Origin of the sequence: Mycobacterium sp. GA-1199, from assembly GCF_001500045.1 — a bacterium.
Taxonomy (GTDB): domain Bacteria; phylum Actinomycetota; class Actinomycetes; order Mycobacteriales; family Mycobacteriaceae; genus Mycobacterium.
In genome coordinates this window covers 1-56,070 of record NZ_LQIX01000017.1, presented here as the reverse complement: position 1 = coordinate 56,070, position 56,070 = coordinate 1, and the positions used below count along the sequence as shown (strand labels likewise).

Sequence of the window (56,070 nt, the reverse complement as noted above, 5' to 3'; positions counted from 1 at the left end):
TTGCCGGTAGGCGCCGAAGCGGCCAGGCGCTTGAGGTCATCGATGGTGAGCAGGCCGTCGGTGTCGGCGCCGGACTCGGTGATCGGCTCGACGAAGTCGGTATCGGCGACGACGGCCTTGGCGCCCAGCAGCCCGAAGCTGTGCTTGAGCACGTCGCCTCGCTGGTTGTAGTTGAGCATGCCGGCGACCGCGCCGCATTTGACCGAGGCCAGCATCAGCAGCACCGGCTCCGGGGAGTTGCGCAGCATGATGCCGACGACATCGCCGTGTCCGACGCCGCGGGCAGCCAGAATCGCGGCGTAACGGTTGACGGTCTCGTTGGCCTCGCGGTAGGTGATCTGCTCGTCCCCGAACCGGAGGAACACCTTGTCGCCGTAGCGCGCGGCGCGGTCCTGGAACACCTTGCCGATCGACGTCTTGGCCGAGGGCCGGGCGCCGAATCCGGTGACGACGCCGCGCAGGATCGTCGGCAGGTCCGCGATCAGCCCCGGCGCGCGGGCGGCGATGTCCAATAAACCAACGCTGCGGCGAGTCCCCGACTTTTCGGTCATGCGCGTTTGTCCCTCCCTGCTCGTTTGTCGCACACCCTAGTGACCGTGTTCATGGCGGTGGCGCGCACGCCGTCATGGCCGACTCGACGTCGACGACGACGACCAGTCGATCCAATGCCCCCTGCGCGACGTACCCGCTGTCGCGCAAGCCGTGCAGCCAAGCCAACAGTCCGTCGTAGTGCCCGATGGGGTCGAGCAGCACGACCGGTTTGTCATGCATACCCAAATAGCCCGCTGTCCAGGCTTCGAAGAACTCCTCGAGCGTGCCGATGCCTCCGGGCAGGGCGATGAACGCGTCCGCGCGCCCCTCCATCACTTCCTTGCGTTGACGCATGGTGTCGGTGACGACGAGTTCGTCGGCGTCGACGTCGGCGACCTCGCGATGCACCAGAGCCTTCGGGATGACGCCCACGGTGTGGCCCCCGCGCGACCTGGCCGCCGTCGCCAACGCACCCATCGCCGAGACGTTTCCGCCGCCGGAGACCAGGCTCCAGCCCCGCTCGGCGATCGCCCGCCCGACGTCTTCCGCCAGCTCGATGAGTTCGGGGTGCGTCGGACCCGACGCGCAGTAGACACACACCGCCCACTGGCGATGGGATTCGCGGGGGTTGGGTTCTGCGGACACGAGCAGACCCTAGCTAGCCGTACGACGATCAAGCGGCCCCCGGCCGCGTTGAGGAGTGCGGCGATCGATTCAGCCGTACGACGATCAAGCGGCCCCCGGCCGCGTTCAGGAGTGTGGCGGTCGATTTGGCCATAGACTCCGGCGGTGCCGATTGAGTGGGTCACCTCGCCGCCCGGACCGGCACTCGATTCGATCGAAGCCGGTCTGGCGAAGCGTTCCGGCGCCGTGCTGATCGGTCCCGCCGGCGTGGGGAAGACGACGCTGGCGCGCGCGGCTGCCGACCGGCTCGCGGGGGCCTACCACCGCGTCGACTGGGTCACCGCCACCGCGCCGATGGCCGCTGTCCCGTTCGCGGCGGTCAGTCGCCTCGTCGACATCGCCGACACCGGGAAGACCGCAGACGTTCTGCGCAGCGCGCGCGAGACATTGGGCGACGGACGCCTGCTGGTGGTCGACGACGCTCATCTGCTGGATCCGTTGTCGGCGGCACTGATCTACCAGCTCGCCGTCAGTGGGACCGCCGCCCTGATCGTGACGGTGGCGCCGGCCGGGGTGATGGCCGACGGTGTCTCGGCGTTGTGGGACGACGGGCTCGTCGAGCGCATCGACCTCGAGCCGCCGGGTCACGACGACCGCCGGGTGGCCGCTTCGGTCGGCGAATTCGTCGCCGCCCTACCGGCCTCCGCCCATCGCGTCCTGGAGTACCTGGCCGTCGACGACCCGCTGGCACTCGACGAGCTCGAAGCCTTGGTGGGCCCGGAACCGGTCGAGGCAGCAGCGGCTTCGGGTGCCGTCGTGATCGACGACGGCTGGGTGCACCCGGCGCACCCGCTGTTCGCCGACTCGATACGCGAGGCGTTGGGCGGCCCGGAGCTGCGCAGGCTGCGCGGTGAACTCGTCGACCGGCTGGCCGGGCGGCCCGGTCAAGGCGCCGTCGACAGGTTGCGCCGGGCGGTGCTCGCGCTCGACAGCGACAGCCCGCAGGGACCGACCGAGTTGTCCGCGGCGGCCGCGGAGGCGTTGCGCCTCGGCGACCTCGTGCTCAGCGAACGGCTCGGCCGTGCCGCGCTGCAGGGCGCACCCGGCGACCTCCCGACACGGCTGACGCTGGCGTACGCGCTGGCGTGGCAGGGGCGGGGCCGCGACGCGGACGCGGTGCTCGACGGTGTGGACGGCGCCGCGCTGTCCGAGACGGAGTTGATGGCGTGGGCGCTGCCGCGGGCCGCCAACCAGTTCTGGATGCTGTCCGAGCCCGAGCGCGCGACGGCGTTCCTGCGCGCGACGCGCAACCGGGTGTCGTCGCCGGCCGCACGCATCACCCTTGATGCGTTGTCGGCGACGTTCGCGATGAACGCCGGGAGCGTGTCGCGTGCGATGGAGGTGGCCGCCGACGTACTGGCGTCGCCGGAGGCCGACGACACCGCGGTCGGCTGGGCGGCGGCGGCCGCGGCGCTGAGTTCGGCGCGAACGGGCCGTTTCGCCGATGTCGACGCCTTGGCCGAGCGGGCGATGGCCGCCGGACATCCAGGGCTTCTGCGGTTCACCAGCGGATTCGGGCAGACCACGGCGCTGGTGATGGCGGGTGAACTGGGGCGGGCCCAGCAGCTTGCCCGGCGGCTCACCGACTTCGCGCAACTGCAACAACCGGGCCGCGCGATCGGCGAGGTGCTGGTGGCCGACGTGCTGATCGCCAAGGGCGAGCTCGAGGAGGCGGTGCGCCTGCTGCGTCGTGCCGCCGCCGCATTGGCGCCGACCGGCTATTCGTGGGGTCCGTTGGCGTGGATGCTGCTGGCCCAGGCGCTCGGTCAGCTCGGCGCGAGCGTCGAGGCGGGAAAGGCGTTGGCCCGCGCCGAGTCTCGGCACGGGTTAAAGTCGATGTTGTTCGCTCCGGAGTTGGCCCTCGCACGGGCGTGGACGATGTGGGCGCGCCGCGACGAGCACGGTGCCGTCGCCGCGGCCCGTGAGGCGGTGCGTAATGCGGAGCGCGGTGGGCAGACGGCCGTCGCGCTGCGCTCCCTGGTGGACGCGGTACGGCTCGGCGACATGCGAGCGGTCGATGCGATCGAGCGGATAAGCGCCGAATGTGACTGCGACACAGGGCGGTTGGCGCTGGCCCACGCCCGGGCGCTCACCGCGCGGGATGCCGCCGCGCTGGCCGAGGCGTCTCAGGGTTATGCGGCGTGCGGGTGGCACGGTGCCGCTGCGGACGCCGCAGCCCAGGCCGAAGCCCACCGCTGAAAATTCGTGTCGGGACCGGCTCTGTCGCGACCCTAGGCTTGACTGTCATGGGCCGATTGTTCGCGCAGACAGACGGGTTGCGGTCATCCGCCTCGCTCCACGACCGGATCGCGACGGACCTGTCGCAGGTGCTCGGCGCGGACGCGCCGGCGGTGGCCGGAGTGCAGACCAGCCACGGCCAGATCGCGTCCGGGGTGGGCGCCGCGCTGTCGAGCGCGCTCAACGCCCGGCTCGGCACCGTACAGACCACCGCCGACATGGGCGAAACGATCTCCGAGCTGCTGCGGAAGGCCGCGCAGATGTATGAGCAAGGCGACCACGACGGGGCCGAGAAGTTGCGTGCGGCTGTCGAAGCCCTTGACGGTCAACGGGATACGCAGGGCGAAGACAGTCCGGCGCCTAGCGTCGGTGGTGCGGTTGGCGGTGCGACGCCGGCGAACGGCGCCGGAGGCCCGCCCGGCGGCGATCAGATGGTCGGCCAGATGCTCGGCCAGGTCGGGCAGCAGGTCGGGCAGCTGGTCAGCTCGATGACGGCGCCGCTGCTGGGTCTTGCGCAAGGGCTGCAACAGGTTCCGCAGATAGTCGCGCAAGGCGTTCAGCAGGCCGGCCGAGGAGACGAGACCCTTGCACGCGAGGACGGCGGTGACGAGTCCGAACGTACCGGTGAACGAACCGATGAAAACGCCGAGAAACCGTCCGAGCCGGGTCGTGCGGAACCGAAAGCCGAAGCCGCACCGAGTGGTTCGACGGGCGCAGTTCGCGCTCCCGAGATGCCGACAGATGCGGAGCCGCCCCGGCCCGCGCAGACACGACCTCAGGTCGGGTAGCCACTGAATACTGCACTGGGCCGCTGGTCGAGGGCGAGCACGACCCTGGACGCAATGTCCGGAAGCTACAGGTTGCGGGCGGCCTCGTCGTCGTGCCGGGACTCCGGCGGCGTGACGGGCACCGGGCCCACGCCCGATTCGCCGCCCTGCGGACCGGAGGCGCGGTCCCACGCGCGGTCGTCGGCGCGTTGTAGCGACTTACGGTCCTCACGATCGTCGGCTTCGCCGGCCTGGGGCTGGGCGTCGTCGCGAGGCTGCGGCGCCGCTGGTGCGGCACCTGGGCCTTGCGCTGCTGGTGCGGCACCTGGGCTGTGCGCCGCCGGCCCGGCCGTCGCGGCTGCACCACCGTTCGGTGCCGCACCTCCCGCACCGGTGGCGGACGGGCCGCCCGGCGACTGGGCGCCTTGCATGGCCTGTTGCATCAGCGAGCCGAACATTCCGGTCGGCCCGCCGAGGGCTTGGGCGGGCGCCCCGGCCATCTGCCCCATCTGACCGGCCTGCTGCCCCACCTGGCCGAGCATCCCGACGATCTGGCCGACCGATTGCGAGCCGGCGTCGTCGGAGTTCTCATAAGCGGCCTGCGCGGCAACGACCTTGCCCGAGAACGTGTTCTCCTTGGCCGATAGCGCGGCGACGTTCGTGGTCAGCTGGGCGGCCAAGGTAGGCAGCACCGCCGAAATGGTGGCGCTCATCGCGTCCTGTCCCGCCGGGATCATCGGTATCTCGGGCAGCTTGACCGCCGCCGCGTTCCAGCTGATGGCGTCGGGCTTTCTCAGTGGGCTACCCATGCGCGCTCCTCGTCACCAGTCGTCATCGTCGTCGTCGTCCAAGTCGTGTTCCAGCGGCGCGGGTACGGCCAACGCTGGTGCGGTGCCCCCGCTGACGCCGCGCTGACCCATCATCGGGGCCATCCCGCCCATGCCGCCGCCCGCTGCCATGGGGGCGGCCCCGCCGACCGCCGCGGCTCCCGCGGTCGCGCCCTCCGGGGCGGGCGCGGTGCTGACCGGCTTGCTGCCGACGAGGTTGGCCATCTGCGGCGTTTGCAGCGGCGCACCGCCGGAGCCCGGCAGCGACGCCGCCCTGACCATGCCGGAGCCGCCGCCGGCGCCCGATCCGCCGGCGAGCGGATGGTTGGAGAACGACGAGAACGGCAGCCCCGCAGCACCGAGCGAGTCGGCCTTACCGCCCTGACCGAACATCGACGTCAGCTGTTGCAGCGGCTGTGAGAGCTGCTGGCCCAGCTGCTGCGGCACAGCCATCAGCGACTGGCCGATCTGCATCGGTAGCTGTGCGGCCATGGCTCCCATCTGGCCGACCATCTGCATGGCCTGCTGCGAGCCGTCACCGGCCTGCTTCGCGGCTTCCTCCCCGCTGTCCTGCGCCTCCTTGGCGCCGGGCACGGGCGGAGCGCCGAAAAGGGGGATGCTCGGCGGCACGCCGAGGGTGTTGGCGAGTTCGGTGGTGTTGGTCGTGATGTTGGCGATGTTCTGCGACAGCCCCATCTTGATCCGGCTCTGCACCAGCTCCTGGGCGTTGGAGAACGGCATCGCCGCGATGGCCTCACACTCGTGCTGGACCTCTTGGGCGATCGCGTTCGCCAGCATCTTGGTCTTCACGACGGTGGCCTCCATCGCGCGCAGCTTGGCCGCGATCGCGGCGGCTTGCGCGGCGTTGGCTTCGTGCCCGCCGATGATGGTGGTGGCCTCCCCCGCCGCGGCGACTGCGCCGACTCCCTCCCACGAATCGGACAGCTGCATCAGCTGACCCTGCTGTTCGGGCACGACGTTTCCGCTGATCGTGGACGCCAACGCCTCGTATGACGCCGCCGCTGCGGCCAACGTCTCCTCGTCGACGTTCGGCCAGCCCGGGCCGGTCACGGTCTGACCTCCGTACGGGCTGGAATCGGGCGCGATGCCCATGGCGCGACCCCCTTGACGACACGCTACGGGTCTCAAACTTACCGTGCCCCCGGTAGCTGCCTGTGCGCCGATTTCGAGCGGCGTGACGCCCGATCAGGGCATCCGCTCCTCCTCGAGACGCCCGCCGGATAGCCGGAGCCGCCGTTGCACGCCGATGTCGGCGAGGAAGCGCTCGTCGTGGCTGACGACGATGAACGCACCCCGGTACGCGTTCAGCGCCGCCTGAAGGCGCCCGACACTGACCAGGTCGAGGTTGTTGGTGGGCTCGTCGAGCAGGAGCAACTCGGGTGCCGGTTCGCCGAAGAGCACGCAGGCCAGCGTCGCGCGCAACCGCTCACCGCCGGACAGTGCACCCACCGGCAGCTGGATGCGGTCGCCCTGAAAGAGAAACTGCGCCAGCAGGTGCATGCGGCGGGTGTGAGAAAGGCCCGGCGCGTATGCGGCGAAGCTCTCGGCGACCGTGTGGTGCGGATCGAGCAGATCGAGCCGCTGCGACAGATAGGCCACGCGGCCGTCACTGCGCTGCACGGTGCCGGCGTCCGGTGTCAGCTCACCCGCGATGATGCGCAGCAGCGTCGATTTTCCCGCCCCGTTGCGCCCAGTCAGCGCGATGCGCTCGGGCCCGCGTACCGACAGGTCGACGTCGTCGAGAAGCAGCACCTCACCGGTCGAGACGCGTAACCCCTTGGCGTCGAGCACATCCCGGCCGGAAGGCACGTCGGTGTCGGGCAGGTCGAGTACAAGCGCGTCGTCGTCACGCACCGCCCGCTCCGCGTCGTTCAGGCGGGCCCTTGCCTCCGCGACCCGCGCGGCGTTCACGCCGTCGACACGGCCCGCGGACTCTTGTGCTCGCCGCTTGCGGGCGCCCGCAACGATTTTCGGCAGCCCGGCGTCCTTGAGGTTGCGTGCCGCCGCGCCCGCCCGTCGCGCCGCGCGCTCACGGGCCTGCTGCATTTCGCGCTTCTCGCGCTTGAGCAGCTGTTGAGCGCTGCGGACATTGTTCTCAGCAACGCGCTGCTCGAGACGCACGGCCTCGGTGTACATCGTGAAATTGCCACCGTAGGAGCGGATCTCGCCGCGGTGCAGCTCGGCGATGCGGTCCATCCGGTCGAGCAGCAGCCGATCGTGGCTGACCACCAGCAGGCAGCCCGCGAAGTCGTCGAGCACATCGTAGAGCCGGTGGCGGGCGGTGACGTCGAGGTTGTTCGTCGGCTCGTCGAGCAGCAACACGTCGGGCCGGTCCAGCAGCTGACCGGCGATGCCGATGCTGATGATCTCCCCACCCGACAGCGTGCCGAGCCGACGGTCGAGCGTGATGTGGCTCAGTCCGAGCCGATCCAGTTGCGCCCGCGTGCGCTCCTCGACGTCCCAGTCGTCGCCGATCGTGGCAAAGACTTCTGGTTGGGCGTTGCCGTCTGCCAGCGCGTCGAGCGCCTCGATGACCGATGCGACACCGAGCAGTTCGGCGACGGTGTGATGCGCGATGTACGGCAGCGTCTGCGGCAGGTACCCGAGCCTGCCGTCGACGGTGACCGAGCCCGCAGTCGGCGCCAACTCACCGGCGATCAGCTTGAGCAGCGCGCTTTTTCCTTCGCCGTTGGGGGCGACCAGACCGGTTCGCCCGTCGCCGACGGTGAAGGACAACCCGTCGAACAGCGGTGTGTCGTCGGGCCACGCAAAAGACAATTCGGAACAGACGATGGAAGACATGTGAGTGATCGCTTCGTGTTTCGCACGGAAATGGGACGGTCGGATCCGGGCGCACCGGAGACGTCGTCAACTCACATGCGTTCAGCGTAGGTGCGCGGTCAAGCGGTTAAATACCGGCGTAACACGTCGGTCGCGGCGGTGATCTTGTCGACGTCGACGTGCTCGTCGACACGGTGCGCGAGGTTGGGGTCACCGGGGCCGTAGTTGACCGCGGGAACGCCGAGGGCGGCGAATCGCGACACGTCGGTCCATCCGTACTTGGCTCGGACCTGTCCGCCCGCGGCAGCCACCAGTGCGGCCGCGGCAGGCTTGGTCAAGCCGGGCAGCGCGCCGGCGGCTGCGTCGGTCAGTTCGATCTCGACGTCGAGGCCGTCGAACACCTCGCGCACGTGGTTCAGCGCCTCGTTCACGCCGCGGTCGGGAGCGAACCGGAAGTTCACCGACACCGAGGCCGCATCGGGGATGACGTTGCCCGCGATACCGCCGTCGATGCGTACGGCGGACAGTCCTTCGCGGTAGGTGCAGCCGTCGATCTCGACGTTGCGGGCCCGATACGACGACAGCCGGTCCAGCACCGGTCCGAGTTTGTGAATCGCGTTGTCGCCCAACCACGACCGCGCCGAGTGGGCACGCGTACCGCTCGCGCTGATCACCACGCGCAACGTGCCCTGACAGCCGGCCTCGATGTAGCCGTCGGAGGGCTCGCCGAGGATCGCGACGTCGGCCCGCAGCCAGTCGGGCAGTTCGGATTGGATGCGGTTCAGTCCGTTGGCCGACGCCTCGATCTCCTCGCAGTCATACATCACCAGCGTGATGTCGTGCGTCGGCTCTGCGATGGTGGCGGCCAGGTGCAGGAACACCGCATCGCCGGACTTCATGTCCGACGTGCCGCAGCCGTGCAGGACACCGTCGACGAGCCGGCTGGGCAGGTTGTCGGCGACGGGCACGGTGTCGAGGTGGCCGGCGAGCAGCACCCGCGACGGCAGCCCGAGGTTGGTGCGGGCCAGCACCGCGTCGGCGTTGCGGATCACCTCGAGGGAGGTCTGCGCGCGCAGCGCGGCCTCGACCTCGTCGGCGATGCGCCGCTCGTGGCGCGACTCGCTGGGGATGTCCACCAGCGCGGCGGTCAGCGCGATCGGATCACCGTGCAAATCGAGGCTCACAAGGCTGACGTTAGTCTTTAGCGCGTGACTTCTGCTGCAGGTATTGGGCTGGCGACGATCGCCGCCGACGGATCGGTTCTCGACACATGGTTCCCAGCGCCCGAACTCGGGGCGGACGGTCCGTCGGGCACGGTGCGGCTGTCGGTGGCCGAGGTGCCCGAGGAGCTGGGCGTGCTGACCGGTCGCGACGAGGCTCGCGGTGTCGACATCGTGGCGGTCCGGACGGTGATCTCGTCGCTGGACGAGAAGGCCGCCGACGCCTATGACGGCTATCTACGGTTGCACCTGCTCTCGCACCGGCTCGTCGCGCCGCACGGCCTGAACGCCGACGGCCTCTTCGGCGTGCTGACCAACGTCGTGTGGACCAACCACGGGCCGTGCGCGGTCGCCGGTTTCGAGGCCGTGCGCGCGCGACTGCGCGCACGGGGGCCGGTGGCCGTCTACGGCGTCGACAAGTTCCCGCGCATGGTCGACTACGTGCTGCCGACCGGCGTGCGGATCGCGGACGCGGATCGGGTGCGGCTCGGCGCGCACCTGGCCGAGGGCACGACCGTCATGCATGAGGGCTTCGTCAATTTCAACGCGGGCACGCTGGGCAGTTCGATGGTCGAGGGCCGGATCTCGGCGGGCGTGGTCGTCGACGACGGGACGGATCTCGGCGGTGGCGCGTCGATCATGGGAACGCTCTCGGGCGGCGGCAAGGAAGTGATCTCGGTGGGCAAGCGGTGTCTGCTGGGCGCCAACGCGGGGATCGGTATCTCGCTGGGCGACGACTGCGTGGTCGAGGCGGGTTTGTACGTCACGGCGGGCACCAAGGTGCAGACCGCCGACGGAAAGACCGTCAAGGCACGCGAGCTGTCGGGCACCGACAATCTGCTGTTCCGGCGCAATTCGCTGTCGGGCGCCGTCGAGGTGGTCAAGCGCGACGGCACCGGCATCACGCTGAACGAGGCGCTGCACCAGAACTGACTCCGCTGGCCGAGCGCCCGCGTCTGTCCGGCGACACACCGGCGTGCGCGTGCGTTTCGCGGTCGCTCGTCGCTGAAAAGTGCTCAATCCGCCGCGGCGTTGGGCTTGAGCGGAGGACAGCGCCCGTCGACGACGGCCAACTCGAAGTGCCAGATCTCGTTGGCGTAGATCTGGCACAGCCCGAACCTGCGGCCGTTGGCGATGAGCCACTTGTCCGCCTCGACGGGCCCGATGTCGACGGCTTCGCCCGTCACGTGCTTCGACTTCTCCGGTGAGGCCACGAATTCGCGTGCGGCTTGGGCACTTCCGTACCTGACGACGCCATCGTCGAAGAGCCGCTCCTGAAAACCCTTCGATCGCCAACCGGACGTGATGCGCATCGTTATGCCGTCGTCCTCGGCGCTGCGCGCCGCCTTCTGCACTGCCTCGCGCAGCGCGGGGTCGAGCCACTTCACGATCGGGTGCTCGGTGTCGAACGGGCTGACCGTCTGGCCGTCGGGCAGCCAGCCGCCGACGGTGTCCTGCGCGGCGGGCCCGATACTCAGCGGTTCCTGGCCGACGCTGGGCGCCGGGGGCGGCGGGGGCGGCGGCTGCGGCGGTGCGCCACATGCGGCGATTGCGCACACTGACGCCGCCACGAGCGTGCGCAAGATGCTGAGATTTCGCGGCGTGTCGGGTGCAGACCCGCACGCTCGCGTCACAGGAGCAGAGGCGGTCAAGCGTCGGCGGCCAGGATGCAGAATTCGTTGCCCTCCGGATCGGCCAGCACGACCCAGCTTTCGTCGCCCTGGCCGATGTCGACGGGCCGCGCGCCGAGGCCCACGACCCGCTCAACTTCGGCCCGCTGATCGTCGGGCCGGAAGTCGAAGTGGATGCGATTCTTGACGACCTTGTCATCGGGCACCGCGAGGAACAGCCAGTTCGGGCCCGCGCCGGGCGGCGCGTGCAGCACGACGTCACCGTCGTCGTCGACGTCGTGGGGCCAGCCCAGCACCTGCGACCACCACCGGCCCAGCGCGGAGGCGTCGTGGGCGTCGATGCAGATCTCATCGAACTCGAGCGTCAATGTGCCAACTCCTTCTTGAGCACCTTGCCCATCGCGTTGCGCGGCAGCGAGTCCACCAGCCGCACCTCTCGGGGCCGCTTGTGTATCGAAAGCTGTTCAGCCACATACTCGATGAGCTCGTCGGGGGTGGCGTCACCGACGACGAACGCGACGATGCGCTGGCCGAGGTCCTCGTCGGGCACACCGACGACCGCGACTTCCCGCACGCCGGGATGTCCGAGCAGCGCGGCCTCGATCTCGCCCGCACCCACCCGGAAACCCCCGGTCTTGATCAGGTCGACGGATTCGCGTCCGACGATCCGGTGCATACCGTCGGCGTCGATCACCGCGACGTCACCCGTGCGGTACCAGCCGTCGGCGTCGAGCACCTCGGCGGTCGCATCGGGTCGGTTGAGGTACCCGTCGAACAACGTGGCGCCCCGAACATGAAGCTGCCCAATGGTTTCACCGTCGTGCGGCACCGCGGCGCCGTGCTCGTCGACCAGACGCGTCTCGATACCGGTCAGCGGCAAGCCCACCCACCCGGGCCTGCGTTCGGCGTCGGCGCGGGTACTAATCGTGATCAACGACTCCGTCGAGCCGTAGCGTTCGATGGGCCGGTGCCCGGTGCGTTCGACCAACTTGTCGAACACCGGCACCGGCAGCGGGGCGCTGCCCGACACCAGCAGCCGCGCCGACGCCAGCGCCGCTGCCGCCTCCGCGTCGTCGGCCACCCGCGACCACACCGTCGGCACCCCGAAGTACAGCGTCCCGCCGGCCGCCGCGTAGTTCTGTGGGCTGGGTTTTCCCGTGTGCACGAACCGGTTTCCGATGCGCAAGGATCCGAGCAGGCCGAGGACCAACCCGTGCACGTGATACAGCGGCAAGCCATGCACCAGGATGTCGTCGGACGTCCACTGCCACGCCTCGGCGAGCGCGTCGATGTCGGCGGCGATCGCGCGGCGGCTGACGACGACACCCTTGGGCGGGCCGGTCGTGCCGGACGTGTAGATGATCAGCGCCGGCGACTCGGCCGGCGGTTCGGCGTAGCGGTGCCACGAGCGTGCGTGCAGCCGCACTGGCACATGCTGCAGGCCCTCGGTCTCCGCCGGCTTCTCCCCCAGCCACGCTTGGGCAGCGGAGTCACCCAGGATGTGCCTGCGCTCGGCGGCGCCGACGTCGGCGGGCACCGGGACGACGGGCACACCGGCGATCAGGCAGCCCGTCACCGCCAGCACGGTGGCCACGGTCGGGGTGGCCAGCACGGCGACCCGCTGCGCACCCGCGACACGTTCGGCGACCGACGTCGCGGCGCCAACCAGGTCGCTGCGCGACAGCTGCGCCCCGTCGATGCGGACCGCGTCCCCGATGTCGGCACCGCCGGCGACCGCGGCGGGGTTGAGCGAAGCCAGCAGCATAAGCAGCGAGGTTACCCACATCGCCTCGGCGATACTGGGCGCGTGACTCACATCGAGCGACTGGCCTCGCGCGAGGTCTACCGGAACCACTGGATGGCGCTGCGTGAGGACGACATCCGTCGGCCCGACGGCAGCGACGGGATCTACGCGGTCGTGGACAAGCCGACGTATGCCTTGGTGATCGCGCGCGATGGCGACCGGTTCCGGCTGGTCGAGCAGTACCGTTACCCGCTCGGCATGCGGCGCTGGGAGTTTCCGCAGGGCACCGCCCCGGACCGCAAGGAACTCGCGCCCGCCGACCTCGCGGCGCGCGAACTACGCGAGGAGACGGGTTTGCGCGCGTCGGAGCTTGTTCGTCTGGGGCTGCTGGACGTGGCGCCCGGGATGAGCAGCCAGCGCGGGTGGGTGTTCCTGGCGACGGGCATCACCGAGGGTGAGCACGACCGCGAGCACGAGGAACAGGACATGCACAGCGAATGGTTCACCCGCGTCGAGGTCGAGCAGATGATGCGCGACGGGGTGATCACCGACGCGCAGTCGATCGCGGCGTGGGCCCTGCTGGTGCTCTCGGGGTGGTAACGGATGCGGCGCCAATCGACTTCGAACCGCGAGCCCTGCTGGTTCGTGTAACAAGTAGGAGCGATCGGAGGAGGTGACACGATGACCGCGGTCTACGGGATGATGGCGATGATGCCGTTTGTGTTCGGCGGCGCCGGCTACTTCCTCGTGTCCTCCGCCGGCTGCGGCGAGACCCGCTACCGCCCACCGCGGTGACCGACCCGGGGCGAACTCGCGGATCGAGACCATTCCGTGACGGTGTCGTAGCCTTCGGCAAACCGTGTCGCGAGGGGTGGACGGCATTCGGCTCCGTAGTGTTCACGATATGTCCGCCCGTGCCCTGAGCAGTGCGCTGGTGGGGCTGACATGTGCTGTGACCGTGAGCCTTTCGATACCGCCGACGGCCGGTGCAGCGAACCCGGCTTGGAACGGACGCTACGAGATCGTCACCTACGCCTCGGACAAGATGGGCACCAGCATCGCCGCCATTCAACCCGAACCCGACTTCAGCGCGCAGTACGTCCTGGCGACCGACTGCTCGACGGGACTGTGCGTCGCAACCGTCGTGTCGGGCCCCGCGCCAAGCAATCCCACAATCCCGCAACCGGTCCGATACACGTGGGACGGGGCACGATGGCAGTACGCCTACAACTGGCAGTGGGAGTGTTTCCGCGGTGACGGGGTTCCCAGCGAGTACGCACCGGCCCGGTCGCGTGTGTTCTACGCCCCCGACATCGACGGACAGCTGTTCGGGACCTGGCAGACCGAAATCTTGGGCGGGGCATGCCGCGGGACGGTCGTGATGCCGGTCGCCGCGCGTCCCGTCAGTTCGCCCGGTATCCCCGTCGGCGTGGCGCTTTAAGCGCTGCCGCGTTCGGCCAGTGCCCGCAGGAAGAACATCAGATTGGCGGGCCGCTCCGCGAGCCTGCGCACGAAGTACCCGTACCACTGGCTGCCGAACGGCACGTACACCCGCACATGGTTGCCCGCATCGGCCAACCTGCGCTGCTCGGCATCGCGGATACCGTACAGCATCTGGTATTCGAAATCGTCTCGGCCGCGGTTGCTCTCGGCGGCCAGCGCGGGTACGGCCGCGACGACGGCCGGATCGTGCGAGGCCACCATCGGGTAAGTGTTCCCCGCCATCAGGACCCGAAGACAGCGCAGGTACGAGTCGGTGACGTCGTCGCGGTCCCGGTACGCCACTGACGCCGGTTCGTGGTAAGCGCCTTTGCACAGGCGGATTCGCGCAGCGCCCGATGCCGCGAACTCCCGGCAGTCGGCGTGCGTGCGCTTGAGATGTGCCTGCAAAACCGTTCCGAGCCAGCTGAACTCGGTGCGCAGATCGCGCACGATCGACAGAGTCGAATCGGTGGTGGTGTGGTCCTCGGCGTCCACCGTCACCCACACCCCGATGCGCTGCGCCCGTTCACAGATGGTGTGGGCGTTCTCGAGTGCGATCTTCTCACCGTCGCGGGCCAACGCCTGCCCCAGCGCCGACAACTTCAGCGAGACCTCCAGCGGTCGCACGACGGCCGGTTCCTCGTCGCGCCGCGCGAGTCCGTCGAGCAGCGTCAGATACGCCTGCACGTTCTCGGTCGCGGTGTCGGCATCGGTCACGTCCTCACCGAGGTGGTCGATCGACACGAGGCGACCCGAGTCACGCAGCCGCACAACCGAATCGAGCGCATCGTCCACGCTCTCGCCCGGTACGAACCGGTGGACGACATCCCGTGTCAGCGCAAACCGCTCGGCGGTTCTTCGCAGACCGTCCCTTCGGCCGGCGGCCATGATCGCCGGTCGCGCGACGCGTGCGAAGACCTCCATCACTGCGCCATGTGCGGATAGTTGTGGTCCGTCGGAGGCACCAGGGTTTCCTTGATCGACCGCGCCGACGTCCAGCGCAACAGGTTCAGCGCGGACCCGGCCTTGTCGTTGGTACCCGACGCCCGCGACCCGCCGAAGGGCTGCTGCCCGACCACGGCGCCGGTCGGCTTGTCGTTGATGTAGAAGTTGCCCGCGGCGTGGCGCAGTCGCCGTTGGGCCTGCAGCACCGCCGAGCGGTCGTCGGCGATGACCGCACCGGTCAACGCGTACGTCGCGCCGGTGTCGACGACGTCGAGGATGCGGTCGTATTCGTCGTCCGGGTAGACGTGAACCGCGAGGATCGGCCCGAAATACTCGGTGCGGAAGGACTCGTCGGTCGGGTCGTCGGACAGCAGCACGGTCGGGCGGACGAAATAACCTTCCGTGTCGTCGTATTCACCACCAACGGCGATGGTCACGTGCGCGGTCTTGGCTCTCTCGATCGCCTTGACGTTCTTGGCAAACGCCCGGTCGTCGATCAGCGCACCACCGAAGTTGCTCAGGTCGGTGACGTCTCCGTAGCGCAATTCCGCTGTCGCCGAGAGAAAATCGTCACCCATCTGCTGCCACACCGAACGCGCGATGAACGCCCGCGAGGCCGCCGAGCACTTCTGGCCCTGATAGTCGAACGCGCCGCGGATCAGCGCGGTGCACAGCACGTCCGGTTGCGCGCTTCCGTGGGCGACGACGAAGTCCTTGCCGCCGGTCTCGCCGACCAGGCGCGGGTAGCCGTGGTAGCGGTCGATGTTGTTGCCCACCTCGCGCCACAGACGCTGGAACGTCGTGGTCGACCCGGTGAAGTGGATGCCCGCCAGCCGCGGATCCGACAACGCCACCTCCGAAACCGCCACGCCGTCCCCGGTGAGCAGGTTGATGACGCCGGGTGGCAGACCGGCCAGCTCCAGCAGTTGCATCGTGAGATAGGCCGCGAAGGTCTGGGTGGGCGACGGCTTCCAGATCACCGTGTTGCCCATCAGCGCAGGCGCGGTGGGCAGGTTGCCGGCGATCGCGGTGAAGTTGAACGGCGTGATCGCGTAGATGAACCCGTCGAGGGGCCGGTAGTCGGTGCGGTTCCAGACTCCGCGCACGCTGATCGGTTGTTGCGCATGGATCTTTCGCGCAAACGAGACGTTGAACCGCCAGAAGTCGATGAGCTCGCAGGCCGCGTCGATCTCGGCCTGATACGCCGACTTGGACTGCCCGAGCATGGTGGCCGCGCAGAGCTTTTCGCGCCACGGGCCGGCGAGGAGGTCGGCCGCCCGCAGGAATACCGCGGCCCGCTCGTCAAACGGAGTGGCCTCCCACTCCGTTTTGGCGGCCACCGCGGCCTCGATCGCGGCGACGGCGTCGGCGTGGGTGGCATTGGTGAGGGTGCCCAGCCGCCGCGAGTGACGGTGCGGCTGCACGACGTCGATGCGGTCGCCGTCGCCCATCCGGTGCCGGCCGCCGATGACATGTGGCAGGTCGACGGGGTGAGCGGCGACGGTGCTCAGTGCCTCGAGGAGCCGGGTGCGCTCCCCCGAGCCGGGCGCATAGTCGTGGACCGGTTCGTTGGCCGGAAGAGGCACGTCGGTGATGGCATCCATGACGAAATGATGCTCGGCCACGACACGTGATCCGATGGACGATCCCACAATGCTGCCGGCCACCTATAGTCGGATCAGACAAAGGGGCATGCGATGGAGGCTGGGACGACCGGGCTCGGGCTCGGGCGACTGCTGCTGGCGCTGGACCGGACGATGGTGAGGCTGGTCGAAGCGCCGCGCGGCCTGGACATGCCGGTCGCCTCGGTCGCCCTGGTCGACGCCGACGACGTTCGGCTGGGCCTGGCCGTCGGGCCCGGTTCGGCCGACCTGTTCTTCCTGCTCAGCGTCGATGACACCGAGGCGGTGCGCTGGCTCGAGCGGCAGTTCGCGGGGACCGGCCGGGCACCGGCGGCCATGTTCGTCAAACACCCGTCCCCGGCCGCCGTCGAGCGCGCGGTCGCACTGGGCACCGCGGTGGTGGCCGTCGAACCGCAGGCGCGTTGGGAGTCGCTGTACAAGTTGGTGAATCACGCCTTCGATCACCACCGCGACCACGGCGACCCGCATCACGATCCGGGCACCGACCTGTTCGGGCTCGCCCAGTCGATCGCCGACCGCACCCGCGGCATGATCAGCATCGAGGACGAGGACTCCCACGTGCTGGCCTACTCGGCCTCCAGCGTCGAGGCCGATGAACTGCGCCGGTTGACCATTCTCGGGCGCGCCGGCCCGCCCGAGCACCTGGCGTGGATCGCGCAGTGGGGGATCTTCGACGCCCTGCGTTCGGGCACCGATGTCGTGCGCGTCGCGGAACGTCCGGAGCTCGGTCTGCGGCCACGCATTGCGGTCGGCATCCATCTTCCCGACCGGTTCGCGGGAACCATTTGGCTGCAACAAGGTTCGGCCCCCCTGGCCGACGATGTCGAGGACGTGTTGCGGGGCGGCGCGGTGTTGGCGGCCAGGATCATGACGCGGCTGTTGGCCTCGCCGTCCCCACACACCAGGCAGGTGCAGGACCTGCTCGGCCTCTCGGGTGAGGCCGCGGATGTCGCCACGATCGCACGCGAACTCGGAATCCAGGCCGACGGTCGTGCCGCACTCGTCGGGTTCGTGGATCCCGCCGGAACCACACCGGCGAACGTGATCGCACTGAGCGCCAGCGCCTTTCGGCCCGATGCGCAGGTCGCGTCGAGCAGTGGACGAGTCTATGTACTGCTGCCGAAGATCGGTGCGCCGTCATCGGTGATGTCCTGGGTGCGCGGTGTCGTCGCGACGCTCGATCGCGAGCTGGGGCTGTCGCTGCGGGCAGTCGTCGCCGCCCCGCTCGCCGGGCTGACGGCCGCGGCGAACGCGCGAGCCGAGGTGGACCGGGTCTTCGACAGTGCACAGCGTCATCCCGGGGCGATCGGGCACGTCGCGTCGCTCGACGACGCGCGCACCACTGTGCTCCTCGACGAGATCGTGTCCCGGGTCGGTCAACGCCTCGTCGACCCCCGGATACGTCAACTGCGCGAACAGGATCCGGTGCTGGCCGAAACGCTCGGGGCCTACCTCGACGGATTCGGCGACATCACCGCGGTCGCCCAGCGGTTGCACGTGCATCCGAACACGGTGCGCTACCGCATCCGTCGCATCGAGAAGCTGTTGTCGACGTCGCTGAACGATCCCGACGACCGGCTGGTGCTCGCACTCGGCCTACGAGCGACGGAGGCTTAGGCCGTAAGGCGCTGTGCGGCAGCGGAAATACGCTCGTCGGTCGCGGTCAGCGCGATCCGCACGTGTTTGGTGCCGCGGGCGCCGTAGAACTCGCCGGGAGCGACGAGGATGCCGCGCTGTGCCAGCCAGGCGGCGGTGTCACGGCACGGCTCACCGCGTGTCGCCCACAGATACAACCCCGCCTCGGAGTCCTCGACGGTCAACCCGGCCGAACGCACAGCGGGAAGCAGGATTTCGCGCCGCCTGGCGTATCGGGCGCGCTGTTCGCGTTCGTGCTCGTCGTCGTCGAGCGCGGCGACCATCGCGCCCTGCACCGGCGTCGGCACCATCATTCCGGCGTGCTTGCGAACGGCCAGCAGCTCCGAGACGACGCTCGGGTCTCCGGCGACGAAGCCGGCCCGGTATCCGGCCAGCGACGACGTCTTCGACAGCGAATGTACGGCCAGCAGCCCGGTGTGGTCCCCGTCGCAGACCGACGGATGCAGCACCGACACCGGTTGGGCGTCCCAGCCCAGCCCGAGGTAGCACTCGTCGGAGGCCACCAGCACCCCGCGTTCCCGCGCCCAGCCGACCACCTTGCGCAGATGGTCGACGCCGAGCACCTTGCCCGTCGGGTTGCTCGGCGAGTTCAAATACACCAGGGTCGGGTTCTGCGGACCGAGCTGTGTCAGGGAATCGGCCCGCACGATCCGCGCGCCCGCCAGCCGCGCACCGACGTCGTACGTGGGATACGCCAACTCGGGCGCGACCACAGCGTCGTCGGGACCCAGCCCCAACAAGGTCGGGAGCCAGGCGATGAGCTCCTTGGTTCCGATCACCGGCAGCACGGCGTCGGGCGAAAGCTCCGTGATGCCGTAGCGCCGCGCCAGCGCGTTCACGGCGGCTTCGCGCAGCACGGCCGTGCCTGCCGTGGTCGGGTAGCCGGGCGAGGCGCTGGCCGCCGCGAGCGCTTCGCGGATGATCGGTGCCACCGGGTCCACCGGGGTGCCCACCGACAGGTCCACGATGCCGTCCGGGTGTGCGCGCGCCAGCGCGGTCACCTCGGCCAGCGTGTCCCAGGGAAATGCCGGCAGCGACGCGCTACGGGGCTGACGCGCCGCTCGGCTGCGCTGCGCGGGCGGCTGCACACTGCGCGCTGCGTGAGCCGTTGTCAGTCCTCACCTTGCGGCGGCATGCTCTTGACCGGTTCCGGGTCGTTGTCGGTCTGACCCACCTTCGACGCGCCACCGGGCGAACCCAGCTCGTTGAAGAAGTCGGCGTTGATCTGCGTGTAGCTACTCCACTGATCGGGCACGTCGTCTTCGTAGTAGATGGCCTCGACGGGGCACACCGGCTCGCAGGCACCACAGTCCACGCACTCATCCGGGTGGATGTAGAGCATGCGGGCGCCCTCGTAGATGCAGTCGACTGGGCATTCCTCGATACACGCCTTGTCTTTGACGTCGACACAGGGTTCGGCAATGACGTACGTCACCGTGTTCTCCTCAAGGTCTCCTCGATCTCCTGTCCGGTGGGCTGCCGTACGGGGTGGGCATCCAAGCTCAGCCGCAAGTATCCGTGGTCGATACTTGGACGGTCGTCTCAGTGTGCCCTAACTTTCACGCGCAATCCCCGTTAAGGGTTGCGCGTGGTTACTGATACTAAACGTCGCACATACAACTGCCTAGCGGACACCCCTCACTGCCCACCCACCTTTGACGACGGTGCGTGTTTGTTGCCGACACGCCGCCGTTCAGCAGCCTTTTGCGCACGCTCGCTGCGGCTCGGACTTGCTATACCTGCGAGATGGAACGTTGCGTCCCGCCGGCCGACCGGACGGCCGTCCTCCATGTCCGACAACTGACGGCGCAGGAACTCGACGCTGTACGCGCCGCCAAGAGGTTCTTCAAGGAGAGCGCCTGGGACGAATGGCGAACCACGCAGCCGCTCGGCTTCGACGGACCGAACAAGCAGTTCGAGGTCGGTCCCGATTTCGCGACCGACCTGGTTTCGGTGCCGGGCGTGGTCGCCTGGTTCGTGCCCCGCGCCGGACGCTATGCGCGTGCGGCCGTCCTGCACGACTATCTGTGGCGCTTTCCCGAACGCACGGGGTGCGACCGCCGGACCGCCGACTATCGCTTTCGCCTCCAGATGCAGCGTGACGGCGTGAGCCTGCTGAGGCGCTGGATCATCTGGGCGACGGTGCGGCTGTCCGCGATCCTGCAGGGCAAGGGGGGCGCCGGATGGTGGAAGGATGTGCCGGGCGCAGTGCTTCTGGTGTTATTGGTCGCGGCGCCGATCGTCGTCCTGCCCGCTCTCGCGATCCTGGTCTCGACGGTGGTGTTCTGGCTTCTCGAGTCGGCCGTCGCGGTGGTGGTGCCCGACGAGACACCCCCACCGCTGCCGCTCAAGACCTGACGGGTCAGGCCTGCTTGAGCGCCTCGATTTCGAGAGTGATGGTGACCTTGTCGCCGACGACGGCGCCACCGGTCTCGAGGGGCATGTCGATGTCGATGCCGAAGTCTCTGCGATTCAACACAACCGAGGCCTCGAAGCCTGCGACCTCGCCCTGTCCCGCGCCGGGGTTGACGCCGTTGAACTCAACTTCCAGGGTGATCGGTTTGGTGACGCCCTTGAGTGTGAAGTCGCCGTCGACCAGGTAGGTGTCACCGTTGGGCCGCACACCGGTCGAGGTGAAGGTGGCGATCGGATGCTTGGCGGTGTCGAAGAAGTCGCCCGACCTGAGGTGGCCGTCGCGTTGCTCGCTGCGGGTGTTGACGGAGTCGACCTTGATTTCGGCGGTGACCGAGGGGGTGCCGTCCTCGGCGACGGTGATCGCACCATTGAAGTCGTCGAACGTGCCCCGCACCTTGCTCACCATCATGTGACGTACGGAAAACCCGACGGTCGAGTGCGCCGGGTCGATGGCCCAGGTGCCGACGGAAAGGGGGGTCATAACAGCAGTGGTCATATTCATTGCTCCTTCGTTTCGTTTGGCCTACACAAGCAGAAACGGACTACAGTCCGCTTTTATTCCTCGTAGCTTCTTCAGGCCGCGAGCGACCGCCAAATGCCGCGGAAACGCGGCGTGTCGGGGTGCAGCCGCGGTCGCTCGCGCGGGAAATGAGCACACAGACGCGGTCGCTCGCACTTGGAAGAAAGTAGGGCTACGCGGCGAGGGGGGCGTACGTCGTGGAACGCTGGCGTGCCGGGCGGCCGATGCCCTCGGCGATCGAGACGAGTTCCTCGACGGTCTTGTAGGAACCGAACTCCGAACCGGCCATCCGCGAGATCGTCTCCTCCATCAGCGTGCCGCCGAGGTCGTTGGCGCCGCCGGTGAGCATCACCTGGGTGCGCTCGACGCCGAGTTTGACCCAGCTGGTCTGGATGTTGGAGATCCGGCCGTGCAACATGATTCGCGCGAGCGCGTGCACGGCGCGGTTGTCTCTGTGCGTCGGGCCCGGCCGCGCACCGCCCGCCAGGTACAGCGGCGAGCTCTGATGCACGAACGGCAGCGGCACGAACTCCGTGAAACCGCCCGTACGATCCTGGATCTCGCGCAACACCCGTAGGTGGCCGACCCAGTGCCGCGGCTGGTCGACGTGGCCGTACATCATCGTCGAACTGGATCGCAGCCCAACCTCGTGGGCGGTGGTCACCACCTCGATCCACATCGACGTCGGCAGCTTGCCCTTCGTCAGCACCCAACGCACTTCGTCGTCGAGAATCTCGGCCGCCGTGCCCGGGATGCTGCCCAGACCGGCCTCGCGCAACGACGTCAGCCATTCGCGGATCGACAGGCCGCTGCGGGTGACGCCGTTGGCGATCTCCATCGGCGAGAACGCGTGGACGTGCATCGCCGGCACCCGCTTGCGCACCGCGCGCACCAGATCGGCGTATCCGGTGACGGGCAGTTCGGGGTCGATGCCGCCCTGCATGCACACCTCGGTCGCGCCGGCGACGTGCGCCTCCCACGCCCGGTCGGCGACCTCGTCCACCGACAGCGAGTACGCGTCGGCGTCGCCTTTGCGCTGGGCGAAGGCACAGAACCGGCAGCCGGTGTAGCAGATGTTGGTGAAGTTGATGTTGCGGTTGACGACGAACGTGACGTCCTCGCCGACGGCGTCGCGGCGCAACGAATCGGCCAGCGCGGCAACGGCATCCAGAGCGGGACCGTCGGCGCACGCCAGCGCCAGGTACTCGTCGTCCGACAGCCCGGCCGGATCGCGTTCGGCGGCGCGCAACGCCGCGAGCACATCGGTGTCGATGCGTTCGGGCGCCCTGGCCGCGAGTTCGGAGATCTTCTCGCGGATCGATTCCCAGTCGCCAAACGCGCTGTCGAGGTCGCTGCGGGTCTCGGTGAGCCGACCCGCATCATCGATCGCGGAGTGAAGATCGGTGCGGCCCAAGGACTCCGACGCCTCGTCGGGCTCCTGCCAGGGCCGACCGCTCGGGTTGACGTCCCGCGCGAAACCGGTGTCGGGGTCGGCCAGCGCGTCGACGTGGCCCCGCACCCGCGGGTCGATCCACGCCGCACCCGCCTGCACGTACTGCGGCTGCGCGGTGAGCCGCTGCACCAGATCGTATCCGGCGTCGGCGGTCACCTCGGCCAACTCGTCGAGCGCAGGCCACGGACGTTCAGGGTTGACGTGGTCGGGAGTCAGCGGCGAGACACCGCCCCAATCGTCGACCCCGGCGCCGACCAGGGCCAGGCACTCGTTGCGCGACACCAGGTTCGGCGGCGCCTGAACCCGCATCTTGGGCCCCAGCACCAGCCGGGTGACCGCGATGGTCGCCAGGAAGTCCTCGAAGTTCGCATCGGGTGATGAGGCCATTGCGGTGTGGTCCTTGGCGCGGAAGTTCTGCACGATCACTTCCTGAACGTGCCCGAACTCCTTGTGCGACCGGCGAATAGCGTGGATGGTCTCGGCCCGCTCGACAAGCGTCTCCCCGATCCCGACGAGTAGGCCCGTGGTGAACGGGATCGACAACCGGCCCGCGTCGGCCAACGTCCGCAGCCGGACTTCGGGGTCCTTGTCCGGGCTTCCGTAATGAGCGGCACCGCGCGTCTCGTACAGTCGCCGCGACGTGGTCTCGAGCATCATCCCCATCGACGGCGCGACCGGCTTGAGCCGGGACAGCTCCGACCAACTCATCACGCCGGGGTTCAGGTGCGGAAGCAGCCCGGTCTCCTCGAGGACGCGGATCGCCATCGCGCGCACATAGTCCAGCGTCGAGTCGTACCCCCGCTCGTCGAGCCACTGCCGGGCCTCGTCCCACCGCGCCTCGGGACGGTCACCAAGCGTGAACAACGCTTCCTTACAACCCAATTGCGCGCCGCGCCGCGCGACGTCGAGGATCTCGTCGGGCTCCATGTACATGCCCTTGCCCTGCGCACGCAGCCGGCCCGGAACGGTGACGAACGTGCAGTAGTGGCAGGTGTCGCGGCACAGATGCGTGACGGGGATGAACACTTTGCGCGAGTAGCTGACCGGGAGCCTTCCTGAGGGCCCGCGCCGCCCCGCCGCCTCGAGCCCGGCGTCGCGCACCCGTGACGCGCTGGTGCACAGGTCGGCGAGGTCGTCACCGCGGGCGGTCATCGCGATCGCGGCTTCGTCGACGTTGAGTGCCACCCCGTCGCGTGCGCGGCGCAGCACCCGCCGCAGAGCCGCAGGACTGGGCTGATCGGGCTTCGGTGAGATCACCGGGTCGGGCAGATCGGCGCCGCGCTGAGGGTTCAGAGCCACTCCCCTGTAACCCCGCCGCCGAAGAGTTTCATCCCCACGGTCTCACATTCGGAGACCGCATGCGCGTGCCATACGCCTGACATACCGGTCACCCTAGTCCTCGGTTCACGTGCCGCCACAGCACCGCTGCCGGCGGCAGCGTGCCGAGCACGATGAGCAGCAAGGCCGCGTACTGCATGACCCCGGCCCCGCCGAAGATCAGATCGTCTCCCGGCCCACCCAGCGTCATCAGCGCGACCGTCAACAGCCAGGTCCACAGCGGGAGGGCCGCGACCCGCGGCGACGACGTCCAGTGCAGCGCGGCCCACACCAGCGCGGCGTTGACCAGGCCGGCGATCAGCGCGCTGATCGGAAACGGGGTGGACCCCAGGCGGAGCGGAAGGAACATGGCCGAAGCGATGGCGCAGAGCACGCCGTCGACGGCCAGCAACGTCAGAACCGCCACGCTTCGAGGCGTGGTGGCAGAAGTGAGAGAGCTCAGGTCGGGATGCTGTCCAGCATGCCGGTCAGGGAACCGATCACCCACTGCAGGCTGTCGAACCGGTCCTGCCAGTGCTGCAGGTTGGGATCCAGATCTGGGTCCATGTGCCGTCCCTTCGTCGCGCCGCCGACTGCGGGCGAGCTTACTCCCTGCAGGCGCCGCTAAAGAAGGTCCAGTCCGGCGAGTAGGTCGATTTCCCATCCTCGAGCATCGCGTTCACCGGCCGTTCCCGCTGCCAGGATGTAGTGCTCGGCAGCGCCGATCGGCAACGCGATGTTGTTGGACAGCGCAAACGAGCGGCCGTCCGGCGCGACGCTGATTTGCGTGGCGTGCGCGCGCATCGCCGCCACCTTGGCGCTCAACTGCCTGGGATCGTCGATCACCGCGTCGATCTCGTCGTCGGGATAGCCGAACGGCACCTCGTCCGCGGTCACCCGGGTCCACTCCGGGGGCGCGTCGTCGATCCCCGCGAGCCCCTCGGCGATCGCGTCCTTGGACACCACCGCCCAGTAGACCTTCGGCACCCTCCACGGTTCACCCGGAAAGTCCGTACCTTCGGCGGCCGCCACGGCGGCCATCGTCACCTCGTGCGTGTGGATGTGGTCAGGATGGCCGTAACCGCCCTGCGGGTCGTAGGTGACGACGACGTGCGGGCGCAGTTCGCGGATGACCTCGACCAGCGCGCCGACCGACTCGGCGGGATCGGCGTCGATGAACCTCTGATGGTGGCGCCGCGGCGTGCCGGCCATCCCCGAGTCGCGCCAGCGCCCGGCCCCGCCGAGGTACTCCGGTTCGTCGATGCCCAGGGCGTTCAGGGCCGCGGTCAGCTCGCCGATGCGGTACCCGCCGAGCTGATCGGCCTCGTCCACGGCCAGGTGCGCCCACCGCTCGCCGATCACCTCACCCTCCTCGCCGAGCGTGCACGTCACGACGCGCACCTGCGCGCCGCGGGCGACATAGTGGGCGATCGTGGCGCCGGTGGTCAGCGTCTCGTCGTCGGGATGGGCGTGCACGAACAACAGCCGCGCACCGGTGTCAACAGCATCGCGTTCCATTCGCACCAGCTTGCCTGCCGGCTGGCATACATTCACGAGGTGTCCCGGCGCACCGTGGAGTTCGGTTGCGCGATCGTCATCATCGGCCTGCTCGCAGGCGTCGCGGGTGCGGCCACGACGCTGCTGCTGCACGGAGTCGAACACCTCACCTACCACTACTCGTTCGGCACCCTGCTGACCGGTGTCGGCGGAAGCAGTGCGATCCGGCGCGCCGCAGGCCCGATGATCGGCGGGGCGCTGGCCGGTTGCGGGTGGTGGCTGTTGCGGCGGCGCACCGAGATCCCGTCGCTGTCCTCGGCGATCAGCGAGCCTCGGCGACTGCCCCGTCTGCCGTTGTGCATAGACGCCACACTTCAGGTGGTGCTCGTCGGGTCGGGCGCATCGCTGGGTCGCGAGAGTGCGCCGCGCCAGATCGCCGCTGCGCTGTGCGATTTCGGGACGACGCGGCTTGCTCTGACGGCCCGCGATCGCGAGATCCTGCTCTCCTGTGCCGCGGGCGCCGGGTTGGGCGCGGTGTACAGCGTGCCGTTGGGCGGAGCTCTTTTCACCGCGAGCATCCTGCTCAGGACCTGGCATCCGCGCGCGGTCGGCGCGGCGCTGATCACGTCGAGCCTCGCCGTGGCGGTGGCAGCTCCGGTCACCCATCTCGAGCATGCGCTGACGTGGCCCGATTTCGAGTTATCGCCGCTGTTCGCGTCCCTGGCCGTGGCCATCTCGCCGCTGGCCGCCGCTGTCGGCCTGGCGTTCGACCGGGTCATGACCGCCGCCCGTCCGCGGGTCCAGAAGCGCTCATGGGTGCTGATCCCCGCGATCGCCGCGGCCGGCCTGCTGACAGGCGTGTGTTCGATCTGGTGGCCCGAATTGCCGGGCAACGGCACAAGCATCCTCACCGTCAGCGTCAACAGCGGGCTCACCCTCGGAGCGGCCGCCATGATCCTGCTGCTGAAACCACTTCTCACCGCGGTGTTCCTGCGCGCAGGCGCGGTCGGCGGCCTGATCACTCCCGCGTTGGCGACGGGTGCGGCCGCCGGGTCGCTCGTCGCCCTGGCGCTCAATCAGTGGGCGGGCACCGACATCCCCGTCTCAGCCTTGTCGCTGACGTGCGCGGCAGGCGTGCTGGCGATCACCCAGCGGGCGCCGGCGTTCGCGGCGCTGTTCGTATGGGAGCTCGCACATCCTCCGTACTGGCTACTGGGGGTGTTCGCGATCGCGGCGTTCGCGACACACGGCCTGCGCGAGCTGCGCGACAAGCGGCTCGCTGGCTGAGACCGCTACTGCTTGGTCTTCACCCATTCGCCGGCGTCGCCGACGATGCCGACCGGTACCGCACCGGACAGGCTGACGTTCTGGACGCTGGGGCCCGACGCCACGATCGTGGTGTCCTGCAGGATCGGCAGCACCGTCGCCATGTTCCACAGGCGCGGTTCGACGGCCGTGATGACGTCGGCGATGTCTTCGCTGCCGTCGAGCGCGGCGTCGACCTTGGGCTGGATGCTGCGATCGCACATCCCGGTGATGTTGCTCGGCGCCTGGACCAGCTCTTCCGGTTCGGGCTCGGGTGGCGGGCTCGGTGTCGTGGCGGTGGGTGTGGGCCGCGTCGTACTCGGCGTCGGGGTGGCCGCAGCCGTTGTCCTGGGGCCCGGTTGGGCCGTCGCCACCGGTGTCGCCTCCAACGCCCGACAGCCGTAGCGCGACGCGAGCGACGTGGCCAGGTCCCCGCCCGCCTGGTTCCAGCCGACCACCGCGTCGACCCGGTTGTTGGGCAACGCATCCTCGTACAGCGCCACGGGGTCGAGCGCCGACACCGATGCGGCGATACCGACGTTGCGCAGTTGGTCGGCCGCGGTGTTGGCCACGGCCACCGACGTCGGGTCGTTGGCCGCCACCCCGATCACCACCGTCAACGGCTCGCCGTCCTTGGTGATGCGTCCGCGGTCGCCGTCCGGCGGCGGGTTCCCGGGAGTGGGCGGCGCACTGGTCAGAACCGGTTCCAGCTCGTAGCCCGCGTCGGCCAGCAAACCGAGGGCGTCCTCCTTGGCCATCGCGGGCGGTGCCGTGGGGACGTACCCGGGATCCGATGGCGAGCGCACCTGAGCCTGCGCCAACGTCACCGTGTTGTCGTCGCCCGCGCCGACGGCGGCGAGAAGGTCGACGTCGAGCAGTCCCAGGATCGCCTTGCGCACTTGCGAATCCCGCAGCGCGGGCTGCTGGGCCCGCAGACTCAACCGCATGACGCGCGGCGTGACGATCCGCGCCGTGCGCACGTCGGGGATCGCCGAGAGTTGGGCGAACACGGCCGACCCGCCGTGCACCTGGGCGACCTGCGTGTCGCCGTTGCGGATCGAGTCGGCCAGCGCCGCCGAGTCACCGCCCCGCCGGAACAACACCTGATCGGGTTTCGCCGGAGGCCCCCAGTACCGGTCGTTGCGGGCCAGCAGGATCTCGTCGCGCTGGGGGTCGATGTTCTCGACGCGGAACTGACCGCCCGTCACCGGCAGGGCCCTCGCCAGGCCCGCGGCGAATCCGCCCGGCACGTCCTTGACGATGTGGGCTGGGAGGATGTCGTTGAACAGCTCGCGCCACGCCGGATACGGCTGAGAGAACGTCACGACCGCGGTCTTGCCGCCCTCGACCGACTGCACGCCGGTGATCAGGTCGTAGCCCGCCGGGTCGACGACCCCGGGCTGGCTGACCATCTGCTGCCACAGATACCAGTAGTCGTCGGCGGCGATGGGAGCGTTGTCGGTCCACGACGCCTCGGGGCGGATCTTGTAGGTGACGGTGAACGGATCGTGGCTCGTCACCTCTGCCGAGTCCAACAGCGTGCGGTCGAGCTCCCAGCGCGACCCGGTCGGGGTCTTCGGATCGGCGATCGGCCGGAAGGAACTGGGCAGCACCAGCGAGCTGATCGCCGCGTTCACCGGCGACTGATCCGACAGCAGGTGCGGATTGAAACCCGGGCCGATCCAGTCGATCGCCATGATGATCTGCGTCGCCTTCAACGGAGGAGGCGGCGGAGGCTGCAGCGTGTCGGTGCTCTGCGGCGCGGGCGGCGGGCTGACGGTGCAGGCGGCCAGGAGTGTCACCATCGCGGACAACGTGGCGATGACGCGTCGGGGGCCGGGCACGACTGACAGGGTATCGGGCAGCCTGGACCCGCCCGCCCGATCGGCGACCGCCGGTTTCAGCCTCGGGCCTTCGCGCGGGCCTTGGCCCTGGCGCGCAGGCTCGCGTTCAGCTCCACCTTGCGCACGCGCACGACCTCGGGGGTGACCTCGACGCATTCGTCCTCGGCGCAGAACTCCATGGCCTGTTCCAGGGTCAGTTCCAACGGCCGGGCCAGCGTTTCGATGACGTCGGCCGTCGAGCTGCGCATGTTGGTGAGCTTCTTCTCCCGGGTGACGTTGACGTCGAGATCCTCGGCGCGCGGATTGATGCCGACGACCTGACCTTCGTAGGTCTCCTGGCCGGGCTCGACGAAGAACTGGCCGCGGTCGGCGAGCTGGATCATCGCGAACGGCGTGATCTGGCCGCTGCGGTCGGACACCAGCGAACCGCTGTGCCGGGCGCGGATCTCCCCCGCCCACGGCCGGTAGCCGTCGAAGACGGCGTTGGCGATGCCGGTGCCGCGGGTGATGGTCAAGAAGTCGGTGCGGAAACCAATGAGCCCGCGGCTCGGCACGATGAAGTCCATCCGCACCCAACCCGCGGCGTGGTTGGTCATGTCCTCCATGCGGCCCTTGCGCGCGGCCATCAGCTGCGTGATCGCGCCGACGAACTCCTCGGGACAGTCGATGGTCATGGCCTCGTACGGCTCGTGCAGCTTGCCGTCGATGGTGCGGGTGACCACCTGCGGCTTGCCGACGGTCAGCTCGAAACCCTCGCGGCGCATCTGCTCGACGAGCACGGCCAGCGCCAGCTCGCCGCGGCCCTGCACCTCCCATGCGTCGGGCCTGCCGATGTCGACGACCTTGATCGACACGTTGCCGACCAGTTCGGAGTCCAGTCGGTTGCGCACCATCCGCGCGGTGAGCTTGTGGCCCGACACCTTGCCCGCCAGCGGTGAGGTGTTGGTGCCGATGGTGACCGAGATGGCCGGCTCGTCGACGCTGATGCGCGGCAGCGCGTGCGCATGGTCCGGGTCGGCGAGGGTGTCGCCGATCATGATCTCGGGCATGCCGGCGACGGCGACGATGTCACCGGCGATGGCCTCGTCGGTCGGATTGCGTTCGACGCCGACGGTGGCCAGCAGTTCGGTGATCTTGGCGTTCGTGACAACGGGTACTCCGTCGACCTCGCGCATCCAGGCGACCTGCTGGCCCTTGCGCAGCTTGCCGTTGTAGATGCGGATCAGCGCCAGCCGGCCCAGGAACGCCGAGGCGTCGAGGTTGGTGACCAGGGCCTGCAGTGGCGCTTCGGGGTCGCCGCTGGGCGGCGGGATGTGCTCCATGAGGACGTCGAACAGCGGGTCGAGGTTGGCGCCGTCGGGATTCTCGCCGTTGGCGGGCTCGGTGGTGCTGGCGATGCCGGCCCGGCCGGACGCGTACAGCGTCGGCAGACCGAGCGCCTCCTCGGCGGCCTTCTGTGCTTCCACGTCGAGATCGGACGCCACGTCGAGCAGCAGGTCGTGGCTGTCGGATACGACCTCGCTGATGCGGGCGTCGGGGCGGTCGGTCTTGTTCACGACGAGGATGACCGGCAGGTGGGCGGCCAGCGCCTTGCGCAGGACGAAGCGGGTCTGTGGGAGTGGCCCCTCGGACGCGTCGACCAGTAGCAGCACACCGTCGACCATGGACAGCCCGCGTTCGACCTCGCCGCCGAAGTCGGCGTGTCCGGGGGTGTCGATCACGTTGATGACGGTCACGCTGCCGTCGGCGTGGTGGCGGTGCACGGCGGTGTTCTTGGCGAGGATCGTGATGCCCTTTTCCCGCTCCAGGTCGCCGGAGTCCATGATGCGCTCGGTGGCGTCGTCGCCGCGGTGTGTGAGCGCGCCCGACTGACGCAGCATGGCGTCGACCAGGGTCGTCTTCCCATGGTCGACATGTGCCACGATGGCGACGTTCCTAAAATCCACTTCGAGATTGTCGCAGTGCGGTCGGCCGATCACGAAAACGAGAGATGTCCGTCACTTGAAGCCCAGTAAGCTCGCCGACCTCAAGCCGAAGAAGAAGTGCTGCCGCAGCCAACCTCGCTGCAAGCGCTGCCCTGTAGTCGTTCACCAAGTCCGCAGGGCCGAGCGCAATGGCATCCGCGGCAAGGATCTCATGAAGGTCCACAAGCGCGCCCGCCGACGGAAATAGCGTCTACGGATACGACAGCAGCACCATCACCCGGCCATCGGGTGGCGGGACGGGAAAGTCGCTCTCGTCGAAGCCGTAATACTCGCGCTGTGTTTCGGTGATCTCGTCGGTCACCCGGCCGTGCGTGTGGATCTCGCCGTTGCGCACGTCCTTCATCACTCCGACGAAGTCGGGCACCGACAGCGACTCGGCCAGCAGCAGCACTTCCCCGCCGGACGAAAGTTCAACCAGCACACCGGCTCCGGAGAAGTTGTTGCCGCCACGGCCGGCCCCTCGCGGTGCCCAGTAGACCGGCTCACCGGTCACGTCGCCTTCGACCCGCCGGTACTGTCCGACCGCGTCGGCGCTGTCCGCCGCGGTCACCACGGGCAACTTGTCGATGGTGCGCAGCTCATCCCACCACATGTACGCGAGCGGAATCGCGACGATCGCGTACACCATCACGATCAACATGAGGAGCGGCTTCCACGCCATCTCCCAACCGAGCTTTCGCTCCGAAACCCCCTGCCCGGCAGCATGTTCCCCGATCTCGCGCCGGCCGAAGCGGAACACATACCAACTGAGCACTCTCGCCAACGCCATCAGCACCAACACGCTGAGCCCGACGATGCCCGCGACGCGCCAGTAGAAGGTGCTGTCGCCGTGATTGATCGTCATGAGGACCATGACGGCGGGGATGGGCGCGGTGAGAAGAAGCAACAGCGAATACGACGGATGGCTTGTCAGGTACTGGTATTCGACGCGCCACGAGCGGTTTCCACCGAACACGGTGACGTCTCCGACGTCGGCGCGCACCATTGGTGTCCACGATCCCTGCTTCACCCGGGGCTTGACCAGGGTGCGGAAGAAGAAGAACCCACAGACCATCGACACGACCAGCGCACCCCAGAACACGCCCGGAATGGCTTCGCCGGTGCCCGGTACGCCGAACGCACCGCGGATGTCGATGATCTTGGCGATGAAGAAGGTCAGTGGGATGGCGAACAAGAATTCGACGAGCCACATCTGCACGAGTTGCGGAATGCGCGAACCGATCCGGTCAAAGGCGAGCACTCCTCGCCAGAGGAACCGCAGCACGCGCATGAACGGCAAGAATATTGCGAGCACCGCCCGCCGGTCGACCGATCGGAAACCCGGTCCCATTCGGTCGCGGGCCCGCGCTTCGAACGGTCAACCGCCGAGTTCTCGCCTTAGCGCGGGCAACCACGCGCGGTCAGCGGGCACCCACACGAGGTCGTCGAGTTCGCCGACGCTGATCCAGCGCAGGGCGCGGTGGTCGTTGGGGTGCAGGGTCCCGCCGGTCTGCGTGACGCGGTAGGCGCGCAGGATCATGGTCGGGCCGAGTGCGACGTCGTCGCCGATCCGCGCACCGACGTCGACCAGGACGCCCAGCTCCTCGTGCAATTCGCGGGCCAGCGCGGCTTCCTCCGTCTCACCGGCGGCCACCTTGCCGCCGGGCAACTCCCACAATCCGGCCAGTTCTGCGGGCCGGTCGCGCTGCGCGACCAGCAGCGAGGCCTCGTTGATGAGGGCACCGGCGACGACGATCTGATTCGACATCTGGTTCGACACTGCGGCTGACGGTATACGGTCGAAGACATGGCTGTGTTAACGGACGAACAAGTGGACGCCGCACTGCCCGATCTGCCCGGCTGGGAACGCGCCGACGGCGCCCTGCGCCGCTCGATCAAGTTCCCGGCGTTTCTCGACGGCATCGACGCCGTTCGCCGGGTCGGCGAGCACGCGGAGAACAAGGATCACCATCCCGATATCGATATTCGCTGGCGGACAGTGACTTTCGCGTTGGTGACGCATTCCGAGGGCGGCATCACCGACAAGGACGTCGAGATGGCCAAGGACATCAACGGGATCGTCGGCCAGTAGAGGCGATCCAGGCCAGGGTGGCCAGCGTGGCGACGATGTAGATCAGCCCGGCCCAGGCCAGATACCACGGTCGCGGGATCACCCAGATCGTGGGCTGCGCGAAGCTCAGCAGCCAGGGGACCCCGATCAGGGTCAGGATGAGCCACCCCCAGCCCAATATCCGCGCGCCCCGCCGGGCGCTCAGCGGCCCGTGCAGCAACCAGATCATCAACGGGATCAGCCACACCCAGTGATGTGTCCACGAGATCGGCGACAGCAGCAGACCGAACAGCTGCACCACGACGATCCCCCCCAGCCGGTCCGAGGCTCCGCCGATCGCCCGCCACGCCAGAACCGCCAGCACCGCCGTCACCGCGATGCCCGCGACCACCGCGGGCCCGTAACCCGCGTCGTGTCCGAGGATCCGGGATATGCCGCCGCGCCACGACTGGTTGAACGATGTGCCGACCGGACCGACACGGTTGGCGTCACCGAGCAGTTCGGTGAAGTAGCGCCGGGTCTCGTCGCCGACGACCAATGCCGAAAGCCCCACGGTCGCAGGGAATACGACTGCGGAGAACACCACCGCCCCCCACCGTCGCGCACCCAGAAAGTACAACCCGGAGACCGCGGGCGTCAGCTTCAGCCCGGCCGCGACGCCGATCAGCAGGCCGGACAACCACCACCGCGTGCTGTACACCGCGTAGAGGACGCCCAGCACGAGCACCACGTTGATCTGGCCGTAGTCGAAGGTGCTGCGTAGCGGTTCGAGCCAGATGCCGACGGCCGTCCACAACATCGCCACACGCCGATCGCCGGAACCCAGGAGCCGCTGGCTGATTCGCACCACGCCGTAAAGGGCGGCGATGATCCCGAGTTGCCACAACAGCGCGACGAGGCCGAACGGCAGCAAGTGAAGCGGATAGAACACCACGGCGGCGAACGGCGGATACGTGAACGGCAGCGGAAAGTCCGGGGTCTGCTCGCCGTAGACGTAGTCATAGAGCGCGCCGGGTTGGTCCAGGGTGCCCGCACCTCCGACGTACACGTGCAGGTCGACGAAGTTCGCACCGTTGGGCGCCAGATAGGTCCACGCGAGTCGCGCCGCGATGCTGACCACCAACAGCACGGGCGCCGCAGCGGCCAGTCGGGCGGCCATCCGCGACGTTGACGGGGCTGCGCTTGTCGAGGTGTCTATCCGCCCGACTCTATCGGCCGGTCACTGAAACCCCTCGCTTGCGTAACGGTTGAATCACTGCCACACGTGTCACTTGAGTCACACCAGTAACTCCGTAGCTTCGGCCCAAGGCGTGCCACACAACTGATTGGGAGAACCATGCACAGCACCGGAAAACTGTTCGCGACCACCATGATCGCCGCTGCGGGAGCGGTCTCGGCCGCGCTGGCGCTGAGCGCCACCGCCACCGCCCAGCCTGCGGCGCCGGCGCCCGCGCCCAGCGTGCCGGGCTTGCCGCTCATCCAGCAGTTGGCGTCGAACCCCGCCGCGGCGACGCAGCTCATGCAGGGCTTCACATCGCTGCTGAACACGGCTCAGACCCCGGCCGCCCCCGCCGCGACGCCGCCGTCGGCGACCGCGACGGTCACCCTTCCGCAGCCGCCGTCGTCGCTGCCCGGTATGCCCGCAGCACCCGCGGCACCCGCAGCGACGCCTGCGACCGCACCGGCCAACCCGGCGAACCTGCTGTCCAACCTGCCCACCGGGCTGGCCTCGCTGCTGCCCGAGGGAACGCCGTTGACCGGCCTCCTGCCCGCCGCGGCACAGGCGGCCACGCCGTCGGCCGCAGCACCGGCGGCTGCCGCCCCGGCCGCTGCCCCGGCACTTCCCGGCGCGGGTATGGCGCCGCTGCTGGTGCCGCTGTCGGCTCTTCCGTGATCAACGGGGCGACGCCGAACTACGCACTGGCAGACACGACCACTACAACCACGTTCTGAGGGAGCCATGTCAGCTCGAAGGATGTTCGCCACCGTCGCCCTCGCGATCGGCTCATCGACCACGCTGCTCGTCAGCGGCGTGACCGGTGTGGCCGTCGCCGAACCCGCGCCGCCGGCGCCGATCGACGGGCTGCAGGCGCCCGGCCTGACGGCGGTCCAGGGCATCAGCCCGGCGATCCAGCAGGCCGCCGCCGATCCGACGAACGCCGCGTCGACGCTGATGGCCGCGGCCGCGGTGTTCGCCGGTGACGCGGTCGCTCCCACCGAGGCGCGAAATGTCGCGTCGGCGGTCAACCAGTTCGTCGCGCACAACCCCGCGCCCGGTGCGGTGCCGGGTGAGCAGGCGCATCTGCCTGCAGGGATCAATCCGGCTCACGCCGTGGGACCGGTACCGGACGCGGCGCCGGCGGCGGACGCGCCTCCCGCACCGGCGGCCGCTCCCGCTCCGGCACCCGCACCTGCGGCGGCACCGGTCGCTGCTGCTGCTGCACCCGCACCCGAGGCCGCCCCGGCACCAGCACCCGCCCCCGAGGCCGCCCCGGCGCCCGCACCGGCTCCTGCCGCCGCACCCGGTCCCGCCTTCGGCCCGGACGCCCCGCCGACGCAGGACTTCATGTACCCGTCGATCAGCAACGGCTGCCTCGGCGACGGCGGAACCGTGCTCGCCACGGCGATTTCGGTGGCCGGGCCCGCGAAGATCCCGACTCCGGGCCCCGGCCCGGGCCAGACCGCATACGTGTTCACCGCGGTCGGCACGCCGGGTCCAGCGGCCGAGCAGAAGTTGCCGCTCAACGTCACCTGGGTCAACCTGACCACCGGCAAATCGGGCAGCGCCACGCTCAAGCCGCGCTCGGACATCAACCCCGAGGGCCCGACCACACTGACCGCGATCGCCGACACCGGTTCGGGCAGCATCCTGTCGACGATCTTCGGACAGGTCACGACCACCGAACGGCAGTGCCAGTTCATGCCGACGATCGGCTCGACGGTCGTTCCGTAAGCGACCGTCAACCACCGCGCGAGTGACCGTGTTTGCCCCGCGACACGCCGCGGCGGCGCATGCAAACGCGGTCGCTCGCCGGGATCAGTTGGCGTCGAACCGACGCTTTGGGTGATTCACCCGCCCGCGATCGACCATTGCGTCGGTCTGAATCAGGATCAGTAGGCCATGAAGAGGATCGCGTCCCGGTCGTAATCGCGGCCGGGATGCGACTCGGACAGGTGCGCCTGGGCCTTCTCGACCAGGTCCTCCTCGTCCTTACCGACAATCGCTTCGCCACACGGGCAGTTCAGGTGCGTCTTCATATCCCCACCTTCGCATAGGTCGCCACCGACAAGCCCAAGATATAGCCATGGATCTCTACGACGTCATGCGCACGACGGCCGCAGTGCGCGAGTACACCGGCGACCCGCTGCCCGACGACGTCCTCGAGCGCATTCTCGACAATGCCCGCTTCGCGCCGAGCGGCGGCAACCGCCAGGGCAACCGGGTCGTCGTCGTGCGCGATCCGGCGACGCGCGAAGCGCTGATCGAATACGCGCGACCCGGGACGAAGCGCTACATCGCGCAACTGCGCAACGGCGAAAGTCCGTGGAATCCGTTGCATCCCTGCCGAGTTGACGAACAGACCATCGCGGCGGTGAATCTGCCGAACCAGTCACCGCTGCGCACCGCCGAAGTTGTGCTCGTGGTCTGCGTCGATCTGGGCGTCGTGGCCGCGTTCGATCAACACCTCGACCGTGTGGGGCTGATCGCGGGGGCATCGGTGTACCCGTTCGTCTGGAACATCCTGCTGGCCGCCCGCAACGAGGGGTACGGCGGCGTCCTCACGACGGCCGCCGTTGCGGCAGAGCCGCAGGTTCGTGAGCTGCTGGGCATCCCGGACAACTACGCGGTCGCCGCGCTGCTGCCGCTCGGCAAGCCAATCCGTCAACTGACGAAGTTGACCCGCAGGCCCGTCGCCGAGATCGCCACGAAGGAGCGCTTCGACGGCGAACCGCTCGGCGCATGACAAGTGTGGACGTCCGATAACAGTTCGGTCGGCAACCAGACTCGATATGGCGTGGTCGATTCCGCTCCTCTGAGTTTCGTGAGACCTTCGGAACGTGACCTGCACGCTGGGCTACGCCACAGCAAGCGCCGCCGAGCAGGGCCTCGAGGGTCAGCTCGCGGCGCTCAACGCTGCAGGCGTCGACCCCCGGCGAGTGTTCACCGACCGGCTCTCCGACTCCGCCGATCGCATCGGCGCGGGACTCCACGCGATGCTGAGTTACGCCCGCTCCGGTGACACGATCGTCGTCGTCGCGCTGGACCGGCTCGGCCGCACCGGCACTGAAGTGACCCGCACCATCGCCGAACTCTGCGAACGGGGCCTTCGGCTTCGCACCCTCAAAGAGGGCCTCGACACCGGTACCTCCACCGGCCGCGTCGTCGCAGCCGTCATCAAGACGCTGGCCCGCTTGGACTCCGAGGACGCCGCGGTCTAACCCTTCGCGGCCTTGGCGGCTGCCTTCGCCTGCTTCTTGAACGACCGCACCTTCTCCAGCGAACCGGCGTCGACCACGTCGGCCACCGACCGGTACGAGCCGGGCTTGCCGTAGTCCCCGGCGGCCTTGCGCCAGCCTTCGGGTGTCACTCCGTACTGCTTGCCGAGCAAGGCCAAAAAGATCTTCGCCTTCTGCTCACCGAACCCGGGCAGGGCCTTGAGCCGACGCAGCACCTCGGCGCCGTCCGGGTCGCCCTCGGTCCACAGCGCGGCCGCATCACCGCCGTAGCGATCGACGATCAACTGCGCGAGCGCCTGTACCCGTTTGGCCATCGAACCTGGAAAGCGATGAATGGCAGGGGTTTTCGAACACAACTCGACGAACTTCTCGGGATCGTAGTCAGCGATCTCGCGGACATCGAAGCCACCCAGGCGGTCGGCGATCTTCTTCGGACCCGCGAACGCCGCCTCCATCGGGTACTGCTGATCGAGCAGCATCCCGGTCAGCAATGCGAATGGGTTTGATTCCAGCAGCGCGTCGGCCGCGCGATCTTGGACAAGCTGCAGTTTCGCCACGACGCCAGTCTAAGGCTGCGTGATTGTGGTGCCCGCCGTCCCGATTGTTGAGCAGAGGCAGCCGTCATGCGGTGATTCACCGGCTTCGCGAAAGTGCTGCGAGCCGGATGTTCGCCAACAGTATGGAAGCCTGGCGGATCGGCGCCGAGTCGGCCTGCAAGTACACATTCGCCGAAGCATCAAGGCGACCGCGCCCCAACCACCGCGAATCTTGCGTCGGGCAATTCTTCCCGGTGTTGGATTGCCACAACAATCCCGAAACCGTAGCTACGCAACCGTAAGCTACGCTAGCGTAGCAATCGTGACAGATCAGCAGGTCAGTGTGCTGTTCGAACTCGAGCCCGTGGTGGCGGCCAATCTTGACCGCCACCTCGCCGTGGCGAAAGACTGGCAGCCGCATGACTATGTGCCTTGGTCTCGCGGACGGGATTTCTCCTTCCTCGGTGGCACCGATTGGCAACCCGAGGATTCGCCGCTCGACCCGGTCGCGCAGACAGCAATGATTGTCAATTTGCTGACTGAGGACAATTTGCCGTCCTATCACCGCGAGATCGCCACCCGGTTCGGGCGCGACGGCGCCTGGGGTCAGTGGGTCGGTCGATGGACTGCCGAAGAGGGCCGGCACGCGATCGCGATTCGCGACTACCTCGTCGTAACGCGTGGGGTGGACCCCGTCCGGTTGGAAGCGCTGCGGATGGAGCACACTACGGCGGGTTACGACAGCGGTGACAAGACCGTGTTGCAAGCGTTGGCCTACGTCTCCTTTCAAGAACTGGCGACCCGAATCGCGCACCGCAACACCGGGCGCGCGACAGGATGCCCCGTCGCCGAGCAGTTGCTCGCTCGCATATCGACCGACGAGAACCTGCATATGATCTTCTACCGCAACTTGATGGCCGCCGCGCTCGACCTCGCGCCGGACGAGGCGATGCAGACGATCCGCGACGAAGTAGTGGGTTTCCAAATGCCCGGGCAGGGCATGACGGACTACGCCAAGAACGCCGTCACGATCGCCAAAGCGGGCATCTACGATCTGCGCCTGCACCACGATGCGGTGCTCCAGCCGGTGCTGCGGTTCTGGCGGATCTTTGAGCGCACCGACTTCGGGCCGGCGGGTGAACAAGCCCGCGACGAGCTCTCGTTTTTCCTCGCCGCGCTCGACGCCAGGGCAAAGCACTACGAGGAGAAGCGCGCCGCTCGCGAAGCGGAACCCTCGATGGCGTGACGCAACCTCTGGTTGCCGATCGATCGTTAGCCGCGCTGCTACTCGCAGGAAGAACCGACAGACCTCTCGCAGAGTCCGCGTCGCGGTGAGGACCGTGTCGCTTAGCGACCGCCGTGGGCAGGGGGCCGCCTACCCAAGCATGGTTCGTATCAGCTGCGGCCCGCCGATCACCGCCCACAATCCACAAGTGGGTATTTCTGTCGGCGTGTCGCGGAGTGTCCGCGACTACGCGTGAACCAGAGTTTCGTACCAGCAACTGAGTAGTTCCATCGTCGGAGTTCAGGAGTGAGATGGCCGAACTTGACCTGCCGCATCGGGATACCCCGATCAGCGGCGAGGAGTACCGAACTTTACAAGCGAGCCCCGAGTTTCAAGAGTTGCGATTCAGGCTGAGCCGCTTCGTCTTCCCTATGAGCGCGCTGTTCCTGGTCTGGTATGCCGCCTACGTGATCCTCGGCGCTTTCGCCCACGACTTCATGGCGATCAAGGTGTGGGGCAATATCAATGTCGGTCTGTCGATCGGCATCGGCCAGTTCGTCTCCACGTTCGTGATCACTGGCCTTTACGTACGCTTTGCCAACCGCGAGCTCGACCCGCGGGCCGAGGCCATCCGAACCAAGCTGGAAGGCGGCGCGGCATGAGCACCCTGCTGGCCGTCGACCAGACCGTCGGCAACCCCGCCGCCAACATCGGCATCTTCGGGCTGTTCGTTGCGGTGACGCTGTACATCGTGATCCGCGCGAGCAAGAAGAATGCCACCGCCGCCGAGTTCTTCACGGCCGGACGGTCGTTCACCGGTCCGCAGAACGGCATCGCGATCTCCGGTGACTATCTGTCGGCCGCCAGCTTCCTCGGCATCGCGGGTGCGATCGCGGTCTACGGCTATGACGGCTTCCTCTATTCGATCGGCTTCCTGGTGGCCTGGCTCGTCGCGCTGTTGTTGGTCGCCGAATTACTGCGCAACGCAGGCAAATTCACGATGGCCGACGTGCTGAGCTTCCGGCTCAAGCAACGCCCGGTACGGCTGGCGGCGGCCACCACGACTCTGGCCGTGTGCCTGTTCTACCTACTGGCGCAGATGGCAGGCGCCGGCGGACTCGTCGCGCTGTTGCTCAACGTCACCAGCGATTTCGGCCAGGCCGTCGTGATCGCCGTCGTCGGCGTCCTGATGATCGTCTACGTGCTGATCGGCGGCATGAAGGGCACCACCTGGGTGCAGATCATCAAGGCTGTGCTGTTGATCGGCGGCACGGCGCTGATGACGGTGTGGGTGCTCGCCAAGTTCGGTGCGAACTTCTCCGAGATCCTCGGCGCGGCCCAGTCGGCCGTCTCGGGCTCGTCGAATGAGGCGGTCGCCGCGCGGGACGTCCTGGCCCCCGGGGCGCAATACGGCGCCTCGTTGACATCGCAGATCAATTTCATCTCCTTGGCGCTGGCGCTGGTGCTCGGCACCGCGGGCCTGCCGCACGTGCTGATGCGCTTCTACACGGTGCCGACCGCCAAGGAGGCGCGCCGCTCGGTGGTCTGGGCGATCGCGCTCATCGGCGCGTTCTACCTGTTCACCCTTGCGCTCGGTTACGGCGCCGCGGCGCTCGTCGGACCCGAGACCATCCTGGCCGCCCCCGGCGGGCAGAACTCGGCCGCGCCGCTTCTGGCGTTCGAACTCGGCGGGGTCATCCTGCTCGGCATCATCTCGGCGGTCGCGTTCGCGACGATCCTCGCCGTCGTCGCCGGCCTGACCATCACCGCGGCAACGTCTTTCGCCCACGACATCTACGCCAGCGTGCTCAAGAGCGACCGGGTCAGCGAAGACGAACAGGTGCGGGTATCGCGCATCACGGTCGTGGTGCTGGGTGTCTTCGCGATCGGCCTGGGCGTCCTGGCGGCCGAGCAGAACATCGCGTTCCTCGTCGCCCTCGCGTTCGCGGTGGCCGCCGCGGCCAACCTGCCGACCATCCTGTACTCGCTGTACTGGCCGCGGTTCAACACCCGGGGCGCGTTGTGGAGCATGTACGGCGGTCTGATCTCGACGATCCTGCTGATCGTGTTCTCCCCCGCCGTGTCGGGATCGAAGACCGCGATGCTGCCCAGCCTCGACTTCGCATGGTTCCCGCTGGCCAATCCTGGCATCGTGTCGATCCCGCTGGCCTTCCTGCTCGGCGCCATCGGCACGCTGACCTCAGCCGACCGCGGCGATCCGGACATCAATGCCGAGTTCGAGGTTCGCTCGCTGACCGGCGTCGGCGCCGAGAAGGCCGTCACACACTGACTTTAACCCCGCGAAACTGCATTCCAGCAGGCAAAGTCCGAGTGACCGTCTGCTGGAGTGCAATTTCGGCGCAGAAAGTTGCACCGCGACGTGTCTGAGGCTCCAGCCCGCGCGGGCACGCGCCTGGCTTTCCCGCTGCTGGCGTACGCGTTCGCCGCGATCATGCTCGGCACCACGATGCCCACACCGATGTACGCCCTTTACGGCGAGCAGATGCAGTTCTCGGTGGTCACCACCACCGTCGTCTACGCGGCGTATGCGGGCGGTGTGCTGTTCGCCCTGCTGACGTTCGGACGGTGGTCTGACGCGATCGGCAGGCGTCCGCTGCTGCTCGGCGGGGTCGTCGCGGCGCTGATCAGTGCCGGGGTGTTCGTCGTCGCCGATTCCGTACCGCTGTTGGTTGTCGGCCGCGTGTTCTCCGGACTGTCCGCGGGCGTCTCCACCGGGACGGCCACCGCGGCGGTCATCGAGGCCGCGCCGCCGCACTGGCGCAGCAGGGCCGCCGCGGTCGCGACCGTCGCCAACATCGGCGGCCTCGGGGCCGGTCCGATGCTGGCCGGCGTGCTGGTCGAGTACGCGCCGATGCCGCTGCATCTCAGCTTCATCGTCCACATCGTGCTGGCGGCGCTGGCGGGCGTGGCGGTGCTGCTGGTGCCGGAGACATCGCCACGGTCCGGACGCATCGCGCTGCAGCGTCTGGCGGTTCCGCCCGAGGTGCGTTCGGTGTTCATCCTCGCCGCGATCGCGGGATTCGCCGGATTTGCCGTCACTGGCCTGTTCGCCGCCGTGGCGCCCTCCTTCGTGACCGAGGTCGTCGGGATCGACAACCAGGCAGTCGCCGGACTCATCGCCGGTTCGATCTTCGCCGCGTCCGCCCTGACGCAGATCGCCACCAACACCATGCGGCCGCAGCGGGCGCTCGCCGTCGGCTGCGCAATCCTGGTCGCCGGGATGGCGATTCTCGCAGTCGCACTTCAACTCTCGTCGCTGATCGGGCTCGTCGCGGCCGCCGTGGTGTCGGGTGCGGGGCAGGGTATGAGTTTCAGCCGCGGCCTGGCCGCGATCTCGGAGCGCAGCCCGGTCGAACGCCGCGCCGAGGTCAACTCGACCTACTTCGTCATCGGCTACGTGGCCATCTCGCTACCCGTTGTCGGCGAGGGTGTGGCCGCCGATACCTGGGGATTACGCACGGCGGGCGTGAGTTTCGCCGTGGCGGTCGCGGTTCTGTCGGGCATCTGCCTGGTGGCGATTCTGCTGCGCGAGTCAAGAGACGCACGGGAAACGCGCACGGCCGCGTCCGGCGCGTAATCATCTGAGCGACTTGGCTCCGGCGGAGATGCGCCGCCGGCGACCCTTTTAAGTGCTTCTACTCATGCGCGACGCCACCCCCGCCCCGACGATCAACCACATGACGATGTTTCCAACCGCAGCCGACATCGAGGCGGCAACTCCGGCGTCCCGAGACCGTGCGATCGACGTCATCCGCATCGTGTCGTTGCTCGGGGTGGTGATCGGCCACACCGTGATGGCCACCAGCACCTTGCGCGACGACGTGTTCATCTGGAGCAACCTGCTCACCGCATCGCCCGTTCTTCAGGCGCTCACCTGGGTGTTTCAAATCATGCCGCTGTTCTTCTTCGCGGGCGTGGCCGCCAGCGTTGAGAGTTGGAACCTCGGCAGCAGCTGGGGCAATTGGCTGCTGCGACGCTGCACCCGGCTCTACCGGCCCGTGTTCTTTTACCTCGCCTTCTGGGCCGTCGCGCTGATCGCCCTGCGACTTGTTCTGCCCCAACACGTCTACGAACCCGTCGCCGGAATCTCGATCCAACTGTTGTGGTTTCTGGGCGCCTACGTGTTGGTGCTCGCTGCGGTACCGGTGTTGGCCCGCATCACCACCGCAGGCCGACTGGTGGCCGCAGTCGCCGCCACCTACGGGTTCATAGCCGTCGTTGACGCGATGCGGATCAACGTCGACGGCTGGGCCGGGCTGGGCTACCTGAATCTGACCGCCTGGCTGATTCCGGGCATGCTCGCCGTCGGCTATCGACGCGCACTGCTGAGCGCGCGCGTGGCGGTCGCACTGGGCGCCGTGATGCTGGCGGTCAACCTGGCGCTGGTGACGTTCGGACCTTACGAGCTGAGCCTGGTCGGCATCGAAACCCAGCAGCTCAAGAACATGACACCGCCGTCGCTACTCCTGGCTGGCCACGCAATCATGATGTGCGCGTTCGTAATTGCTGCCATGCCGGCGATCGCGCGGTGGGCGCGGCGGAGGTGGGTGTGGTGGCTGACCGCGATCGGCAACACCGGTGCCATGACGCTGTACCTGTGGCACATGCCCGCGCTGCTGATGATGCACCTGGCGTTCGACTACCTGGGCTACCCGCGCTTCGACCCGGCCGCCCCGAGCTTCATCGCGGTGTCGGTTCTGCAGGTGCTGATCATGGCCACGGTGGTTGCGCTGCTGTTCGTCACGCTGCGCTCACTGGAGAACGACCCGTTACCGCTGTGGGACGGCGGATACCTCGCCGAGCCCGGTGTGCTCAGCGTGACAGTCGGTGTCCTGCTCTGCACCGCAGGCGCAGCCACCCTGGCCGCGGTGGGTTGGGGACTGAAGGATCAGGGCCTGCTGTGCGTGGCGGTGATGTTGACCGCGCTTGTCGTCGCCCGTGGCCTCACATTTGATGGCAGACTCCTCAACGCGGCTCGTTCCTCGCCGCTAGATCGTCGTCCGCCTAGCCGCTCTTGCGCCGAAACTCCCGCCGATGCTCAACCGGTCCATGCGCGCGCGACTGCTTAGCACCGCCGTCCTTGTGGTTGCCGCCGCCGGCCGCCTTGGCCTTCTTGCGCTCCAGCGCCTCCCGGAACTTGCGCTTGGTGTCGTCTTCCGGTGTCTCAGCCATGACGGCAGCCTAGCCCGAGAGCCGGCCGGCCGTCGCCTGCTTTATCGCTTGCCGGGCGGCATGCCGTAGACGTGGCTGATCGGCAGCGTCATCACCACCCGGCGGTCGTCGACCATCGCGCGCCGGTAGTCGTCCCAGTCGGGATGTTCACCGGCGATGTTGCGGTACAACGCGATCAGCGCCTCGACGGTACCGTCGTCGGGTGACGCCGCAGGAGGTGTGAGTGTCGCGTCGCCCTCGGCGACCGCGTAGGACCAACCGTCGTCCGAGCTGACGTGAAGTGATGCGCGCGGGTCGCGTCGCAGGTTGCGGGTCTTGGCCCGCGGCTCGGTGATCGACACCTGGATGGTCAACGCGCGCGAGTCGAAGTAGTACGACACGTTCGACAATTGCGGGCGACCGTCGCGTTTGATGGTCGCCAGGACGCCCAGCGAGTTTCCGCCGATCAAGGCGAGCAGCTTGTCGTCGAACACGTGGCGTCCCATGCTCGTCAGCCTACGTCTCTACCATCGAGATGTGACCGGTCCTGCACACCGAATCGACGGCAACGTGCTCGAAGGCGTATCTGCGACCGCGCTGTGGACGCTGTACTTCCGCGCCAGCGAGGCCAAGCGATCCGACGGGATACTCCGCGACCCGTGGGCCATCACGCTGTTCGACGCCATCGACTACGACTACGGCAAGTTCGGCAAGCCCAACCAGTCGCACGCCGTCCGGGCCCTCGCGTTCGATGCCGCCACTCGCGAGTATTTGACCACCCATCCGAAAGCATCGGTGGTTGCGCTCGCCGAAGGTCTGCAGACCAGCTTCTGGCGACTGCAGAGACACGGCGTCGCCGACGAATTGACCTGGTATTCAGTCGATCTCCCACCCATCGTGGCCCTGCGCGAGAAGCTATTGCCACACGATGACCGGATCGTTTCGCTGGCGCAGTCAGCGCTGGACCGCAGCTGGATGGACCACATCGATGCGTCGAACGGTGCGTTCATCACCGCCGAAGGCCTGCTGATGTATCTGGACCCCGACGACGCGCTCGGTCTGATCCGCGACTGCGCGGCGCGCTTTCCCGGAGGCCGGATGATGTTCGACTCCGTGCCGCCCTGGTTCAGTCGACGCACGGTGCGCGGCAAACTGAAGCTGTCCGACCGTTACGTCACCCCACCGATGCCCTTCGCGCTAACCCCCGACGAGGCCCTCGCGCTGGCCGGGCGCATTCCCGGTGTGCGCGCCGCACACGACCTCGCCATGGTGCCGGGGCGTGGGCTGTACAAGGTGCTGGCCTCGCCGGCGTGGGACCGCGTCGGGTTCCTGCGCAAGGGCCGCCCCAGCCACACCCTGCTGGAGTTCGGCTGATGACGCGCTATGCGGCTTTCCTGCGCGGCGTCAACGTCGGTGGCGTCAACCTGAAGATGGCCGACGTCGCGAAGGCCTTCGAGGGAGTCGGATTCCGTTCGGTACGAACGATTCTCGCCAGCGGCAACGTCGTGTTCGACAGCGGGTCGGGAGTCGAGACGGTGCGGAAGAAGGCTGAGAAGGCCTTGCGCGACACCTTCGGGTACGACGCCTGGGTGCTGGCGTACCCGATCGATACCGTTGCCGCGATCTCGCGCGCCTATCCCTTCGAGCGCGAGGTCTCCGACCACCACTCCTACGTCACATTCGTGACCGACGAACAAGTGCTCGACGAGCTCGCCGGCCTGGCCGAGCAAGCCACCCCCGAGGAGAAGATCGAGCGCGGCGAGGGCGTCGTCTACTGGCAGGTGCCCAAGGCCGCAACGCTCGACAGCACCATCGGCAAGACCATGGGCAAGAAACGGTACAAGTCGTCGACCACCACCAGGAATCTGCGCACGCTGGACAAAGTCCTGCGCTAGGTACATTCGAGCAGGTGAGCTCCGAACCGAACGCCTCGTCCGCCAAGGCCGACGCCACCATGCTGACCGGTGTGTCCGAGACCGCGCTGATGACGCTCAACGTGCGGGCCACGGAGGCGCGTCGTCCGGACGGACTGATCGACGACCCGATGGCGGTCCAGCTCGTCGACTCCATCGACTTCGACTTCTCCAAGTTCGGCCTGTCCCGCCGCCAGGACATGGCGGTGCGGGCCCTGGCGTTCGACCGCGAGACGCGGCGCTACCTCGGCGATCATCCTCGCGGCACGGTCGTGGCGCTCGCCGAGGGGCTCCAGACCAGCTTCTACCGGATCGACGCCGCCGATGTGGGACACGAATTCTCCTGGCTCACCGTGGATCTCCCCCCGGTCGTCGAACTGCGCCGACGTCTGTTGCCCGCATCGGAGCGGGTTCGCATGCTGGCCCAGTCGGCGCTGGACTACAGCTGGATGGACCACGTCGACACCGAACACGGCGTGTTCATCACCGCCGAAGGGCTGCTGATGTATCTGCAGCCGGAGGAGGCGCTCGGCCTGATCGGCGAGTGCGCGGCCCGCTTCCCCGGGGGACGGATGGTGTTCGAGCTGCCACCGGCCTGGTTCGCCCGGTTGATCAGCCGGGGCGTGTTGCGCCCCTCGTTCGGCTACCGCGTCCCACCCATGCCGTTTCACATGACGCCCTCGCAGGTCGCCAACCTCGTCAACGAGATCCCCGGGATCCGGGCGGTGCACGACATCGCGCTGCCGCCGGGACGCGGCAAGGTGCTCAACGCGCTGATGTGGGGGGCGCAGCGGCTTCCGTGGTTCGATTCCGTGCGTCCGGTCCTCGCCCTGCTCGAATTCGGCTGAGCCGGGCGGCTCGTTTCTCTGCCGCCTACCCGAACGCCGTTTCCACATATCGCAGCGCGTCGTCCTTGCCGACTCCGAGCGCTTTGGCCGCCGATACGAACGTGTTCGCCGCCGTGGCCATCGCTCCGTCCACGGGATCAGCATGGGCGACGAATGTGCCGAAACGCCCACGGGTTTCGAGTATTCCCGCCGCCTCCAGCTCGCGGTAGGCACGCGCCACGGTGTTCACCGCGAGACCGAGTTGGCCGGCCAGCTCGCGCACCGTCGGCAACCGCGTACCCGGCGGCAGTCTGCCGTCGCGCACACCGTCGATGACCTGCGTCCTGAGCTGGTCGAACAAGGCACCCGACGCGCGATGGTCGATGCGTACCCAATCCCCCAACTCGGCCACGTGCCCAGTATTGCCCACAGCGGCTAGTTTGGTCATGTGCAGGTAACGGTCCTCAGCGGTGCGGGCATCTCGGCCGAGAGCGGGGTGCCGACCTTCCGCGATGCCGAAACCGGGCTGTGGGCGAAGGTCGACCCCTATGAAATCTCCAGTTCGGAAGGGTGGCGGGCACACCCGGAGAAGGTGTGGGCGTGGTATCTGTGGCGTCACTACATGATGAGCGCTGTACACCCGAACGACGGCCACCGGGCCGTCGCCGCCTGGCAGGACTACGCCGACGTGCACGTCGTCACCCAGAACGTCGACGACCTGCATGAGCGAGCAGGCAGCAAGAAGGTCTACCACGTGCACGGGAGCCTGTTCGAGTTCCACTGCGATCGCTGCCGGCAGGCATATTCCGGTGAGCTACCGGCCATGCCCGAACCGGTGGAGACCGTCGACCCGCCGCGGTGCGAATGCGGCGGCCTCATCAGGCCCAACGTGGTCTGGTTCGGTGAGGCGCTGCCCGAGGACGCGTGGCAGCGTTCGGTCGAGGCGGTCAGCGGCGCGGACCTGGTGATCGTCGTCGGCACCTCGTCGATCGTCTATCCCGCGGCGGGCCTGCCGGAGATCGCATTGGCCAACAACATCCCGGTCATCGAAGTCAACCCGGAACGCACCCCGCTGTCGGACTCGGCGACGGCGTCCGTGCGCGAGACGGCGGCCAGCGCGCTGCCGAGCCTGCTGCAGCGGCTCCCGGCCCTACTCGGTTAGGGCCTGACCGCGCGGCCGATCGCGAACTCGGCGACCGGCAGCGGCACCCACCTCGGCATCGTCCATTCTCGCCGGGCGCCCTCGACCTCGAACCCCGCACCCACGATGCTCTGTTCGGTGTGGCGGTGGGTGTGGCAGTTTCCGAGCAGCCGCGGCCACACCGTCGCGTCGGCGATCCTCTGCAGCCGCCCACGGCCGCCCTCGCTGGCGATGTGCTCGAGATAGCGCAGCTCACCGCCGGGCCGCAGCAACGAAAGCAGCTGGCGCAGAACAGTATCGGGATCATCGATCGAGCACAGCACCAGCGAGCAGACGATCGCGTCGAAGGGCTCGCTGCGGTTGGCCACGAAGTGCTCCACGGTGTCGGTGCTGACGGTGACGGGCACGCGGGCCGCGACCGCGGTCCGCTGGGCGTGTTCGGCGAGACGGCGTTCGGGCTCGACGGCCACCACCTCGCGCACCGTGTCGGGGTAGAACTCGAAGTTCGTTCCGGTACCCGCACCGACCTCCAGAACCCGTCCCGACAGGCCGGCGAGGTTCTGCCGGCGGAGTTGCCGGATGGCGTCGGTCTCGTGGGTGGACATCACCGTCCACAACCGGGCGAAGAACGGGTTATCGACCGTGTCCGACATAAAGCATTCCCTTCAACTGAGCGACGGTTTGCGGTGGTGGCGCTTCGAGGTCCACCGCCCCCCGGGTGATGTGACCGAGACACACGGCAGTCAGCACCCGGTCGGCGAAGTCCTCGACATCCCCCCACGGTAGGTACGGCTTGGAGATCAGCATGGCGGCCACCCCGTGCGCGACGGTCATCAACTCCAGAGCCGTCGCGGTCGAGTCGTCCGGCGGATAAGTTCCCTCCGCCATCAGTCCCTCGACTGCGGTGCGCAGGTGCACGAATGCCGAGCTGTTCAACGCCACATCCACGTCGCTGCCCGGCCGGCTCTCCCCCATCGTCGCAATGCGGTACAGCTCAGGGGTTTTCATCGCGAACCGCACATACGCCAACCCCTGCGCGCGCAGCACCTCGATGGTCGACGGCTGCCCGGCCGCCACACTTTGCATCTCCTCGTCGAGTTTCTCGAAGTACCGTGCGCACACCGCGTCGAGCAGCGCGTCCTTGTCGGCGAAGTGCAGGTAGATCGACGGCGGGGTCACCCCCACCCGCTGCGCCACCGACCGGATCGACACCTCTTTCGCATTGCCCGACGCGAGCAGCAGATCGGTGGTGGCGTCGAGGATCTCGTCACGCAGCTGCTCACCGGACCCCCGCGGGGCGCGTCGCCGTTTCATCGCGAACCCGCCGGCTGGATCGAGCCTTCGGCGCGCGATGGTTCAGCGGACTCGTGCAAGCCGATCCGTTCGTGCAGTCTGGCCAACGGCTTGGGCGACCACCAGTTCCACCGTCCGAGCAGATGCATGAACGCCGGCACCAATCCCATCCGCACCAACGTCGCATCGGCGAGCACCGCCAGCGTCAACCCGACACCGAACATCCGCATGAACGCGACCTCGGCCGCGATCAGCGCCGCGAACGAGATCGACATCAGCAGCGCGGCGGCCGTCACGACACGGCCGGTCTTCGCCAGGCCGAGCGCCACGCTCTCGTCGTTGCGCGCGCGAGCCGACATCGCCCCGTCTTCGCCTGACTGCAGCCAGAACTCGCGGATTCGCGAGATCAGGAACACCTCGTAATCCATCGACAGCCCGAATGCGATGCAGAACAACAACACGGGCATGTTCGCCACCAGCGTCCCGGTCGGTGTGGTGCCCAGTGCGCCGAGATGGCCTTCCTGGAAGATCCACACCAGCGCACCGAACGCGGCCGTCAGCGATAAGACGTTGAGTATCAACGCTTTCACCGGCAACACCACGCTCCCGGTGAGCAGGAAGAGCAGTACGAAGGTGATGGCCGCGATCACCCCGAGCACCAGCGGCAGGCGCGACGTGATCGCCGAGGCACTGTCGCGGTTCACCTGTGCGGTGCCGGTCAGCAGCACCGGAACATCGGCGGGGGTGCTCACCGCCTCGAGTCGGTCGAGCTGTGCTTCGGACGCGTCGCTGAACAACGGCGCCTCGCTGGCGACCGTGAGAAACGCCTTGTTGTCCTTGACGCCGGTAGCGGCCGACGGCGGGCCGATCGATCTGCCGTCGACGAATGTGCCGCCGGGAGCCGACACCGACGATACGTCGCCGACCCGCGAGAGGTCTGCCGCGTAGCGGTCCACCATCGCGGGCGTGAGATCTCGGGTGTCCGGTATGACGACCGTGACGTTGCGGGCCGAGTCGACGGCGAAGTTGTTGCGTAGCTCGTCGCCGACCTGCCGCGCCGACGCGGACTGAGGCAGCACCCGCTCGTCGGGGAACCCCCAGCGTGCGTTGAGGAACGGCGCGCCGAGCACCAGCAGCAGCGTGACGATCGCGAGCCCGATCGGAAGTGCCCGGCGCATCACGACTTTCGTGCAGCGGTACCAGAACGTCTGCTCGACGGGTTTGCGCACCGGCTCCGGTCTGCCGACGAGCCGGCGACCGAACCGCCGCACGTCCAGCGCGTCCAACCGGTCCCCGAGCAGCACGATCGCGGCGGGCGCCACCACCACCGCGGCGAGGGCCGCGAACGTCACCACCGCGATGCCCGCGTACGCGAACGACTTCAGGAAGTACATCGGAAACAACACCATCGCGACCATGGACAGCGCGACCGTCATCGCCGAGAACAACACGGTGCGCCCGGCGGTCACCATCGTGCGAACCAACGCCGCGTCAGGTTGCGCCCCGTCGGCGATCTCGTCGCGGTACCTGCTGATGATCAACAGCGTGTAATCGATAGCGAGCGCCAAACCCATTGCGACCGTGAGGTTCAGCGCGAAGATCGAAACGTCGGTGAGGTACGTGACGCCGCGCAGCACCGCCATCGAACCCAGGATCGCGAAACCACCGATGGCCAACGGCAGCGCGGCGGCGAGCAGGCCGCCGAACACCCACACCAGCGCCACGAAGCACAGCGGAATCGCGATCGCCTCCATTTTGAGGAGATCCCGTTCGCTCTGCCCGTTGATCTGCACGTAGATCATGGCCTCGCCGCCGGCGCGCACGGTGACGCCGTCGCGGTCGTGCACGAGTCGCTCGGTGAGTTCCTTCGCATGCGTTTGCGCGCCGCTCTCACCGCCGGTGATCCCGGCGACGATCAGCCCGGTCTTCCCGTCCTCACTGATCAGCGCGGGCGCCGCGGTCGGTGGTGCGCCCCACAGCGAGGTCACCCCGACGACCGACGGCGAGGCCCGCAGTTCGGCAGCAAGCTCCTCGCCGACGGCACGGGCCCGCGGGCTCTGCGCGCCCTCGTCGGAGTGCACGCTGAGAATCAGCTCCATGTCGCCCTGATCGAACGTGTCGACCAGGAGCTGGGTGGCCTTGGCCGACTCCGAGGTGGGGTCCTGGAAGCCGCCGGCGGATAGGTGCTTGGCGACGGGGATGCCGAAGATCCCGCACCCGACCATCACCAGGACCGCTATCGCGATGATGCGCCGAGGCGCCGCTATGGCCAGGTGCGCGACTCTTTGCAGCACTCGGGGTCCTCTCGGCTCGGACTAACGCCGGTAACTTAACAACGATAAGTCAGGGCCGTCAACGCCCCTTCAGGACACACGAAACACGAACCCGCGGCGTTCAAGTGCGATTCTCGCGATGAGTTGCGGCATTCCTGGTAGTCGTAATCGGCATGACCACGACGGAAGCGGCGACCGCCGCCACCACCACACGCGACACCGCGACGGACATCGGCCTGCTCATCCTGAGAATCGGTATCGGTGCGGCGATCCTTCAGGCGGGCCTGATCAAGGCCTTCGACTTCAGCACCACCGTCGGTTTCATGGACTCGGCCGGGTGGCGGTTGCCCGGGTTGGCCGCGTTCATGGTCACGGCGGCCGAGACGCTCGGTGGCCTAGGCCTCCTCTTCGGTGCGCTGACGCCGCTGGCGGCGTGTGCGGTGGTCGCGGCGATGGTCGACGCGTGGGCCGTCAACGTGTCGCAATCGGCTTTCTGGTCCGAACCTTTCAACGCGCCGTTCCTGATCGGCGTCGGCGCCGCAGCGCTGCTGTTCCTCGGGGCCGGCGCCTACTCGCTCGACGCCAAGGTGTTGGGCCGGGTGTCGTGGGGACGGCGCGTCGCCGTCGGCCTGCTGGTCGTGGCCTTCGCCGCGGCGATCCTGACCTGGGTGGCGCTGCTCGGCACCAACCCCATCCACTTCACCGCTGGTTCGTAGCCGGTCAGCAAATCGCTACTGGCGAGTAGTACGCGACCCTACTTGGCGGTAAGAATTGCCACAGTATTCCGAATCGTGACTCAAAGATTCCTTAGAGGTGACACCTACTGTCGAGTACATGTGGATCGACGACACCAGTGCCGATGTCATCAAGGTCGACTTCGAGGCGCTCTACCACGGCGACGTCCTGGTAGAAGGCGACACCTCGGAGCAGCTCGACGACGAGCACACCCTGCGCACCGCCGTCTGAACGAACGCGCGCCGAGGGGTCGCGCATTCGCTCCGACGGTTGGGCCTCAAACGCCCGAGCCGGTTCTGTTCCTGCTTTCTTGCTGAACCCGCCCGCTAACGTTTCCCGTTCTAAGCCACGTTCTCTTCTTCGTCGTCGGCGATCATGTCGCTGAGTCGGCCGCTGATGATCTCCTCTGCCTCGTCGACGATGCGCCCGACCAGATCACCACAGGTCGGGATGTCGTTGATCAGGCCCATGGCGGTGCCCACGCTCCAGATGCCGGCGTCGAGGTCGCCGATCTCGTAGACCTTCACGCCGCGCGAGCCGGCAACCAGGTCCTTGACGTCCTCGAACTGACCGCCGCGGTTCAGGATCTCCACGACCTCTCGCGACACCGCGTTGCTGGCCACGCGGGCCGTGTTTCGCAGCGGCCGGAAGATCAGCTCCGTGTCGAGCTCGGTGCCCGCCACGATCGCTTCCTTGACGTTCTGGTGGATCGCCGATTCGACGGTGCACATGAACCGCGAACCCATGTTGATGCCGTCAGCGCCCAGCGCCAACGCGGCGACCAGACCGCGCGCGTCGGCGAACCCGCCCGAGGCGATCATCGGGATCTCGATCTTGGCCGCCGCCGCGGGGATCAGCACCAGGCCCGGGATGTCGTCCTCGCCGGGATGGCCCGCACACTCGAAGCCGTCGATGCTGATGCCGTCGACGCCGAGGCTTTGCGCCTTGACCGCGTGCCGCACCGAGGTGCACTTGTGCAGCACCTTGATCCCGTTCTCGTGGAACATCGGCAGATGCGGCGCCGGGTTCGACCCCGCGGTCTCGACGATCTTGATGCCCGAGTCGACGATCACCTGCCGGTACTCGTCATACGGCGGCGGGTTGATCGTCGGCAGGATCGTCAGGTTGACGCCGAACGGCTTGTCGGTCAGATCGCGGCACTTGGCGATCTCCTTGGCCAGATCGGCCGGCGTCGGCTGCGTCAATGCGGTGATGAAGCCGAGCGCACCCGCATTCGCCACGGCCGCAACGAGTTCCGCGCGGCCGACCCACTGCATCCCACCCTGCACGATGGGATGCTCGATTCCGAACGTCTCGGTGAACTTCGTCCTGATACCCATCGCGTCTACCTACCTCGGGGCCATCCGGATCGCGCCGTCCAGGCGGATCACTTCACCGTTGAGCATCGGGTTCTCGACGATATGCGCGGCCAGCGCGCCGTACTCGTCGGGATCGCCCAGGCGCGCCGGATGCGGCACCTGCTTGCCCAGCGAGGCCTGCGCCTCTTCGGGCAGCGAACCCAGCAGCGGGGTCTTGAACAGACCCGGCGCGATGGTGACGACGCGGATGAACTCACGCGACAGATCACGCGCGATCGGCAGGGTCATCCCGACCACCCCACCCTTGGAGGCGGAGTAGGCGGCCTGCCCGATCTGGCCCTCGAACGCCGCGACCGACGCGGTGTTGATGATGACGCCACGCTCACCGTTGATGGGCTCGGTTTTCGCGATCCTCTCGGCCGCCAGCCGCAGCACGTTGAACGTGCCGATCAGGTTGACCTCGATGACCTTCTTGAAGCCGTCGAGCGGGAACGGGCCGTCCTTGCTCAACGTCTTGATCGCGTTGCCGATGCCCGCGCAGTTGACGTTGATGCGCAGCGGGCCCATCTTCTCGGCGGCATCGAGCGCCGCACTGACGGCGTCCGGATCGGTCACGTTGGTTTCGACGAACTGGGCGCGATCACCGAGTTCTTTGACCGCCTCTTCGCCTTTGAGGTCGATGACGACCACCGATGCGCCCCTGTCGAGCAGGCGTTTGGTGGTTGCCAGGCCGAGGCCCGATGCGCCACCGGTGACGACGGCTACGGCGTCCTTGATCTCCACTTTGAGGGTGTTCCTTTCTCTAGGCCCAGTCTCGCAAGACGGCTTCGGTGTCGGCTCCGGCTTGGCCGGGTGGTGTCGGTGCCGTCGGCGCGCTTCGGGAGAACCGCGGCGCGGGCATCGGTTGCAGGTGCTCACCGTCGCGATAGAAGGTGTTGCGCTCGGTGACGTGCGGTTCGGACTCGACCTCGCTGAACGACAGCACCGGGGTCACGCAGGCGTCGCTGTCGGCGAACACCTTGGCCCAGTGGTCGCGATCCTTGCTCGCGATGACCTCGCTGAGCTCCGCGCGTAACTCCGGCCAGCGGCTCGCGTCGTTCTGATCCGGCAGGTCGGCGTTCTCCAGGCCCAGGCCCTTGAGGAACGCGGCGTAGAACTGCGGTTCGATGCACCCGACCGCGATGTAGCGGCCGTCAGCGCAGGTGTAGGTGTCGTAGTAGGGGGCGCCGCCGTCGAGGATGTTGACCCCGCGCTGGTCGGTCCACAGCCCGTCCTGAAGGAAGCCCCAGATCATCTGCGCCAGCACGCTGGAGCCGTCGATCATCGCCGCGTCGACCACCTGACCCTTGCCCGACGTCTGGCGTTCCCACAGCGCGGACAGGATGCCGACGAGCAGGAACATCGAGCCGCCGCCGAAGTCACCGGTCAGGTTCAGCGGTGGAACCGGTCGCTCGCCCGCCCGGCCGATCGAGTGCAGCACACCGTTGAGCGAGATGTAGTTGATGTCGTGGCCGGCCTGCAGGCGCCGCGGCCCGGTCTGACCCCAGCCCGTCATGCGCCCGTAGATCAGCCGCTCGTTGACCTTCGCGCAATCGTCCGGCCCGAGACCGAGGCGTTCGGTGACACCGGGGCGCAGCCCCTCGATCAGCACGTCGGCCTTTGCGACCAGCCGCAACACGAGTTCGCGGCCTTCGTCGCTCTTGAGGTCGGCGGCGACGGAACGCCGGTTGCGCAGGGCGGCCTCGCGCTTGCTGGTCGGAATTCCCCCGAGCTTGCCCGGCCTCTCGATGCGGACGACGTCGGCGCCGAGATCACCGAGGATCATCGCCGCGTGCGGCCCGGGTCCGATGCTCGCGAGTTCGATCACCCGCAGCCCGTGCAGAGGTCCCGCCATGCTTACCGCCCTTCGTTGGACAATCGCTTCCGGATCGCCGACATAGCTTACTTGTATAACCAAGTGATCCGGTTCTAGGGTGCAGCCATGACAACGCTGGATTCGGGCGCACCCACATATACCGGCATCGACGCTCTGAGTGTCGACCTTGCCGACGGTGTGCTTTCGGTGACGCTGAATCGGCCCGACAGCCTCAACTCGCTGAACCGCGAGATGCTGGTCGGTATCGCGGACACTCTCAATACGGCGGCCACCGATCGGCGGGTCAAGGTCGTGCGGCTCGGCGGCGCGGGCCGCGGCTTCTGCTCGGGCGCGGGCATCGGCGACGACGATCAGGCGCAGAAGAGTGTCGACGGCCCGGCCTCGGTGCTCGACGCCGCCAACGATGCGGTCCGCGCGATCGTCAACCTGCCCCAGCCCGTGGTCGCGGCCGTGCACGGTGCGGCGGCCGGCGTCGGCGTCTCGCTGGCACTGGCCTCGGATGTTGTATTGGCTTCGGACAAAGCATATTTCATGTTGGCGTTCACCAAGATCGGGCTGATGCCCGACGGCGGCGCCTCGGCGCTGGTGGCGGCGGCGGTCGGACGTACCCGCGCGGCCCGCATGGCGCTGCTTGCCGAAAAGGTCTCGGCGCGCGAGGCATACGACTGGGGCCTGGCCGCCGCGGTCTATCCGGCCGACGAGTTCGACGCCGAGGTCGACAAGGTGCTCACCGCGCTGAAGTCCGG

At 68.1% G+C, this 56,070-nt stretch carries 58 protein-coding genes (1 of these 58 only partly in view); 25 read left to right on the top strand and 33 right to left on the bottom strand.

The annotated features are described in order from the left end of the window. Together fadD6 and log are read right to left on the bottom strand one after the other, a co-directional pair. Positions 1-551: the 5' portion of a long-chain-acyl-CoA synthetase FadD6 gene (gene fadD6, locus AU198_RS13505; protein ID WP_064348650.1), read on the bottom strand. Its footprint begins 1,231 nt before the window's first position; the window shows 551 of its 1,782 coding nt (coding positions 1-551); it begins with the start codon at positions 549-551; the stop codon falls past the left edge of the window. Between the two features lie 49 nt (positions 552-600). After that, positions 601-1,176 carry a cytokinin riboside 5'-monophosphate phosphoribohydrolase gene (log, locus tag AU198_RS13500; RefSeq protein ID WP_064348649.1) on the bottom strand — a complete coding sequence of 192 codons (576 nt, stop codon included), beginning with the start codon at positions 1,174-1,176 and terminating at the stop codon, positions 601-603. A gap of 144 nt (positions 1,177-1,320) precedes the next feature. On the opposite strand from log, the gene AU198_RS13495 reads away from it, so the two are divergent. Together AU198_RS13495 and AU198_RS13490 are read left to right on the top strand one after the other, a co-directional pair. Further along, positions 1,321-3,414, top strand: coding sequence for a hypothetical protein (locus tag AU198_RS13495; protein WP_064348648.1), 2,094 nt, complete (start codon positions 1,321-1,323; stop codon positions 3,412-3,414). Between the two features lie 47 nt (positions 3,415-3,461). Beyond that, the gene (locus tag AU198_RS13490; RefSeq protein ID WP_064348647.1) at positions 3,462-4,241 is read left to right on the top strand and encodes an ESX-1 secretion-associated protein; all 780 of its coding nucleotides are present in this window, start codon (positions 3,462-3,464) and stop codon (positions 4,239-4,241) included. Between the two features lie 65 nt (positions 4,242-4,306). Here the strand turns inward: AU198_RS13490 and AU198_RS13485 are convergent, their stop codons facing one another. From AU198_RS13485 to dapE, 4 genes are all read right to left on the bottom strand, one after another. Continuing rightward, entirely contained in the window at positions 4,307-5,029 is a 723-nt protein-coding gene (locus AU198_RS13485) for a hypothetical protein (RefSeq protein WP_064348646.1), read from the bottom strand. Positions 5,030-5,041: 12 nt separating this feature from the next. Further along, complete coding sequence (locus AU198_RS13480) at positions 5,042-6,160, bottom strand: hypothetical protein (protein ID WP_064348645.1); 1,119 nt, start codon at positions 6,158-6,160, stop codon at positions 5,042-5,044. Between the two features lie 93 nt (positions 6,161-6,253). After that, the gene (locus AU198_RS13475; protein WP_064348644.1) at positions 6,254-7,870 is read right to left on the bottom strand and encodes an ABC-F family ATP-binding cassette domain-containing protein; all 1,617 of its coding nucleotides are present in this window, start codon (positions 7,868-7,870) and stop codon (positions 6,254-6,256) included. 98 nt (positions 7,871-7,968) lie between these two features. Next, positions 7,969-9,033, bottom strand: a complete 1,065-nt coding sequence (gene dapE, locus AU198_RS13470) for a succinyl-diaminopimelate desuccinylase (RefSeq protein WP_064348643.1) — start codon at positions 9,031-9,033, stop codon at positions 7,969-7,971. Between the two features lie 24 nt (positions 9,034-9,057). On the opposite strand from dapE, the gene dapD reads away from it, so the two are divergent. After that, positions 9,058-10,002: a 2,3,4,5-tetrahydropyridine-2,6-dicarboxylate N-succinyltransferase gene (gene dapD / locus AU198_RS13465; RefSeq protein WP_064348642.1), complete on the top strand. Its 945-nt coding sequence runs from the start codon at positions 9,058-9,060 to the stop codon at positions 10,000-10,002. An 83-nt stretch (positions 10,003-10,085) separates the two neighbouring features. Here the strand turns inward: dapD and AU198_RS13460 are convergent, their stop codons facing one another. The 3 genes from AU198_RS13460 to AU198_RS13450 form a co-directional block, all read right to left on the bottom strand. Next, entirely contained in the window at positions 10,086-10,655 is a 570-nt protein-coding gene (locus AU198_RS13460; protein ID WP_082691006.1) for a M15 family metallopeptidase, read from the bottom strand. A gap of 62 nt (positions 10,656-10,717) precedes the next feature. Continuing rightward, on the bottom strand, positions 10,718-11,068 hold the full coding sequence (locus AU198_RS13455) for a VOC family protein (RefSeq protein ID WP_064348641.1): 351 nt from the start codon (positions 11,066-11,068) through the stop codon (positions 10,718-10,720). Continuing rightward, positions 11,065-12,465: an acyl-CoA synthetase gene (locus tag AU198_RS13450; protein WP_064348640.1), complete on the bottom strand. Its 1,401-nt coding sequence runs from the start codon at positions 12,463-12,465 to the stop codon at positions 11,065-11,067. The genes AU198_RS13455 and AU198_RS13450 overlap by 4 nt, the downstream gene beginning before the upstream one ends. Before the next feature lie 93 nt (positions 12,466-12,558). Here AU198_RS13450 and AU198_RS13445 point away from each other — a divergent pair, with 93 nt between their 5' ends. Then, positions 12,559-13,044, top strand: coding sequence for an NUDIX hydrolase (locus AU198_RS13445; RefSeq protein ID WP_082691005.1), 486 nt, complete (start codon positions 12,559-12,561; stop codon positions 13,042-13,044). Positions 13,045-13,348: 304 nt separating this feature from the next. Further along, positions 13,349-13,885, top strand: coding sequence for an Rv2253 family sensor-like surface protein (locus tag AU198_RS13440; RefSeq protein WP_064348638.1), 537 nt, complete (start codon positions 13,349-13,351; stop codon positions 13,883-13,885). Here the strand turns inward: AU198_RS13440 and AU198_RS13435 are convergent. Both AU198_RS13435 and pruA read right to left on the bottom strand, forming a co-directional pair. Continuing rightward, a complete protein-coding gene (locus AU198_RS13435) occupies positions 13,882-14,850 on the bottom strand; it encodes a proline dehydrogenase family protein (RefSeq protein WP_064348637.1) in 969 nt (322 codons plus the stop codon). The two genes, AU198_RS13440 and AU198_RS13435, sit on opposite strands and share 4 nt — an antisense overlap. Then, positions 14,850-16,475 (bottom strand): L-glutamate gamma-semialdehyde dehydrogenase, encoded by a 1,626-nt coding sequence (pruA, locus tag AU198_RS13430; protein ID WP_064348678.1) that lies wholly within the window; start codon positions 16,473-16,475, stop codon positions 14,850-14,852. The genes AU198_RS13435 and pruA overlap by 1 nt, the downstream gene beginning before the upstream one ends. Before the next feature lie 93 nt (positions 16,476-16,568). Here pruA and AU198_RS13425 point away from each other — a divergent pair, with 93 nt between their 5' ends. Beyond that, positions 16,569-18,131, top strand: coding sequence for a PucR family transcriptional regulator (locus AU198_RS13425; RefSeq protein WP_064348636.1), 1,563 nt, complete (start codon positions 16,569-16,571; stop codon positions 18,129-18,131). Here AU198_RS13425 and dapC read toward each other — a convergent pair. Further along, positions 18,128-19,258, bottom strand: a complete 1,131-nt coding sequence (gene dapC, locus AU198_RS13420; protein ID WP_064348635.1) for a succinyldiaminopimelate transaminase — start codon at positions 19,256-19,258, stop codon at positions 18,128-18,130. The genes AU198_RS13425 and dapC overlap by 4 nt on opposite strands. Positions 19,259-19,281: 23 nt before the next feature. Further along, a complete protein-coding gene (gene fdxA, locus AU198_RS13415) occupies positions 19,282-19,605 on the bottom strand; it encodes a ferredoxin (protein ID WP_064348634.1) in 324 nt (107 codons plus the stop codon). Positions 19,606-19,916: 311 nt separating this feature from the next. Between fdxA and AU198_RS13410 the strand changes: the two genes are divergently transcribed. Then, positions 19,917-20,528, top strand: coding sequence for a DUF1353 domain-containing protein (locus AU198_RS13410; RefSeq protein WP_064348633.1), 612 nt, complete (start codon positions 19,917-19,919; stop codon positions 20,526-20,528). A gap of 4 nt (positions 20,529-20,532) precedes the next feature. On the opposite strand, the gene AU198_RS13405 is transcribed toward AU198_RS13410, so the two are convergent. The 4 genes from AU198_RS13405 to mshB all read right to left on the bottom strand — a co-directional run bounded on the left by AU198_RS13405 (position 20,533) and on the right by mshB (position 25,393). Beyond that, on the bottom strand, positions 20,533-21,081 hold the full coding sequence (locus AU198_RS13405; RefSeq protein ID WP_064348677.1) for a YceI family protein: 549 nt from the start codon (positions 21,079-21,081) through the stop codon (positions 20,533-20,535). Positions 21,082-21,277: 196 nt separating this feature from the next. Further along, positions 21,278-23,827 (bottom strand): bifunctional FO biosynthesis protein CofGH, encoded by a 2,550-nt coding sequence (locus AU198_RS13400; protein WP_502689291.1) that lies wholly within the window; start codon positions 23,825-23,827, stop codon positions 21,278-21,280. 118 nt (positions 23,828-23,945) lie between these two features. Next, positions 23,946-24,383, bottom strand: coding sequence for a hypothetical protein (locus AU198_RS13395; RefSeq protein WP_502689290.1), 438 nt, complete (start codon positions 24,381-24,383; stop codon positions 23,946-23,948). A gap of 116 nt (positions 24,384-24,499) precedes the next feature. Then, positions 24,500-25,393 (bottom strand): N-acetyl-1-D-myo-inositol-2-amino-2-deoxy-alpha-D-glucopyranoside deacetylase, encoded by an 894-nt coding sequence (gene mshB, locus AU198_RS13390; protein WP_064348631.1) that lies wholly within the window; start codon positions 25,391-25,393, stop codon positions 24,500-24,502. Between the two features lie 39 nt (positions 25,394-25,432). On the opposite strand from mshB, the gene AU198_RS13385 reads away from it, so the two are divergent. After that, the gene (locus AU198_RS13385) at positions 25,433-26,659 is read left to right on the top strand and encodes a chloride channel protein (protein ID WP_064348630.1); all 1,227 of its coding nucleotides are present in this window, start codon (positions 25,433-25,435) and stop codon (positions 26,657-26,659) included. 5 nt (positions 26,660-26,664) lie between these two features. Here AU198_RS13385 and AU198_RS13380 read toward each other — a convergent pair whose 3' ends face one another. The 4 genes from AU198_RS13380 to AU198_RS13365 form a co-directional block, all read right to left on the bottom strand. Beyond that, on the bottom strand, positions 26,665-28,482 hold the full coding sequence (locus AU198_RS13380; RefSeq protein ID WP_064348675.1) for an ABC transporter family substrate-binding protein: 1,818 nt from the start codon (positions 28,480-28,482) through the stop codon (positions 26,665-26,667). Positions 28,483-28,577: 95 nt separating this feature from the next. After that, positions 28,578-30,467 carry a translational GTPase TypA gene (gene typA, locus AU198_RS13375; protein WP_156431594.1) on the bottom strand — a complete coding sequence of 630 codons (1,890 nt, stop codon included), beginning with the start codon at positions 30,465-30,467 and terminating at the stop codon, positions 28,578-28,580. 229 nt (positions 30,468-30,696) lie between these two features. After that, positions 30,697-31,776 (bottom strand): hypothetical protein, encoded by a 1,080-nt coding sequence (locus AU198_RS13370; protein WP_064348674.1) that lies wholly within the window; start codon positions 31,774-31,776, stop codon positions 30,697-30,699. Positions 31,777-31,863: 87 nt separating this feature from the next. After that, on the bottom strand, positions 31,864-32,253 hold the full coding sequence (locus AU198_RS13365; RefSeq protein ID WP_064348673.1) for a (deoxy)nucleoside triphosphate pyrophosphohydrolase: 390 nt from the start codon (positions 32,251-32,253) through the stop codon (positions 31,864-31,866). A gap of 39 nt (positions 32,254-32,292) precedes the next feature. Here AU198_RS13365 and AU198_RS13360 point away from each other — a divergent pair, with 39 nt between their 5' ends. Continuing rightward, complete coding sequence (locus AU198_RS13360; RefSeq protein ID WP_064348628.1) at positions 32,293-32,577, top strand: 4a-hydroxytetrahydrobiopterin dehydratase; 285 nt, start codon at positions 32,293-32,295, stop codon at positions 32,575-32,577. Here AU198_RS13360 and AU198_RS13355 read toward each other — a convergent pair. Further along, positions 32,555-33,715, bottom strand: a complete 1,161-nt coding sequence (locus tag AU198_RS13355) for a mannosyltransferase (protein WP_064348627.1) — start codon at positions 33,713-33,715, stop codon at positions 32,555-32,557. The two genes, AU198_RS13360 and AU198_RS13355, sit on opposite strands and share 23 nt — an antisense overlap. Positions 33,716-33,892: 177 nt before the next feature. Here AU198_RS13355 and AU198_RS13350 point away from each other — a divergent pair, with 177 nt between their 5' ends. Further along, a complete protein-coding gene (locus tag AU198_RS13350; protein ID WP_064348626.1) occupies positions 33,893-34,450 on the top strand; it encodes a hypothetical protein in 558 nt (185 codons plus the stop codon). Between the two features lie 66 nt (positions 34,451-34,516). Beyond that, positions 34,517-35,509 (top strand): Rv1157c family protein, encoded by a 993-nt coding sequence (locus tag AU198_RS13345; protein WP_064348625.1) that lies wholly within the window; start codon positions 34,517-34,519, stop codon positions 35,507-35,509. A 158-nt stretch (positions 35,510-35,667) separates the two neighbouring features. Here the strand turns inward: AU198_RS13345 and AU198_RS25780 are convergent, their stop codons facing one another. Then, entirely contained in the window at positions 35,668-35,814 is a 147-nt protein-coding gene (locus AU198_RS25780; RefSeq protein WP_066808023.1) for a DUF1059 domain-containing protein, read from the bottom strand. 47 nt (positions 35,815-35,861) lie between these two features. Here AU198_RS25780 and AU198_RS13340 point away from each other — a divergent pair, with 47 nt between their 5' ends. Then, positions 35,862-36,521: a nitroreductase family protein gene (locus AU198_RS13340; protein ID WP_064348624.1), complete on the top strand. Its 660-nt coding sequence runs from the start codon at positions 35,862-35,864 to the stop codon at positions 36,519-36,521. A 94-nt stretch (positions 36,522-36,615) separates the two neighbouring features. Beyond that, entirely contained in the window at positions 36,616-36,996 is a 381-nt protein-coding gene (locus AU198_RS13335) for a recombinase family protein (RefSeq protein WP_064348623.1), read from the top strand. Here AU198_RS13335 and AU198_RS13330 read toward each other — a convergent pair. Further along, positions 36,993-37,571 (bottom strand): HhH-GPD-type base excision DNA repair protein, encoded by a 579-nt coding sequence (locus AU198_RS13330; protein WP_064348622.1) that lies wholly within the window; start codon positions 37,569-37,571, stop codon positions 36,993-36,995. The two genes, AU198_RS13335 and AU198_RS13330, sit on opposite strands and share 4 nt — an antisense overlap. Positions 37,572-37,893: 322 nt before the next feature. Between AU198_RS13330 and AU198_RS13325 the strand changes: the two genes are divergently transcribed. The 5 genes from AU198_RS13325 (at position 37,894) to AU198_RS13305 (ending at position 43,865) form a co-directional block, all read left to right on the top strand. After that, the gene (locus tag AU198_RS13325) at positions 37,894-38,796 is read left to right on the top strand and encodes an acyl-ACP desaturase (RefSeq protein ID WP_502689289.1); all 903 of its coding nucleotides are present in this window, start codon (positions 37,894-37,896) and stop codon (positions 38,794-38,796) included. A gap of 290 nt (positions 38,797-39,086) precedes the next feature. Continuing rightward, on the top strand, positions 39,087-39,437 hold the full coding sequence (locus AU198_RS13320) for a DUF485 domain-containing protein (protein ID WP_064348621.1): 351 nt from the start codon (positions 39,087-39,089) through the stop codon (positions 39,435-39,437). Further along, entirely contained in the window at positions 39,434-41,065 is a 1,632-nt protein-coding gene (locus tag AU198_RS13315) for a monocarboxylic acid transporter (RefSeq protein ID WP_064348620.1), read from the top strand. The genes AU198_RS13320 and AU198_RS13315 overlap by 4 nt, the downstream gene beginning before the upstream one ends. Positions 41,066-41,155: 90 nt before the next feature. Next, a complete protein-coding gene (locus tag AU198_RS13310) occupies positions 41,156-42,373 on the top strand; it encodes an MFS transporter (protein WP_286141467.1) in 1,218 nt (405 codons plus the stop codon). 100 nt (positions 42,374-42,473) lie between these two features. Next, positions 42,474-43,865, top strand: coding sequence for an acyltransferase family protein (locus AU198_RS13305; protein WP_082691003.1), 1,392 nt, complete (start codon positions 42,474-42,476; stop codon positions 43,863-43,865). Here AU198_RS13305 and AU198_RS26195 read toward each other — a convergent pair. Then, on the bottom strand, positions 43,801-43,968 hold the full coding sequence (locus tag AU198_RS26195) for a DUF5302 domain-containing protein (protein WP_156431592.1): 168 nt from the start codon (positions 43,966-43,968) through the stop codon (positions 43,801-43,803). The two genes, AU198_RS13305 and AU198_RS26195, sit on opposite strands and share 65 nt — an antisense overlap. Before the next feature lie 41 nt (positions 43,969-44,009). Then, positions 44,010-44,453, bottom strand: a complete 444-nt coding sequence (locus AU198_RS13300; protein ID WP_064348619.1) for a PPOX class F420-dependent oxidoreductase — start codon at positions 44,451-44,453, stop codon at positions 44,010-44,012. 31 nt (positions 44,454-44,484) lie between these two features. Here AU198_RS13300 and AU198_RS13295 point away from each other — a divergent pair, with 31 nt between their 5' ends. The 3 genes from AU198_RS13295 to AU198_RS13285 are packed head-to-tail and all read left to right on the top strand — an operon-like array spanning position 44,485 to position 46,708. Further along, entirely contained in the window at positions 44,485-45,321 is an 837-nt protein-coding gene (locus AU198_RS13295; RefSeq protein WP_231744664.1) for a class I SAM-dependent methyltransferase, read from the top strand. Next, positions 45,321-45,842, top strand: a complete 522-nt coding sequence (locus tag AU198_RS13290; protein ID WP_064348617.1) for a DUF1697 domain-containing protein — start codon at positions 45,321-45,323, stop codon at positions 45,840-45,842. Before AU198_RS13295 ends, AU198_RS13290 begins: the two co-directional genes overlap by 1 nt. Before the next feature lie 59 nt (positions 45,843-45,901). Continuing rightward, positions 45,902-46,708 carry a class I SAM-dependent methyltransferase gene (locus tag AU198_RS13285; RefSeq protein WP_064348670.1) on the top strand — a complete coding sequence of 269 codons (807 nt, stop codon included), beginning with the start codon at positions 45,902-45,904 and terminating at the stop codon, positions 46,706-46,708. Positions 46,709-46,733: 25 nt separating this feature from the next. On the opposite strand, the gene AU198_RS13280 is transcribed toward AU198_RS13285, so the two are convergent. Further along, positions 46,734-47,099, bottom strand: coding sequence for an Rv1152 family transcriptional regulator (locus AU198_RS13280; protein WP_064348616.1), 366 nt, complete (start codon positions 47,097-47,099; stop codon positions 46,734-46,736). 36 nt (positions 47,100-47,135) lie between these two features. Here AU198_RS13280 and AU198_RS13275 point away from each other — a divergent pair, with 36 nt between their 5' ends. After that, positions 47,136-47,849, top strand: coding sequence for an NAD-dependent deacylase (locus AU198_RS13275; RefSeq protein WP_064348615.1), 714 nt, complete (start codon positions 47,136-47,138; stop codon positions 47,847-47,849). Here AU198_RS13275 and AU198_RS13270 read toward each other — a convergent pair. Genes AU198_RS13270 through AU198_RS13260 form a run of 3 tightly spaced genes read right to left on the bottom strand, consistent with a single transcriptional unit; the run spans position 47,846 to position 51,415 of the window. Continuing rightward, positions 47,846-48,481, bottom strand: a complete 636-nt coding sequence (locus AU198_RS13270; protein ID WP_064348614.1) for a class I SAM-dependent methyltransferase — start codon at positions 48,479-48,481, stop codon at positions 47,846-47,848. The two genes, AU198_RS13275 and AU198_RS13270, sit on opposite strands and share 4 nt — an antisense overlap. Beyond that, positions 48,462-49,142, bottom strand: a complete 681-nt coding sequence (locus AU198_RS13265) for a TetR/AcrR family transcriptional regulator (protein ID WP_064348613.1) — start codon at positions 49,140-49,142, stop codon at positions 48,462-48,464. The genes AU198_RS13270 and AU198_RS13265 overlap by 20 nt, the downstream gene beginning before the upstream one ends. Continuing rightward, entirely contained in the window at positions 49,139-51,415 is a 2,277-nt protein-coding gene (locus tag AU198_RS13260) for an MMPL family transporter (RefSeq protein ID WP_064348612.1), read from the bottom strand. Before AU198_RS13260 ends, AU198_RS13265 begins: the two co-directional genes overlap by 4 nt. Positions 51,416-51,567: 152 nt before the next feature. On the opposite strand from AU198_RS13260, the gene AU198_RS13255 reads away from it, so the two are divergent. Then, positions 51,568-52,110, top strand: coding sequence for a DoxX family protein (locus AU198_RS13255; protein WP_064348611.1), 543 nt, complete (start codon positions 51,568-51,570; stop codon positions 52,108-52,110). Between the two features lie 118 nt (positions 52,111-52,228). Beyond that, complete coding sequence (locus AU198_RS26825) at positions 52,229-52,360, top strand: hypothetical protein (protein ID WP_090346444.1); 132 nt, start codon at positions 52,229-52,231, stop codon at positions 52,358-52,360. Between the two features lie 110 nt (positions 52,361-52,470). On the opposite strand, the gene AU198_RS13250 is transcribed toward AU198_RS26825, so the two are convergent. The 3 genes from AU198_RS13250 to AU198_RS13240 are packed head-to-tail and all read right to left on the bottom strand — an operon-like array spanning position 52,471 to position 55,342. Continuing rightward, positions 52,471-53,469 carry an NAD(P)H-dependent flavin oxidoreductase gene (locus tag AU198_RS13250; RefSeq protein WP_064348610.1) on the bottom strand — a complete coding sequence of 333 codons (999 nt, stop codon included), beginning with the start codon at positions 53,467-53,469 and terminating at the stop codon, positions 52,471-52,473. A gap of 9 nt (positions 53,470-53,478) precedes the next feature. Then, a complete protein-coding gene (locus tag AU198_RS13245; RefSeq protein ID WP_064348609.1) occupies positions 53,479-54,231 on the bottom strand; it encodes a 3-hydroxyacyl-CoA dehydrogenase in 753 nt (250 codons plus the stop codon). A gap of 19 nt (positions 54,232-54,250) precedes the next feature. Next, positions 54,251-55,342 (bottom strand): CaiB/BaiF CoA transferase family protein, encoded by a 1,092-nt coding sequence (locus AU198_RS13240; protein WP_064348608.1) that lies wholly within the window; start codon positions 55,340-55,342, stop codon positions 54,251-54,253. Between the two features lie 87 nt (positions 55,343-55,429). Here AU198_RS13240 and AU198_RS13235 point away from each other — a divergent pair. After that, positions 55,430-56,070, top strand: a 641-nt coding sequence (locus AU198_RS13235; RefSeq protein ID WP_064348607.1) for an enoyl-CoA hydratase-related protein, incomplete at its 3' end; no start/stop codon positions are given.

What these genes read in the sequence shown, in the direction of transcription:
- AU198_RS25780 (WP_066808023.1), bottom strand. Translation starts at nt 35,814, where the DNA reads ATGAAGACGCACCTGAACTGCCCGTGTGGCGAAGCGATTGTCGGTAAG.
- AU198_RS13315 (WP_064348620.1), top strand. Translation starts at nt 39,434, where the DNA reads ATGAGCACCCTGCTGGCCGTCGACCAGACCGTCGGCAACCCCGCCGCC.
- AU198_RS13440 (WP_064348638.1), top strand. Translation starts at nt 13,349, where the DNA reads ATGTCCGCCCGTGCCCTGAGCAGTGCGCTGGTGGGGCTGACATGTGCT.
- AU198_RS13360 (WP_064348628.1), top strand. Translation starts at nt 32,293, where the DNA reads ATGGCTGTGTTAACGGACGAACAAGTGGACGCCGCACTGCCCGATCTG.
- AU198_RS26825 (WP_090346444.1), top strand. Translation starts at nt 52,229, where the DNA reads ATGTGGATCGACGACACCAGTGCCGATGTCATCAAGGTCGACTTCGAG.
- AU198_RS13350 (WP_064348626.1), top strand. Translation starts at nt 33,893, where the DNA reads ATGCACAGCACCGGAAAACTGTTCGCGACCACCATGATCGCCGCTGCG.
- pruA (WP_064348678.1), bottom strand. Translation starts at nt 16,475, where the DNA reads ATGGATGCCATCACCGACGTGCCTCTTCCGGCCAACGAACCGGTCCAC.
- AU198_RS13380 (WP_064348675.1), bottom strand. Translation starts at nt 28,482, where the DNA reads ATGGTGACACTCCTGGCCGCCTGCACCGTCAGCCCGCCGCCCGCGCCG.
- AU198_RS13305 (WP_082691003.1), top strand. Translation starts at nt 42,474, where the DNA reads ATGACGATGTTTCCAACCGCAGCCGACATCGAGGCGGCAACTCCGGCG.
- AU198_RS13255 (WP_064348611.1), top strand. Translation starts at nt 51,568, where the DNA reads ATGACCACGACGGAAGCGGCGACCGCCGCCACCACCACACGCGACACC.
- AU198_RS13490 (WP_064348647.1), top strand. Translation starts at nt 3,462, where the DNA reads ATGGGCCGATTGTTCGCGCAGACAGACGGGTTGCGGTCATCCGCCTCG.
- AU198_RS13270 (WP_064348614.1), bottom strand. Translation starts at nt 48,481, where the DNA reads ATGTCGGACACGGTCGATAACCCGTTCTTCGCCCGGTTGTGGACGGTG.
- AU198_RS13425 (WP_064348636.1), top strand. Translation starts at nt 16,569, where the DNA reads ATGGAGGCTGGGACGACCGGGCTCGGGCTCGGGCGACTGCTGCTGGCG.
- AU198_RS13240 (WP_064348608.1), bottom strand. Translation starts at nt 55,342, where the DNA reads ATGGCGGGACCTCTGCACGGGCTGCGGGTGATCGAACTCGCGAGCATC.
- AU198_RS13355 (WP_064348627.1), bottom strand. Translation starts at nt 33,715, where the DNA reads ATGGCCGCCCGACTGGCCGCTGCGGCGCCCGTGCTGTTGGTGGTCAGC.
- AU198_RS13405 (WP_064348677.1), bottom strand. Translation starts at nt 21,081, where the DNA reads ATGACCACTGCTGTTATGACCCCCCTTTCCGTCGGCACCTGGGCCATC.
- AU198_RS13450 (WP_064348640.1), bottom strand. Translation starts at nt 12,465, where the DNA reads ATGCTGCTGGCTTCGCTCAACCCCGCCGCGGTCGCCGGCGGTGCCGAC.
- AU198_RS13345 (WP_064348625.1), top strand. Translation starts at nt 34,517, where the DNA reads ATGTCAGCTCGAAGGATGTTCGCCACCGTCGCCCTCGCGATCGGCTCA.
- AU198_RS13445 (WP_082691005.1), top strand. Translation starts at nt 12,559, where the DNA reads ATGGCGCTGCGTGAGGACGACATCCGTCGGCCCGACGGCAGCGACGGG.
- AU198_RS13475 (WP_064348644.1), bottom strand. Translation starts at nt 7,870, where the DNA reads ATGTCTTCCATCGTCTGTTCCGAATTGTCTTTTGCGTGGCCCGACGAC.
- AU198_RS13340 (WP_064348624.1), top strand. Translation starts at nt 35,862, where the DNA reads ATGGATCTCTACGACGTCATGCGCACGACGGCCGCAGTGCGCGAGTAC.
- AU198_RS13265 (WP_064348613.1), bottom strand. Translation starts at nt 49,142, where the DNA reads ATGAAACGGCGACGCGCCCCGCGGGGGTCCGGTGAGCAGCTGCGTGAC.
- AU198_RS13290 (WP_064348617.1), top strand. Translation starts at nt 45,321, where the DNA reads ATGACGCGCTATGCGGCTTTCCTGCGCGGCGTCAACGTCGGTGGCGTC.
- AU198_RS26195 (WP_156431592.1), bottom strand. Translation starts at nt 43,968, where the DNA reads ATGGCTGAGACACCGGAAGACGACACCAAGCGCAAGTTCCGGGAGGCG.
- AU198_RS13435 (WP_064348637.1), bottom strand. Translation starts at nt 14,850, where the DNA reads ATGGAGGTCTTCGCACGCGTCGCGCGACCGGCGATCATGGCCGCCGGC.
- AU198_RS13250 (WP_064348610.1), bottom strand. Translation starts at nt 53,469, where the DNA reads ATGGGTATCAGGACGAAGTTCACCGAGACGTTCGGAATCGAGCATCCC.
- AU198_RS13410 (WP_064348633.1), top strand. Translation starts at nt 19,917, where the DNA reads ATGGAACGTTGCGTCCCGCCGGCCGACCGGACGGCCGTCCTCCATGTC.
- AU198_RS13300 (WP_064348619.1), bottom strand. Translation starts at nt 44,453, where the DNA reads ATGGGACGCCACGTGTTCGACGACAAGCTGCTCGCCTTGATCGGCGGA.
- AU198_RS13480 (WP_064348645.1), bottom strand. Translation starts at nt 6,160, where the DNA reads ATGGGCATCGCGCCCGATTCCAGCCCGTACGGAGGTCAGACCGTGACC.
- AU198_RS13485 (WP_064348646.1), bottom strand. Translation starts at nt 5,029, where the DNA reads ATGGGTAGCCCACTGAGAAAGCCCGACGCCATCAGCTGGAACGCGGCG.
- AU198_RS13320 (WP_064348621.1), top strand. Translation starts at nt 39,087, where the DNA reads ATGGCCGAACTTGACCTGCCGCATCGGGATACCCCGATCAGCGGCGAG.
- mshB (WP_064348631.1), bottom strand. Translation starts at nt 25,393, where the DNA reads ATGGAACGCGATGCTGTTGACACCGGTGCGCGGCTGTTGTTCGTGCAC.
- AU198_RS13365 (WP_064348673.1), bottom strand. Translation starts at nt 32,253, where the DNA reads ATGTCGAATCAGATCGTCGTCGCCGGTGCCCTCATCAACGAGGCCTCG.
- AU198_RS13370 (WP_064348674.1), bottom strand. Translation starts at nt 31,776, where the DNA reads ATGCGCGTGCTGCGGTTCCTCTGGCGAGGAGTGCTCGCCTTTGACCGG.
- AU198_RS13285 (WP_064348670.1), top strand. Translation starts at nt 45,902, where the DNA reads ATGCTGACCGGTGTGTCCGAGACCGCGCTGATGACGCTCAACGTGCGG.